Annotated in this window: 51 protein-coding genes and 1 tRNA gene (1 of these 52 running past the window's edge); 33 read left to right on the top strand and 19 right to left on the bottom strand. The window is 69.2% G+C overall.

Going from position 1 to position 56,501, the window contains the following annotated elements; translation table 11 throughout:
• A protein-coding gene (pyc, locus tag B7Z76_RS08875) for a pyruvate carboxylase (RefSeq protein ID WP_408736371.1) crosses the window boundary here: on the top strand, positions 1-1,724 show its 3' portion. 1,696 nt of this gene lie to the left of the window's left edge; 1,724 of the gene's 3,420 nt are visible here — the last part of the coding sequence; its start codon lies beyond the left edge, outside the window; it ends in the stop codon at positions 1,722-1,724.
• Between the two features lie 155 nt (positions 1,725-1,879).
• On the opposite strand, the gene B7Z76_RS08870 is transcribed toward pyc, so the two are convergent.
• From B7Z76_RS08870 to B7Z76_RS08840, 7 genes are all read right to left on the bottom strand, one after another.
• The gene (locus tag B7Z76_RS08870) at positions 1,880-3,109 is read right to left on the bottom strand and encodes a glycosyltransferase family 4 protein (RefSeq protein WP_236656361.1); all 1,230 of its coding nucleotides are present in this window, start codon (positions 3,107-3,109) and stop codon (positions 1,880-1,882) included.
• A 25-nt stretch (positions 3,110-3,134) separates the two neighbouring features.
• Positions 3,135-3,482, bottom strand: a complete 348-nt coding sequence (gene grxD / locus B7Z76_RS08865) for a Grx4 family monothiol glutaredoxin (protein WP_174503719.1) — start codon at positions 3,480-3,482, stop codon at positions 3,135-3,137.
• A gap of 32 nt (positions 3,483-3,514) precedes the next feature.
• The gene (locus tag B7Z76_RS08860) at positions 3,515-3,748 is read right to left on the bottom strand and encodes a BolA family protein (RefSeq protein WP_174503718.1); all 234 of its coding nucleotides are present in this window, start codon (positions 3,746-3,748) and stop codon (positions 3,515-3,517) included.
• A 17-nt stretch (positions 3,749-3,765) separates the two neighbouring features.
• The gene (gene purL / locus B7Z76_RS08855) at positions 3,766-5,949 is read right to left on the bottom strand and encodes a phosphoribosylformylglycinamidine synthase subunit PurL (RefSeq protein ID WP_291343427.1); all 2,184 of its coding nucleotides are present in this window, start codon (positions 5,947-5,949) and stop codon (positions 3,766-3,768) included.
• Complete coding sequence (gene purQ / locus B7Z76_RS08850; RefSeq protein WP_291343425.1) at positions 5,946-6,641, bottom strand: phosphoribosylformylglycinamidine synthase subunit PurQ; 696 nt, start codon at positions 6,639-6,641, stop codon at positions 5,946-5,948. The genes purL and purQ overlap by 4 nt, the downstream gene beginning before the upstream one ends.
• 67 nt (positions 6,642-6,708) lie before the next feature.
• Positions 6,709-7,569, bottom strand: coding sequence for a 4-(cytidine 5'-diphospho)-2-C-methyl-D-erythritol kinase (locus B7Z76_RS08845; protein WP_291343423.1), 861 nt, complete (start codon positions 7,567-7,569; stop codon positions 6,709-6,711).
• Positions 7,570-7,580: 11 nt separating this feature from the next.
• Complete coding sequence (locus tag B7Z76_RS08840; RefSeq protein ID WP_291343421.1) at positions 7,581-9,278, bottom strand: hypothetical protein; 1,698 nt, start codon at positions 9,276-9,278, stop codon at positions 7,581-7,583.
• A gap of 135 nt (positions 9,279-9,413) precedes the next feature.
• Between B7Z76_RS08840 and apaG the strand changes: the two genes are divergently transcribed.
• Positions 9,414-9,842, top strand: coding sequence for a Co2+/Mg2+ efflux protein ApaG (gene apaG / locus B7Z76_RS08835; RefSeq protein WP_291343419.1), 429 nt, complete (start codon positions 9,414-9,416; stop codon positions 9,840-9,842).
• Between the two features lie 136 nt (positions 9,843-9,978).
• The gene (gene folE / locus B7Z76_RS08830; RefSeq protein WP_291343416.1) at positions 9,979-10,617 is read left to right on the top strand and encodes a GTP cyclohydrolase I FolE; all 639 of its coding nucleotides are present in this window, start codon (positions 9,979-9,981) and stop codon (positions 10,615-10,617) included.
• A gap of 81 nt (positions 10,618-10,698) precedes the next feature.
• On the opposite strand, the gene B7Z76_RS08825 is transcribed toward folE, so the two are convergent.
• A complete protein-coding gene (locus B7Z76_RS08825) occupies positions 10,699-11,685 on the bottom strand; it encodes an aldo/keto reductase (protein WP_291343414.1) in 987 nt (328 codons plus the stop codon).
• A gap of 101 nt (positions 11,686-11,786) precedes the next feature.
• Positions 11,787-12,143, bottom strand: coding sequence for a hypothetical protein (locus tag B7Z76_RS08820; protein WP_174503711.1), 357 nt, complete (start codon positions 12,141-12,143; stop codon positions 11,787-11,789).
• Between the two features lie 181 nt (positions 12,144-12,324).
• On the opposite strand from B7Z76_RS08820, the gene B7Z76_RS08815 reads away from it, so the two are divergent.
• Positions 12,325-13,659: a transglycosylase SLT domain-containing protein gene (locus B7Z76_RS08815; protein WP_291343412.1), complete on the top strand. Its 1,335-nt coding sequence runs from the start codon at positions 12,325-12,327 to the stop codon at positions 13,657-13,659.
• A gap of 147 nt (positions 13,660-13,806) precedes the next feature.
• Here the strand turns inward: B7Z76_RS08815 and folD are convergent, their stop codons facing one another.
• Both folD and B7Z76_RS08805 read right to left on the bottom strand, forming a co-directional pair.
• Entirely contained in the window at positions 13,807-14,649 is an 843-nt protein-coding gene (gene folD / locus B7Z76_RS08810) for a bifunctional methylenetetrahydrofolate dehydrogenase/methenyltetrahydrofolate cyclohydrolase FolD (RefSeq protein WP_174503710.1), read from the bottom strand.
• 8 nt (positions 14,650-14,657) lie between these two features.
• On the bottom strand, positions 14,658-14,963 hold the full coding sequence (locus B7Z76_RS08805; RefSeq protein ID WP_174503709.1) for a YggT family protein: 306 nt from the start codon (positions 14,961-14,963) through the stop codon (positions 14,658-14,660).
• 118 nt (positions 14,964-15,081) lie between these two features.
• On the opposite strand from B7Z76_RS08805, the gene B7Z76_RS08800 reads away from it, so the two are divergent.
• From B7Z76_RS08800 to B7Z76_RS08745, 12 genes are all read left to right on the top strand, one after another.
• Positions 15,082-15,157 (top strand) — tRNA-Ala (locus tag B7Z76_RS08800).
• Between the two features lie 32 nt (positions 15,158-15,189).
• A complete protein-coding gene (locus B7Z76_RS08795; protein ID WP_291343409.1) occupies positions 15,190-16,437 on the top strand; it encodes a transcription antitermination factor NusB in 1,248 nt (415 codons plus the stop codon).
• Between the two features lie 278 nt (positions 16,438-16,715).
• The gene (locus B7Z76_RS08790; RefSeq protein WP_174503707.1) at positions 16,716-17,048 is read left to right on the top strand and encodes a helix-turn-helix domain-containing protein; all 333 of its coding nucleotides are present in this window, start codon (positions 16,716-16,718) and stop codon (positions 17,046-17,048) included.
• 7 nt (positions 17,049-17,055) lie between these two features.
• A complete protein-coding gene (locus B7Z76_RS08785) occupies positions 17,056-17,799 on the top strand; it encodes a TlyA family RNA methyltransferase (protein WP_291343406.1) in 744 nt (247 codons plus the stop codon).
• Between the two features lie 104 nt (positions 17,800-17,903).
• A complete protein-coding gene (locus tag B7Z76_RS08780; protein ID WP_291343404.1) occupies positions 17,904-19,094 on the top strand; it encodes a phosphoserine transaminase in 1,191 nt (396 codons plus the stop codon).
• Positions 19,095-19,097: 3 nt separating this feature from the next.
• Entirely contained in the window at positions 19,098-20,684 is a 1,587-nt protein-coding gene (serA, locus tag B7Z76_RS08775) for a phosphoglycerate dehydrogenase (protein WP_174503704.1), read from the top strand.
• Between the two features lie 318 nt (positions 20,685-21,002).
• Positions 21,003-22,172, top strand: a complete 1,170-nt coding sequence (locus B7Z76_RS08770) for an efflux RND transporter periplasmic adaptor subunit (protein ID WP_291343402.1) — start codon at positions 21,003-21,005, stop codon at positions 22,170-22,172.
• Positions 22,173-22,176: 4 nt separating this feature from the next.
• Positions 22,177-25,326, top strand: a complete 3,150-nt coding sequence (locus B7Z76_RS08765) for an efflux RND transporter permease subunit (protein WP_174503702.1) — start codon at positions 22,177-22,179, stop codon at positions 25,324-25,326.
• 88 nt (positions 25,327-25,414) lie between these two features.
• Positions 25,415-26,851, top strand: a complete 1,437-nt coding sequence (locus tag B7Z76_RS08760; protein ID WP_291343400.1) for a pyridoxal-dependent decarboxylase — start codon at positions 25,415-25,417, stop codon at positions 26,849-26,851.
• Positions 26,852-26,939: 88 nt separating this feature from the next.
• Positions 26,940-29,747: a molybdopterin oxidoreductase family protein gene (locus B7Z76_RS08755; protein ID WP_291343399.1), complete on the top strand. Its 2,808-nt coding sequence runs from the start codon at positions 26,940-26,942 to the stop codon at positions 29,745-29,747.
• Positions 29,744-30,487 carry a 4Fe-4S dicluster domain-containing protein gene (locus B7Z76_RS08750; protein ID WP_291343397.1) on the top strand — a complete coding sequence of 248 codons (744 nt, stop codon included), beginning with the start codon at positions 29,744-29,746 and terminating at the stop codon, positions 30,485-30,487. Before B7Z76_RS08755 ends, B7Z76_RS08750 begins: the two co-directional genes overlap by 4 nt.
• Positions 30,484-31,434 (top strand): DmsC/YnfH family molybdoenzyme membrane anchor subunit, encoded by a 951-nt coding sequence (locus B7Z76_RS08745; RefSeq protein WP_174503698.1) that lies wholly within the window; start codon positions 30,484-30,486, stop codon positions 31,432-31,434. Before B7Z76_RS08750 ends, B7Z76_RS08745 begins: the two co-directional genes overlap by 4 nt.
• Here the strand turns inward: B7Z76_RS08745 and B7Z76_RS08740 are convergent.
• From B7Z76_RS08740 to B7Z76_RS08730, 3 genes are read right to left on the bottom strand one after another with little or no spacing between them, the layout of a single operon-like run.
• Positions 31,416-32,192: a metal-sulfur cluster assembly factor gene (locus B7Z76_RS08740; protein ID WP_236656515.1), complete on the bottom strand. Its 777-nt coding sequence runs from the start codon at positions 32,190-32,192 to the stop codon at positions 31,416-31,418. The two genes, B7Z76_RS08745 and B7Z76_RS08740, sit on opposite strands and share 19 nt — an antisense overlap.
• Positions 32,192-33,208, bottom strand: coding sequence for an amidohydrolase family protein (locus B7Z76_RS08735; RefSeq protein ID WP_174503697.1), 1,017 nt, complete (start codon positions 33,206-33,208; stop codon positions 32,192-32,194). The genes B7Z76_RS08740 and B7Z76_RS08735 overlap by 1 nt, the downstream gene beginning before the upstream one ends.
• Before the next feature lie 58 nt (positions 33,209-33,266).
• Positions 33,267-34,310, bottom strand: a complete 1,044-nt coding sequence (locus B7Z76_RS08730) for an NAD(P)-dependent alcohol dehydrogenase (protein WP_174503696.1) — start codon at positions 34,308-34,310, stop codon at positions 33,267-33,269.
• 244 nt (positions 34,311-34,554) lie between these two features.
• On the opposite strand from B7Z76_RS08730, the gene B7Z76_RS08725 reads away from it, so the two are divergent.
• The gene (locus B7Z76_RS08725; protein WP_174503695.1) at positions 34,555-36,414 is read left to right on the top strand and encodes a sigma-54-dependent Fis family transcriptional regulator; all 1,860 of its coding nucleotides are present in this window, start codon (positions 34,555-34,557) and stop codon (positions 36,412-36,414) included.
• Here B7Z76_RS08725 and B7Z76_RS08720 read toward each other — a convergent pair.
• Together B7Z76_RS08720 and B7Z76_RS08715 are read right to left on the bottom strand one after the other, a co-directional pair.
• Positions 36,358-37,755 (bottom strand): DEAD/DEAH box helicase, encoded by a 1,398-nt coding sequence (locus B7Z76_RS08720; RefSeq protein ID WP_174503694.1) that lies wholly within the window; start codon positions 37,753-37,755, stop codon positions 36,358-36,360. The two genes, B7Z76_RS08725 and B7Z76_RS08720, sit on opposite strands and share 57 nt — an antisense overlap.
• Positions 37,756-37,990: 235 nt before the next feature.
• A complete protein-coding gene (locus tag B7Z76_RS08715; protein WP_174503693.1) occupies positions 37,991-38,215 on the bottom strand; it encodes a hypothetical protein in 225 nt (74 codons plus the stop codon).
• A gap of 170 nt (positions 38,216-38,385) precedes the next feature.
• On the opposite strand from B7Z76_RS08715, the gene B7Z76_RS08710 reads away from it, so the two are divergent.
• Genes B7Z76_RS08710 through B7Z76_RS08700 form a run of 3 tightly spaced genes read left to right on the top strand, consistent with a single transcriptional unit; the run spans position 38,386 to position 41,547 of the window.
• Positions 38,386-40,275 carry a DUF6600 domain-containing protein gene (locus B7Z76_RS08710; RefSeq protein ID WP_291343392.1) on the top strand — a complete coding sequence of 630 codons (1,890 nt, stop codon included), beginning with the start codon at positions 38,386-38,388 and terminating at the stop codon, positions 40,273-40,275.
• A 41-nt stretch (positions 40,276-40,316) separates the two neighbouring features.
• Entirely contained in the window at positions 40,317-40,907 is a 591-nt protein-coding gene (locus tag B7Z76_RS08705) for a hypothetical protein (protein ID WP_291343390.1), read from the top strand.
• Between the two features lie 10 nt (positions 40,908-40,917).
• On the top strand, positions 40,918-41,547 hold the full coding sequence (locus tag B7Z76_RS08700) for a DNA-3-methyladenine glycosylase (RefSeq protein ID WP_291343388.1): 630 nt from the start codon (positions 40,918-40,920) through the stop codon (positions 41,545-41,547).
• Here the strand turns inward: B7Z76_RS08700 and B7Z76_RS08695 are convergent.
• Positions 41,531-42,160, bottom strand: a complete 630-nt coding sequence (locus B7Z76_RS08695; protein ID WP_291343387.1) for a bifunctional 2-polyprenyl-6-hydroxyphenol methylase/3-demethylubiquinol 3-O-methyltransferase UbiG — start codon at positions 42,158-42,160, stop codon at positions 41,531-41,533. The genes B7Z76_RS08700 and B7Z76_RS08695 overlap by 17 nt on opposite strands.
• Before the next feature lie 112 nt (positions 42,161-42,272).
• Here B7Z76_RS08695 and rpmE point away from each other — a divergent pair, with 112 nt between their 5' ends.
• From rpmE to rsmA, 10 genes are all read left to right on the top strand, one after another.
• Positions 42,273-42,500: a 50S ribosomal protein L31 gene (gene rpmE / locus B7Z76_RS08690; protein ID WP_174503689.1), complete on the top strand. Its 228-nt coding sequence runs from the start codon at positions 42,273-42,275 to the stop codon at positions 42,498-42,500.
• A gap of 228 nt (positions 42,501-42,728) precedes the next feature.
• On the top strand, positions 42,729-43,190 hold the full coding sequence (locus tag B7Z76_RS08685) for an Hsp20 family protein (RefSeq protein WP_174503688.1): 462 nt from the start codon (positions 42,729-42,731) through the stop codon (positions 43,188-43,190).
• A 106-nt stretch (positions 43,191-43,296) separates the two neighbouring features.
• Entirely contained in the window at positions 43,297-43,926 is a 630-nt protein-coding gene (locus B7Z76_RS08680) for a flavin reductase family protein (protein ID WP_174503687.1), read from the top strand.
• A gap of 4 nt (positions 43,927-43,930) precedes the next feature.
• Entirely contained in the window at positions 43,931-44,908 is a 978-nt protein-coding gene (gene pdxA, locus B7Z76_RS08675; RefSeq protein WP_291343384.1) for a 4-hydroxythreonine-4-phosphate dehydrogenase PdxA, read from the top strand.
• On the top strand, positions 44,905-45,630 hold the full coding sequence (locus B7Z76_RS08670; RefSeq protein WP_174503685.1) for a pyridoxine 5'-phosphate synthase: 726 nt from the start codon (positions 44,905-44,907) through the stop codon (positions 45,628-45,630). The genes pdxA and B7Z76_RS08670 overlap by 4 nt, the downstream gene beginning before the upstream one ends.
• Before the next feature lie 37 nt (positions 45,631-45,667).
• The gene (gene lptF / locus B7Z76_RS08665) at positions 45,668-46,789 is read left to right on the top strand and encodes an LPS export ABC transporter permease LptF (protein ID WP_291343381.1); all 1,122 of its coding nucleotides are present in this window, start codon (positions 45,668-45,670) and stop codon (positions 46,787-46,789) included.
• Positions 46,786-47,916: an LPS export ABC transporter permease LptG gene (gene lptG, locus B7Z76_RS08660; RefSeq protein ID WP_291343378.1), complete on the top strand. Its 1,131-nt coding sequence runs from the start codon at positions 46,786-46,788 to the stop codon at positions 47,914-47,916. Before lptF ends, lptG begins: the two co-directional genes overlap by 4 nt.
• 3 nt (positions 47,917-47,919) lie before the next feature.
• Entirely contained in the window at positions 47,920-50,160 is a 2,241-nt protein-coding gene (locus tag B7Z76_RS08655) for an LPS-assembly protein LptD (protein ID WP_174503682.1), read from the top strand.
• The gene (locus B7Z76_RS08650) at positions 50,157-51,443 is read left to right on the top strand and encodes a peptidylprolyl isomerase (protein ID WP_174503681.1); all 1,287 of its coding nucleotides are present in this window, start codon (positions 50,157-50,159) and stop codon (positions 51,441-51,443) included. The genes B7Z76_RS08655 and B7Z76_RS08650 overlap by 4 nt, the downstream gene beginning before the upstream one ends.
• On the top strand, positions 51,440-52,255 hold the full coding sequence (gene rsmA / locus B7Z76_RS08645) for a 16S rRNA (adenine(1518)-N(6)/adenine(1519)-N(6))-dimethyltransferase RsmA (RefSeq protein ID WP_174503680.1): 816 nt from the start codon (positions 51,440-51,442) through the stop codon (positions 52,253-52,255). Before B7Z76_RS08650 ends, rsmA begins: the two co-directional genes overlap by 4 nt.
• Positions 52,256-52,267: 12 nt before the next feature.
• Here the strand turns inward: rsmA and B7Z76_RS08640 are convergent, their stop codons facing one another.
• Positions 52,268-52,831, bottom strand: a complete 564-nt coding sequence (locus tag B7Z76_RS08640) for a CHAP domain-containing protein (protein ID WP_291343373.1) — start codon at positions 52,829-52,831, stop codon at positions 52,268-52,270.
• Here B7Z76_RS08640 and B7Z76_RS08635 point away from each other — a divergent pair.
• On the top strand, positions 52,802-53,368 hold the full coding sequence (locus B7Z76_RS08635) for a hypothetical protein (RefSeq protein WP_291343372.1): 567 nt from the start codon (positions 52,802-52,804) through the stop codon (positions 53,366-53,368). The two genes, B7Z76_RS08640 and B7Z76_RS08635, sit on opposite strands and share 30 nt — an antisense overlap.
• A 368-nt stretch (positions 53,369-53,736) precedes the next feature.
• Here the strand turns inward: B7Z76_RS08635 and B7Z76_RS08630 are convergent, their stop codons facing one another.
• Positions 53,737-54,087, bottom strand: a complete 351-nt coding sequence (locus B7Z76_RS08630; protein WP_291343371.1) for a RidA family protein — start codon at positions 54,085-54,087, stop codon at positions 53,737-53,739.
• 267 nt (positions 54,088-54,354) lie between these two features.
• On the opposite strand from B7Z76_RS08630, the gene radC reads away from it, so the two are divergent.
• Positions 54,355-55,095: a DNA repair protein RadC gene (gene radC / locus B7Z76_RS08625; RefSeq protein WP_291343369.1), complete on the top strand. Its 741-nt coding sequence runs from the start codon at positions 54,355-54,357 to the stop codon at positions 55,093-55,095.
• On the top strand, positions 55,092-56,420 hold the full coding sequence (locus B7Z76_RS08620; protein ID WP_291343367.1) for a YifB family Mg chelatase-like AAA ATPase: 1,329 nt from the start codon (positions 55,092-55,094) through the stop codon (positions 56,418-56,420). The genes radC and B7Z76_RS08620 overlap by 4 nt, the downstream gene beginning before the upstream one ends.
• The last annotated feature ends 81 nt before the right edge of the window (positions 56,421-56,501 follow it).

Raw genomic sequence — 56,501 nt, 5'->3', positions numbered from 1 at the left:
TCTCGCTCGAATGCTGGGGCGGGGCGACCTTCGACGTCGCCATGCGGTTCCTGACCGAGAGCCCGTGGGAGCGGCTGCGCCAGATCCGCGAAGCGGTGCCGAACATCCTGTTGCAGATGCTGCTGCGCGGGGCGAACGGGGTGGGCTACACCAATTACCCCGACAACGTGGTGCGGCATTTCGTGCAGCGCGCGGCGGCGGGCGGGATCGACCTGTTCCGCATCTTCGACTGCCTCAACTGGGTGGAGAACATGCGCGTCGCCATCGATGCGGTGCGGCAGAGCGGGCGGCTGGCCGAGGGGGCGATCTGCTACACCGGCGACATTCTCGACCCCGACCGGGCGAAATATTCGCTGAACTACTATGTCGGGCTGGCGAAGCAGCTGGAGGCGGCGGGCTGCCACATCCTCGCGATCAAGGACATGGCGGGCGTGCTGAAACCCTCGGCGGCCGGCGTGCTGGTGCGGGCGCTGAAGGAGGCGGTGGGGCTGCCGATCCATCTGCACACGCATGACACGTCGGGGATTTCGGCGGCGACGGTGCTGGCCGCGGTCGAGGCCGGGGTGGACGCGGTGGATGCGGCGATGGACCCGATGTCCGGCCTGACCTCGCAGCCCTGCCTCGGCTCGCTGGTGGAGGCGTGGCGGCATACCGAACGCGACGCCGGGCTCGACCCGGTGGCGATCCGCCGGCTCTCGTTCTACTGGGAGGCGGTGCGGGCGCAGTATGCGGCGTTCGAGAGCGACCTGCAGTCCGGCGCGTCGGAAGTGTATCTCCACGAGATGCCGGGCGGGCAGTTCACCAACCTGCGCGAGCAGGCGGCCTCGATGGGGCTGGCCGAGCGCTGGCACGAGATCGCCCGCGCCTATCGCGACGTGAACATGATGTTCGGCGACATCGTGAAGGTGACTCCGTCGTCGAAAGTGGTGGGCGACATGGCGCTGATGATGGTCAGCCAGGGCCTGTCGGTGGGCGACGTGCTCGACCCGACGCGGGAGATCGCCTTCCCGGCCTCGACCATCGAGATGCTGCGCGGCGATCTCGGCCAGCCGCCGGGCGGATGGCCGGAGGCGTTGCAGGCGAAGGCGCTGCGCGGGGATGCGGCCTATACCGTCCGCCCCGGCTCGCTGCTGGCCCCCGCCGATCTCGACGCCATGCGCGCCGAGGCGGAGAAGCGCTGCGGTGCCAGGATCGACGAGGACGAGCTGGCCGCCTATGCGATGTATCCCGACGTGTATGCCGCCTATCGCAAGGCGCGCGGGCATTACGGGCCGGTGGCGGTGCTGCCGACGCCGGTGTTCTTCTACGGGATGGAGCCGGGCGAGGACATCGCCGTGGATATCGAGCCGGGCAAGCGGCTGGTGATCCGGCTGCAGACGCTGACCGAGACCGACGATGACGGCGATGTGCGGGTATTCTTCGAGCTGAACGGCCAGCCGCGCATGGTCAAGGTGCCGAACCGGGCGGCAACGCCGACCCGCGCCCACCGCCGCAAGGCGCAGGAGCAGGCCGAGGGCGAGATCGGCGCGCCGATGCCCGGCGTGATCGCCAGCGTGCTGGTGACCGAGGGCCAGGCGGTGACGCAGGGCGAGGCGCTGGTCGCGATCGAGGCGATGAAGATGCAGACGCGGATTTCCGCCCCGCGCGACGGCCGGGTGAAGGCGCTGCACGTGAAGCCGGGCGACGCGGTGGACGCGAAGGACCTGCTGGTCGAGCTGGCATAGAGCATCATCCGATCAGATGGAATCATCTGATCGGATAAAGATGCTCAATTTATCAAAAAGATAGAGCACGACATCCGATCCTGATGGATCGGAACGTGCTCTAGCCAGTTGCCCCCGAACATCGCCGGCGCAAGACCGAGGTTTGGGGGCAGCACTCAGGCGCGCTGCAACGCCTCGTCGAGCGTGGCGAAGATGGTGGCCGGCGCGTAGTGGCGGCGGATATAGGCGAGCGCCTCCGCTTCGCCCCCGCCATGGGCGAGGGCAGCAAGAATGGTGGCCCCGAAGCTGGCCGCGCTGTCCGCCGTGTAGACCGGCATGCAGCCATCCGGCGCGAGGCCGGCCCGCGCATCCGGGGTCGCCACCGTCCAGAGGCCATGACGGGCATAGTCGAGCAACTTCACCTTGAGGCCGGACCCGGCCCGCAGCGGGGCGATGGCGAGGCTCGCGGAGTGCAGCAACGGCGCGAGATCGGCGATGCGGCCGAGCCGGTGCACCCCGGCGGGCAGGCGGCCGAGTGCTGCGCCGCAATCGCCGGCGAGGTCGAGCCGCAGCAGCGGCCGGGCGCGGCGCAGGCCGGGCCAGATCTCGCGCAGGAACCAGCGCAGCCCGTCGAGATTAGGCAGGTTGTCGGAGCCGACGAAGACCAGCCGGTCCGCATGACGGGCAGCGCCGGGCGGGCGCGGCAGCGGGACGGCCGGCATCGGCACGGTCAGCACACGCTGTGACGGGCACATGCCCCGCAACAGCGCGGCCTCTTCGGGCTGGATGGCGACCAGGGTGCCGGCGCGGGCCAGCAGGGCGGCCTCCTGCGCGCGGTCGAGCTCGGCGGGAGCGACGCTGTAGCCGGCGAGGCGCAGTGCTGCGTGGCGGCGATGAAACACATCGTGCGTGAGCAGCACCGTCGGGATGCCGGACAGGGACGGCTCGTCGAGCAGCGGCGCGCGGAAGATAGTGTCGATCAGGATCGCGTCGGGCCGGCTGGCGGCGATGCGCCCGGCGATCCAGCCGGAATCGGCGGCCGAGATGCTGGCGCCGAGCACGACATCGGTGCCGCCGCGGCGCGGCAGCAGCCAAGGGGCAACGCGGCGCAGCAGGGCGGCAGCGGCGGCGCGCGGCTCGGCGGCGACGAGGAGGCGGCCGACGCGGAACAGGCGGCGGCCGGCAACCGGCACCGTGCCGGGGGCAAGACGCATCACCGGGGCGGGCAGGCGCGGGCGGGTCAGGTAGAGATCGACCGTGTGGCCGGCAGCGCGCAGATGGGTGATGAGCGCATGATTATAGGCAAGATGACCGGCCGCGCCCGGGCGCGGCCACTCATCGGTCACGAAGCAGAAGCGGCGGGCCAGCCCATCGCGCGGCATGACGGCGAGGTGCGCTGTCGGCACCGCGGAACCGGACCCGCCGGAACGCTCAGGCGCCGGTCTTGGCGATTCCGTTCTGGTCGAACAGGGTCTGAAGTTCGCCGGACTGGAACATCTCGGTCACGATGTCGCAGCCGCCGACGAATTCGCCCTTGACGTAGAGCTGCGGAATGGTCGGCCAGTTGGAGAACTGCTTGATGCCGTCGCGCAGCTCGGCGTCTTCCAGCACGTTCGCGGTCTTGAAGGGCACGCCCATGTGGGTGAGGATCTGCACCACGCGGGCGGAGAAGCCGCATTGCGGGAACATCGCCGTGCCCTTCATGAAGAGCATGACGGGGTTTTCGTCGACGGCGGTCTTGATGCTGGCGAAGGCCTGGTTTTCGGTGGCCTGGCTCATGGGGGTATCTCCTGGGAAAATGGACGCTGGCGTCACTCGGGCGCCGAAGTCTGCAGCGCGAGGGCGTGCAGCACCCCGCCCATCCGCCCCTGCAGGGCGGCATAGACGAGCTGGTGCTGGCGCACCCGCGAAAGGCCGCGAAACTGCGCGCTGACGACGGTCGCGGCATAGTGCTCGCCATCGCCGGCGAGGTCTTCCACGGTGATCCGTGCGTCCGGCAGGGCGGACTTGATCATGTCCTCGATTTCGGCGGCCGACATGGCCATGGGCTTGTCCTCGTCGTTCAGGCGAACCAGCGCGCGAAAAACGCCTCGTGCGCGGCACGGATATCTTGCAGAGATATGGCGATGCCATCAGGGCCTGTCAAATGATCGCCGCCGCTGCGACCGAGGGCGCGCGCGGGAATGCCGGCGGCAGCGGCGGCGGCGAGCAGGGCGGCGCCATCGGACGTTGCCGCGATGTAACGGGCCTGGTCCTCGCCGAACCAGAATGCGTGCGGGGCGATTCCCACGGGGATCGCGGCCAGCGCGATTCCGGTGTTGCCTGCGAGCGCCATTTCGGCGAGGGCGACGAGCAGGCCGCCATCCGCCACGTCATGGCAGGCGGCGATGGCGCCGGCGTGGATCTGGCGCCGGACGAAATCGCCGTTCCGCTTCTCGGCGGCAAGGTCGAGCGCGGGCGGCGCGCCGTCCTCGCGGCCAAGGATTTCGCGGAGGAAGAGCGAGGCGCCGAGTTCGCCTCTTGTTTCGCCGATCAGCACGAGATCGAGGCCGGGGGCGAGGGCGATGCCGGTGGCGGCGGCGCCATCCTCGATCACGCCGAGGCCGCCGATCGCCGGGGTGGGCAGGATCGCGGTGCCCTCGGTCTCGTTGTAGAGCGAGACGTTGCCGGAGACGATCGGGTAGTCGAGCGCGCGGCAGGCTTCGCCCATGCCGCGGATGGCGGCGACGATCTGGCCCATGATCGCGGGTTTTTCCGGGTTGCCGAAATTGAGGTTGTCGGTCACGGCGAGCGGGGTGGCGCCGGTCGCGGTGATGTTGCGCCAGGATTCGACGACGGCCTGCGCGCCGCCGGTCTCGGGATCGGCGAAACAGTAGCGCGGCGTGCAGTCGGTGGTCAGTGCCAGGGCGCGGCGGCTGCCCTCGATGCGGACAATGGCAGCGTCGGCCTGGCCGGGACGGCGCAGCGTCTGCCCGCCGACGGTGCCGTCATACTGGTTCCAGATCCAGGCGCGGGAGGCGAGGTCGGGGCAGCCGATCAGGGCGAGCAGGGCGGCGCCGGGCGCGAGCGGGCTTTCGACCGGGCCGAGCGGGGCGGGTTTCGCGGGTTCGACCCAGGGGCGCTCGTAGAGCGGCGCCTGGTCGGCCAGCGGGGCGAGCTCGATATCGGCCTCGACCCTGCCCTGGTGCTTAACCACGATGCGGCCGGTGTCGGTGATGTGGCCGATGACGGCGAAATCCAGCTCCCATTTCTCGAAGATGGCGCGGGCCATGTCTTCGCGGCCGGGCTTGAGGACGATGAGCATGCGCTCCTGGCTTTCGGAGAGCATCATCTCGTAGGCGGACATGGCGGTCTCGCGCTGGGGCACGGCGTCAAGCTCAAGCTCGATGCCAACACCGCCCTTCCCCGCCATCTCGACCGAGGAGGAGGTGAGGCCGGCGGCGCCCATGTCCTGGATCGCGACGATGGCGTCGGTCGCCATCAGTTCGAGGCAGGCCTCGATCAGCAGCTTCTCGATGAACGGGTCGCCGACCTGCACGGTGGGGCGCTTTTCCTCGGCATCGGCGCCGAATTCGGCGGAGGCCATGGTCGCGCCGTGAATGCCGTCGCGGCCGGTTTTCGAGCCGACATAGACGACCGGGTTGCCGATGCCGGCCGCCGCCGAGAGGAAGATGCGGTCCTGCGCCGCGATGCCGACGGTCATCGCGTTGACCAGCGGATTGCCGTTGTAGGAGGGGTGGAAATTGGTCTCGCCGCCGACGGTAGGCACGCCGACGCAGTTGCCGTAGCCGCCGATGCCGCGGACCACGCCATCGACCACGCGCTTCGTCACCGGAAGCGACGGATCGCCGAAGCGCAGCGCGTTGAGATTGGCGACGGGGCGGGCCCCCATGGTGAAGACGTCGCGCAGGATGCCGCCGACGCCCGTCGCCGCCCCCTGGTAGGGCTCGATGAAGCTCGGGTGGTTGTGGCTCTCCATCTTGAAGATCGCCGCCTTGCCCTCACCGATATCGACGACGCCGGCATTCTCGCCGGGGCCGTGGATGACCCAGGGGGCGGTGGTCGGCAGCGTTTTCAGCCAGATGCGGGAGGATTTGTAGGAGCAGTGCTCGGACCACATCACCGAGAAGATGCCGAGCTCGGTGAGCGTCGGCACCCGGCCCATGATGGCGAGGACGCGGTCGTATTCCTCCGCGGCGAGGCCGAAGGAGCGGGCCAGCGCGGCGTCGATCACCGTGGGGTTCATGCCGCCCTCCCGATGGCGTTGAGACTGTCGAACAGGGGTTTGCCGTCGGTGCCGCCGGTGGCCGGGTCGACCAGGTTTTCCGGGTGCGGCATCAGGCCGAGAATGCGCAGGCCGGGCGCGTAGATGCCGGCGATGTTGCGGGCGGAGCCGTTGAGATTGGCGGCCTCGGTTGCCGCGCCGGTTTCATCGACATAGCGGAAGGCGACCAGCCCCTCGCCTTCCAGCCGGTCGAGCGTTGCGGGATCGGCGATGTAATTGCCATCGCCATGCGCCATCGGGGCGCGGAAGACGGCGCCCTTGTCATACTGGCCGGCGAAGACCGTATCGTTGCGCTCGACGCGGAGGCGGCAGTCCATCGAGAGGAAGCGCAGCCCGGCATTGCGCAGCAGCGCGCCGGGGAGGAGCTGCGCCTCGGTGAGGATCTGGAAGCCGTTGCAGACGCCGAGCACATAGCCACCGCGCTTCGCGTGCTCGACCACGGCGCGCATCACCGGGGACTGCGCCGCCATCGCGCCGCAGCGCAGGTAGTCGCCATAGGAGAAGCCGCCGGGGATCACCACGAGGTCGAGCCCGGCGAGATCGGTCTCGCGGTGCCAGACAAGGCGCGGCTTCACGCCGAGACTCGCCTCGAGGGCGATGGCGATGTCGCGTTCGCGGTTGATGCCGGGGAAGAGGATGATGCCTGCGCGCATGGTTCGTGCTCCGTCTTGCCGCGTCTTGCCCGTCCCGGGCGGGGGATGCAACCGGGGCGGGACGGGTTCAGCCCTGCGCCGGGGCGATCTGCCCCTCCCCGCCCCAGCACCACCAGTCCGCGCGGCGGAGGCGGGCGGCGGCGCGGCGGGCGGCTTCGGCATCGGGGAACAGGCCGAAACAGGTCGCCCCCGAGCCGCTCATCCGCGCCAGCAGGCAGGATTCGGAGACGGCGATGGCGGCGAGCGCCTCGGCGATGATGGGTGCCAGGGTGATGGCGGCGGATTGCAGATCGTTGCCGAGGCGGGCAAGGTCGGTCGCCATGCGCGCGGCGGTCGGCCAGCGCGTGGGCAGCACCGCCGGGGGCGAAAACCCGCCGGTCCGGGCGCGGAAAATGGCCGGGGTGGACACCGCAACACCCGGATTGACCAGCAGCAGGCCGAAGGGCGGCAGCGCGGGCGCGGGGGCGAGGATCTCGCCGATGCCGGACATCCGCGCCGGGCGCCGGGCAAGGCAGACCGGAACATCGGCGCCGAGGCCGAGGGCGAGGTCGGCCGGGATGGGCGCCCGCCAGCGCGCCGCGAGCAGGCGCAGCGCCGCCGCGGCATCGGCCGAGCCACCGCCGATGCCCGAGGCGACGGGCAGCGACTTGGTGAGGCGGAAGGCGGCCTCCGGCGCGCGGCCGGCATGGGCGGCGAAGCGGGTGGCGGCGCGGAGGACGAGATTGTCATCCTCGCCGGACAGCGCCGCGGCGAAGGGGCCATCGACCGCGAGCGACAGGCTGGCGGCCGGCTCGATCGCCAGTTCGTCGCCGACCGGGGGAAAGACCACGAGACTGTCGAGCAGGTGGTAGCCATCGTCGCGCCGGCCGGTGACATGGAGATGGAGGTTCACCTTCGCGCAGGCGAAGCCGGGGGAAGCTTCGGTCATGTCAGGGCCTTTCAGCGGGCGGCAACGGCCTTGAGCCGCGCCTCGATCGTTGCGCGCAGCTTCGGGTCGGGATGCAGCGAAAGCGCGCGCCCCCACTGGTGCTCGGCGGCAAGCTTGTGGCCGGCAGCGGCGTAGATGTCGGCGAGGTGGGCGTTCACCTCGGCATCGTCCGGGGCAAGATGGACGGCGTGGATCTGCGTCGTCATCGCTTCGGCGAGCTTGCCCTCGCGCAGCAGGACATAGCCGAGACTGTCGATGATCGCCCCCTCGTGCGGGTCGACGGCGAGGGCCTGGCGCAGCATCCGTTCGGCCTCGGCCAGGCGTTCGCCGCGCAGCGCCCAGGAATAGGCGAGGTAGTTCAGCACATAGGGCTGGCCGGGCGAAAGGGCGAGCGCCTCGCGCAGGTCCGCCTCGGCCGGCTTCCACTGGCCGGCATGGTCCTCGGCGATGGCGCGGGCATAGAACAGCGACCAGGCGCGGGCCGGCAGCGGCTGGCCGGCGCGGGCGATCGCGGCGGTGGACAGGCGGATGGCGGCGGCGTTGTCGCCGGCGGCGCGCTCGATGTCGGCGGCAAGGGCGAGCGGCTCGGTGGCATGCGGATGGGCCTTCGCGAGCGCCGCCAGCGCCGGGAGCAGATTCCGGCCCTCGCCGAGGCCGATCAGGATGTTGGCGCGCTGGAGCAGGGCGGGGGCATAGAGCGGGTCGTCCGGCGGGATGGCGGCGAGCAGGGCGGCGGCGGCGCGGGGATGCTTGTCCTGCACGTTGTCATCGGCGGCGAGCATGCGGGCGGCGGCAAGGCCGGGCCGCAGGTGAAGCGCGAAGCGAAGCAGGAGGCGGCGCAGCAGCGGGTCCTGCCGGCGGTTGATCGTGCCGGCAAGGGTCAGATAGGCCTCGGCGATGCCGTCGGCCGCGGAGCCGATGACCGGGGTTGCGGCGGCGCGTTCGAGTGCGGGCAGGGCGATGCCGAGATCGGGATGGGCGGCCACCAGCGCGACGAGAATGGCACGGGACTGGGCGGGATGGCCGGCGCGCGCGGCGAAGCTGGCCAGCGCCTGGGCGAGCCGCAGGCTGGGCGGCCCGGCGCTGGTGGCGGCAGCTGCGGCATAGAGCCGCGCGGCCTGGGCTTCGCGCCCGGCCATGTCGGCGATCAGGGCGGCGTTCAGACGGTCGATCGACGCGAAGGCGCCGGCTTGCGCGGCGCGGTCGAGGCGCGCGATGGCGGCACCGTAATCGGCATCGCCCGCCTCGCACCAGGCGAGCAGCAGCGGCCGCACCAGGCCGGTCAGCCCCTCGGCGGGGAGGCTTGCAAACCGGGTGGCGGCGGTTTTCCAGTCGCCACGGCGCACCGCCGCGTTGGCCAGGGTCATGGCGGCGAGCGGATCGCCGGACAGGCGGGCGGCAAGCCGCGCCGCGTCGGGCCGGCCGGCCAGCGCCGCGCTGAGAAAGGCCTGGCTGGCGAGGGCGGCATTGCCGGGATCGCGCGCGAGGGCGGCGCCCAGATAATGCGCGGCGGCCTCTTGGTCGCCGGTCTGGGCGGCATAGGCGCCGGCCATGTAGGCGCCGTAGGGCGCGCGCACCGTCGGCAGGTCGGGCGCAGCGGCGGCGGACGCGCCGGGGACGGCCGCAACGCCGGCGAGACAGAGGGCAAGGGCGGCGGCGCCGCGGCGGGTGAGCGCGCGGCGCAGCGCCGCGACCGTAAGCCTGTGCATGGGGGTCTACCTACTCCCGATCCGCCGCGCGGTCACGCCCAGGGGACGGGCGGCATGGCTTGTCGTCCGCCGTGGCGGGGTTTACAGATTGATGAAGGTCGGGGCCCGGCCACAGGAGACGATAACGGCGACGCCATGACCACCCGACGCGTTCACCAGACCGGCGACATGTTCGTCAACGAGGATGCCAGGATCAGGGTCAGCATCCGGGCCATTTTCCTTGAGGACCAGTCGCGCCCGGACGAACGCCATTTCGTCTGGGCCTATCAGGTGCGGATCGAGAACGTGGGACAGGTGACGGCGCAGCTTCTGCGGCGGACCTGGACGATCACCGACGCCACCGGCCATGTCCAGCACGTTCATGGGCCAGGGGTGGTGGGCGAGCAGCCGATGCTCGACCCGGGCGACACGTTCGAATACACCTCCGGCACACCGCTGGAGACGCCCTCGGGGTTCATGTCGGGCATTTTCCACATGGTCGCGGTGGATAGCGGGGAGGAGTTCGACGTGCCGACGCCGGGCTTCAGCCTCGACAGCCCGCACGCGGACCATCGGCTGCATTGAGGCCGCGGATGCGCCGCACGGACGCTCAGGCGGGCAATGACGGGAACGCGGGTTGCGGGGATCGAATCCCCGACCATATCGCGTCTCATTCAGCGGCTGACTGACGGCCGTGCCCGACAAGAAGGGAGACAAGCCCGTGGATATCCGCACGCCGCCACACCAGCTCGACAGCACCGACCATGACGACCGCCCCAGCCGCGAGGAGGCGGAGGCAGCGATCCGTACGCTGATCCGCTGGGCCGGAGACGACGCGACCCGCGAAGGCGTGATCGACACGCCGGCCCGCGTCGCCCGCGCCTATGAGGATTTCTTCCGCGGCTATCGCGAAGACCCGGAGGCCATCCTCTCGCGCACCTTCGAGGAAACCGAGGGCTATGACGAGATGGTGCTGCTGCGCGACATTCGCGTTGAATCGCATTGCGAGCATCACATGGTCCCGATCATCGGTGTGGCGCATGTCGCCTACCTGCCGAACCGGCGGGTGGTGGGGATCAGCAAGCTCGCCCGCGTGGTGGATGCCTATGCGCGGCGCCTGCAGATCCAGGAAAAGCTGACGGCGCAGATCGCCAACACGATCAACGAGGTGCTGCAGCCGCGCGGCGTTGCCGTCGTGATCGAGGCCGGGCACGAATGCATGTCGACCCGCGGGGTGCACAAGCCGGGCGTGTCGATGGTAACCAGCCGGATGCTCGGCGCATTCCGCGACGACGCCTCGACGCGGCGGGAATTCCTCGCGATGATCCAGGGACGGCGCTGCACCGGCTTCGAGACCTGATCGCGCGGCCGATCGCGGGCAGGGCAAGCCGCGCGCGGCGCTGAAATGTCGTCGCGGGGGAACGCTCCCTCGCGCCGCTGCTCAGCGGCCGAACGTGGCCATCTGCTCCGGCACCTGCCGGGCGCCGGCGGCAGCGCCCGGCGGCACCGCCCGCATCAGCCGGCCGAGATCCTCGGCGGATAACGGCACTTCGAGCGCACCGAGATTTTCATCGAATTCCGCCTCCGACCGCGGGCCGGGGATCGGCACCACGTCGCTCCCCTGGGCCAGCAGGAAGGCAAGCGCCAGCTGCGCCGGGGTGCAGCGCAGGCGGTGCGCCATGTCCTCGACGATGCGCACGAGCGCGACGTTGCGGGCGAAATTCTCGGCGAAGAAGCGCGGCTGGGCGCGTCGTGCGTCGCCCTCGGGGAGGTCTTCGGGCCGGTGCAGCGTGCCGGTGAGCAGGCCACGGCCGAGCGGCGAGGCGGCGATGAACCCGATATTGAGCGCGCGGACGCAGGCGAGCGTGTCGGCCTCCGGGTCGCGGGTCAGCAGCGAATATTCGCTCTCGACCGCGGCAAGACGGTGAGTGGCATGGGCGCGGCGGATGCTGTCCGGCGCCGCCTCGGACAGGCCGAGGAAGCGCACCTTGCCCTCGGCGACGAGGCGGGACATCTCGCCAACCGAGTCCTCGACCGGAATGGCGGGATCGACGCGGTGAAGGATCAGCAGGTCGATCGTGCCGGTGCCAAGGCGGCGCAGGCTGGCCTCGCAACTGGCGCGCAGATGGGCGGGCGAACCGTCGATGCCGAGAAAGGCGCCGTCGGCCCCGCGGCGGATGCCTGCCTTGGTGGCGAGCACGACCTGGTCGCGGATCGGCGCGAGGCAACGCCCGAGCAGGCTCTCGCTGGCACCAAGGCCATAGACATCGGCGGTATCGAAGAAACAGATCCCGCGCTCGACGGCGCGCCGAACCAGCGCCTCGGCGGCGGCCAGCTCCGGGCCGGCGGCGTTTGGCCCGGCCAGGGCCATGCAGCCGAAGCCGAGCGCGGAGACGACCAGCGATCTGCCAAGCCTGCGTTCGTTCATCGCCCCTCCCCGGGATTGCGGCGGATGCGGTGTATCAGCGATGGGAATTGGGAAGCGGACAGCCGCTTGGCAAGCGGTGGCGGCATGGCGGGGCGCCGGGATCAGGGCGAGGCGGGCAGCAGGCGCGGCGGATCGGCCTCGATGACGCGCACCGCAGCCCCGCGGCGCAAGGCCGGCATCCCCGGCTCGACCACGGACACCACGCTGCCATCGCCGAGGCGGACGATATATTCGCTGGCCGGCGCGGCGGAGGGCGCGGTGTCGACCCCCAGCGCGCCGAGCACGAGGCGGCGCGCTCCGGGAGCGACGGGCCGCACCGCCACCACCTCGCCGGCGACGCCGGCGGCACGGGGCGGCGGCGGGACATTGGTGGCGCAGCCGGCAAGGCAGAGACCGAGGACGAAAGACAGGGCCGCGGCGCGAGCGGGCAGCAGGGCGGGCGGCGGGACGCGTTTCATGATCTGGCCTCCGGGCGCGGGCCGACACCACGGCGCGCAGAATCATGTTGCCTTGAAATCGGCTATAAGTTAAGCGCTTATGAGACGATTTTCATGTGCCGGTCGAGGCTTCCGGCGCAAGGGGTGACCAGAGCCGCCGCCGCGCGGCGCACCGCCCCGTTTCTGCGATGGGAGACATGCGTTGACCACTGCGTTCAACCCCACCTCGCGCGCACCGGTCATGCCCCGACAGTGGCGCCGCCGGCTGGGTCAGCTTGCCGGACTCTCGGCGCTGGCGCTGCTCGCCGCGTGTTCGTCCCACCAGGCCAGCCTGAGCCCGAGCCAGCTCGCCGCGCGCTATGCCGCCAACGCGCCGGCCGATTACCGGCCGCCCGGGCCACCGAGCGACCCGTGGGGCCCCTATATCGCCCAGGCCTCGACACGGTTCGACGTGCCGACGAAATGGATTCGCGAGGTGATGCGCGTCGAATCCGGCGGGCATGAGTACATGAACGGGCATCTCACCGTCTCCGGCGCCGGGGCGATGGGGCTGATGCAGCTCGAACCGCAGACCTACCAGGAAATGGCGGCACGCTACGGGCTTGGGCCCGACCCGTTCAGCCCGCGCGACAACATCATGGCCGGGACCGCCTATATCCACCAGATGTACGAGATCTACGGCTCGCCCGGCTTCCTTGCCGCCTACAATGCGGGGCCGGGACGGCTCGACGACTATCTCGACTATCGCCAGCCTTTGCCGGCGGAGACGCGGCATTATGTCGCGATGATCGCACCGCGGATCGCGGGCGTGTATCCGGCGGGGACCTCCGGCGCGGAGGCGGTGGCGATGAACCAGCTGCCGACGCGGATTCCGGCGGGCATGCGGCCGGGCGCCGACGAGGCGGCGACCTCGCGGCTGAACCAGGCGCAGCTCGCGATGAATCGCAACCAGGCGCCGGTACCGGTGCCCGCCCCCGTGCCGTTCAGGGTCGCGGCACTCGCGCCACCCGTCGCGGTGGAGCCGCAGGTGGCGCCAGCGCCCGCCGCCACGCGCGGGCGGCCGCCGGCGCGGCGGCATGATGTCTTTGGCGGGTTTTCGCTGATCCCCTCGGCCGAGGCAGCGACCCCGGTGATGGACGGGCCGCCGGTGACAGCGCCCGCCCCGGCGCAGCGCATGTCGGCGCCACGGCAGACACCGCCCGTGGCCGCTCCGGCGCATGCGACGATGCGGCTGGCCGCGGCACACGCGCCGGCGGCAACGCGAACGCTGGGTGGCGGGCGCTGGAGCATCCAGGTCGGCGCCTACGATACGCCGGCGCACGCCAAGGCCGCACTCGGCATCGCCGAGCTGGCCGCGGTGGCGATGCTGATCAAGGCGCAGCCGATGGTCGAGCCGGTGGCGACAACGCATGGGCAGTTCTATCGCGCCCGGTTTGTCAACCTGCCGCACGATGCGGCGGTCAATGCCTGCCAGGCGCTGCGCGGCGGCCCGACCGGCTGCGCGCTGGTCGCCCCGGGCGCCCCGGGCGCACCGTGACGCGCAAGGCCTGAGCCACGCCACGCCCGCCCGCGACAAGGGGGCAGAGCATCATCCGATCAGATGGAATCATCTGATCGGATAAAGATGCTCGATTTATCAATATGATAGAGCACTACATCCGATCCAATCGGATCGGAAAGTGCTCTAGCCGCGGCGGGCGGCGGCGGCGATCAGGGTGTTTTCCAGCAGGCAGGCAATCGTCATCGGGCCGACGCCGCCGGGAACCGGCGTGATCGCGCCGGCGACCGCGGCAGCCTCGTCATAGGCGACGTCGCCGACCAGCCTTCCGTCTGCGGTGCGGTTGATGCCGACATCGATGACCGTGGCGCCGGGGGCGACCCAGTCACCCTTCACCATTTCGGCCCGGCCGACGGCGGCGACCAGGATATCCGCACGGCGGCACTCGGCAGCGAGGTCGCGGGTGCGGGAATGGGCGATGGTGACGGTGGCATCGGCGGCGAGCAGCAGGGCGGCCATCGGCCGGCCGACGATGTTGGAGCGGCCGAGCACGACGGCGCGAGCACCACGCGGGGCAATGCCTGAGGCATCGATCAGCTTCATCACGCCGCGCGGGGTGCAGGGCACAAGGAAGGGCACGCCGAGCGCGAGGGCGGCGACGTTGTCAGGGTGGAAGCCGTCGACATCCTTGGCCGGGTCGATCGCGCGGATGACGGCGCCGGCATCGAGCCCGGCCGGCAGGGGCAACTGGACGAGAATCCCGTCCACCGCTCCATCGCGGTTGAGGCGGTCGATCACGGCGAGAAGCTCGGCCTGGCTGGTGGTCGCCGGCAGGCGGATGGTTTCGCCCGCGATGCCGGCGGCCGCAGCCGCGCGCTCCTTGTTGCGGACATAGACCTGGCTTGCCGGGTCTGCGCCGACCAGCACGACGACGAGGCCGGGCGCATAGCGCAGCGCGGCGGCGCGAGCGGCGACCTCGGCGCGCAGCGACGCGGCGACGGCCTTGCCATCGATGATGCGGGCGGCCATCGCGCCGCTCACCGGTAGCCCATCACGGCGAGGTGGGCGTAGAGCCCGGAAAGGAAGATCTGCAGCGCCCGCAGCAGCAGGAAACCGACGATGAAGGAAACGTCGATCCCACCGATCGCGGGGATGAATCGGCGGAACGGCGCGAGGAAGGGTTCGGTCGCGCGGAGGAGGAATTCCTCGATCCGGTAGACGATGTGGTTGCGGGTATCGAGCACGCCGAATGCCATCAGCCAGCTGAAGATCGCCGCCGCGATCATGATGTAGACATAGATCTGGATGGCCTCGTCGAGGAGCCAGAACACCGATCCGAGCATCGTCACCTCCTGGGGGTTCGATGCCGGGTTAGCGAAGCATGGCGTTTCGCGCAACGTGACAACGCGGCTTTGGTGGCTTGACTTCCGGCTCAGGGTGCGCGATTGGCCGCTCAGGGATGGGGCTGTAGCTCAGTTGGGAGAGCGCCTCGTTCGCAATGAGGAGGTCAGGGGTTCGATTCCCCTCAGCTCCACCATCCCGTTTTCCCCCTAGAGTTGCATGGTGCGCATGAGCAAGACAGCGGCCGACCCCACCCGCGATGCGGCATTCTCGCTGCTGTCCGCCGTGCTGGACCGGCACGCGCCGCTGGACGCCGCACTCGCAGCACTGCCGAACATCGCCCCGCGCGACCGCGCTGCGGCGCACCGGATCGCGGCTTCCGTGCTGCGGCGGCTCGGCTGTCTCGACGCCATTCTCGAAACCCATCTGCGGCGGGCGCCGCCGGCGCCGGTGCGGCATATCCTGCGGATCGGCGCCGCACAGCTGGTGCTGCTCGGCGCGCCGGCGCATGCGGCGGTGAGCACGGCGGTAGGGCTCGCCCATGCGCGCGGGCTCGGCAAGTTCGCCGGGCTGATCAATGCGGTGCTGCGCAAGGTGAGCTCGGAAGGCGCGGCGGCGCTGGAGGCGCTGGATCCGGCGCGGCTCGACACGCCGCCCTGGCTCTGGACCTCGTGGGGGGCGGCGGCGCGGGCGATCGCCACCGCGCATCAGGCCGAGGCCCCGCTCGACCTGACGCTGAAGGAGGACGCCGCGATGCCGGAGGGCGGCGAGCGGCTGCCGACCGGCTCGGTACGGCTGCCGGCGGGAACCGACGTGACGCAGCTCTACGGCTATGCCGCCGGCACGCTCTGGGTGCAGGACGCGGCGGCCGCGCTGCCGGCGCGGTTGCTCGGCGACGTCGCCGGGCGACGTGTGCTCGATCTCTGCGCGGCGCCGGGCGGCAAGACGGCGCAGCTCGCCGCCGCCGGCGCGGCGGTGACGGCGCTGGACCGCGACGCGCGCCGGCTGGGGCGGCTGCGGGAAAATCTTGGGCGTCTCGGCCTCGCGGCCGAGACCATCGCGGCGGACGCGCTCACCTGGCGACCGGCGGAACCGTTCGAGGCGATCCTGCTGGATGCGCCGTGTTCGGCCACGGGAACGATCCGCCGGCATCCGGAAATCGTGCATCTGCGCCGGCCCCGCGACATCGAGGCCTGCGCGGCACTACAGGACCGACTGCTGGACGCGGCGGCGGCGATGCTCGCGCCGGGGGGAACGCTGGTCTACGCCGTCTGCTCGCTGCAACCGGAAGAAGGCGCTTCGCGAATCGAGGCCGCTGTGACGCGGCTCGGGCTGCGACGGGTGCCGGTCAGCCCCGCCGAGCTGCCGGGGCTGGAGGCGGCGGTGACCGCGGATGGCGATGTCGCCACCCATCCCGGGATGTGGGCTTCGCAGGGCGGGATGGACGGGTTTTTCATGGCGCGGCTGCGGCGCTGACTGTCAGGCCGGCTGTCGGCATGGCATTGGCGGCGGCAGGCCGGCCTCACCGGTCGCGTTAACAAGGCGGCAGGACGTATCGCATATCGGGCATTGAAACACCTGCCACGCGTGGGAAAAGCACGACAAATCTCAATTTTAATTTTTTGACACAAACGAGACAGAATAACGTGCAGACCACGGACGCTGACGCAAAAAAGTATATTTCTTAACATTTTTTTGGCGCAAATCGTACGGTGGAACTGGCGCCAGCGTGGCCATGCCGTTATGGTGAGTGTATGGCAACGAAGAAACAGGCACCACCGGAATCGGTCGGGCAAAGGATCCGTGCTCTCCGTCTGGCGAACAATCTCACCCAGGACGAGTTTGCGTCCCAGCTTGGCGTGTCGCGTTCGGCGATCGCGCAGTGGGAAACCGACCGGGCCGGGCAGGTCCGGGAAAATCTGGAGCGGATCGCAAAGGTTCTCGGCACCTCGATCGCCTATCTCGTCTCCGGGGAAACCGGCTCGCTGCAGGGCGACGAGCTGGCGCTGATGCGGCTCTATCGCTCCTGCGCGGCGGAAGACCGGCAGATCCTGCTGCGCACCGCGAAGCGCCTCGCCCGCGGCTGAGGCGGATTTGGCGCGCGGCCGGGCGGATCTCGCGCTTGTCGCGCGCGGCCTGGTCACGAGCCGGGCGCGGGCGCAGGCGGCGATCCATGCCGGCAAGGTGACCGCCGACGGACGGTCCATCGGCAAGCCCGGCGAACTTGTGGACGACCACGAAACGCTGGTGGTCGCCGATGCCGGCGCGTCCTGGGTTTCGCGCGGGGCGCTCAAGCTGATCGCGGCACTCGATCATTTCGGATTGTCTCCCGCGGGCCGCATCTGCCTCGATATCGGCGCCTCCACCGGCGGGTTCACCGAAGTGCTGCTCGCGCGCGATGCGGCGCTGGTGCATGCGGTCGATGTCGGACACGGGCAGATGGCCCCTGCCCTGCGCGAAGATTCGCGGGTGCGTCTGCATGAGGGGGTGAACGCGCGCGACCTGTCGGCCGCCGGGATACCGGGCGGGATCGGTGCCCTGGTGTGCGACGTAAGTTTCATCGGGCTGCGCAAGGTGCTGCCCGCCGGGCTCGCGCTGTGCGCGCCGGGTGCCTTCGCGGTGGCGCTGATCAAGCCGCAATTCGAGGCGGGGCCGGAAGCGGTCGGCAAGGGCGGGATCGTGCGCGATGCCGCCGTGCATGAACGTGTGTGCGGCGAGATCGGCGACTGGTTCGCACAGCTTCCCGGCTGGCGGGGGCTCGGCATCATCCCCAGCCCGATCGAGGGCGGGGACGGCAACCGCGAATTCCTGATTGCAGGCATGAAGGAGGCGCGCTGAAGCGGCGCACGGTTTTGCTTGCGGCGGCGCGCAAAGCCGGATACATCCCGCCTCGGGTCACGCCCCCCCACCGGGGCGCTTATCTTCTGCAAGGGAGACCATCGATGGCAGACGCCACCGCGGCCGCACACGCGAAGCCGCATATTCGCCCCCATAATCCGAATTTTTCGTCCGGCCCCTGCGCCAAGCGGCCCGGCTTCACGCTCGAGGCGCTCTCCGGCGCGATGCTCGGCCGCAGCCACCGCGCCAAGGAGCCGAAGGCGAAGCTCGCCGAGGTGATCACCCGCTCGCGCGACATTCTTGGCCTGCCGGCCGACTGGCGACTCGGCATCGTTCCCGCCTCGGACACCGGCGCCGTCGAGATGGCGCTGTGGTCGATGCTCGGCGCACGAGCGGTCGACGTGCTGGCGTTCGAGAGTTTTTCCGAAGCCTGGGCGACCGATGTGCTCAAGCAGCTCAAGCTCGCCGATGCGCGGGTGCTGAAGGCGCCATACGGGCAGCTGCCCGATCTTGCCGCCGTCGATTTCAGCCATGACGTGGTGCTGGCCTGGAACGGCACGACGTCGGGCGCGCGGATTCCGAACGGCGACTGGATTCCGGCGGATCGCGAAGGGCTGGTGATCGCGGATGCGACCTCGGCCGCGTTCGCGATGGACCTGCCCTATGAGAAACTCGATGTGGTGACGTGGTCGTGGCAGAAGGCGCTCGGCGGCGAGGCGGCGCACGGGATGCTGGCGCTGTCGCCGCGCGCGGTCGAAAGGCTGCTGACGTTCAAGCCGGAGCGGCCGCTGCCGAAGATTTTCCGCCTGACCTCGGGCGGCAAGCTGATCGAGGGGATTTTCGCCGGCGAGACGATCAACACGCCGTCGATGCTGGCGGTGGAGGACGCGCTGGACGGGCTACGCTGGGCCGAGGGCATCGGCGGGCTCAAGGCCATGATCGCGCGCTCGGAACGGAATCTCGCGGCGATCGTGCGGTGGGCCGAGGGCAATGAGCGGGTGGACTTCCTTGCCGCCGACCCGGCGATTCGCTCCTGCACGTCGATCTGCCTCGTCATCGCCGCGCCATGGTTCGCGGCCCTCGATGCCGAGGCGCAGGCGAAGGCGGCGAAGCGCGTCGCCACGCTGCTGGAGGCCGAGGGTGTTGCCCATGACATCGGCGCTTATCGCGATGCGCCGCCGGGGCTGCGGATCTGGGGCGGTGCGACCGTCGAGACCGCCGACATCGAGGCGCTGCTGCCCTGGATCGACTGGGCGATCGACACCGTTCATTCCGAAATTTCCGCGAAGGCCTGAGACATGCCCAAGGTTCTGATCAGCGACAAGCTCTCCCCCGCCGCCATCGACATCTTCAAGCGGCGCGGCATCGATGTGACGGTAAAGACCGGGCTTACCCCGGCCGAACTGCGCGAGATCATCGGGGAGTTCGACGGGCTCGCCATCCGCTCGGCGACGAAGGTGACGCGCGAGCTGCTGGAGGCTGCGACCAATCTCAAGGTTGTCGGCCGCGCCGGCATCGGCGTCGACAATGTGGATGTCAAATCGGCCACCGCGCGCGGCGTGGTGGTGATGAACACCCCCTATGGCAACGCCATCACCACCGCCGAGCACGCCATCGGCATGATGTTCGCGCTGGCCCGCGACCTGCCGGAGGCCTCGGCCTCGACCAAGGCGGGGAAGTGGGAGAAGAACCGGTTCATGGGCGTCGAGCTGACCGGCAAGACGCTCGGCCTGATCGGTGCCGGCAATATCGGCTCGATCGTCGCCGACCGCGCGCTGGGACTGAAGATGCGCGTGCTGGCCTATGACCCCTACCTGACCGAGACCCGGGCGACGACGCTCGGCATCGAGAAGGCGGATCTGGACACGGTGCTGGCGCGGGCGGATTTCATCACCCTGCACACGCCGCTGACCGAGCAGACGCGCAACATCCTCTCGCGCGAAAGCCTTGCCAAAACCAAGGCGGGTGTCCGCATCATCAACTGCGCGCGCGGCGGGCTGATCGACGAGGCGGCGCTGTATGACGCGCTGAAATCCGGCCATGTGGCGGGTGCGGCACTCGACGTGTTCGAGGTCGAGCCGGCGAAGGAAAGCCCCCTCTTCGAGCTGCCGAACGTGGTCTGCACGCCGCATCTGGGCGCTGCGACGACCGAGGCGCAGGAGAACGTGGCCTTGCAGGTGGCCGAGCAGATCAGCGATTTCCTGCTGACCGGCGCGGTGACGAACGCGATCAACATGGCCTCGGTCTCGGCCGAGGATGCGCCACGGCTGAAGCCCTACATGGAGCTTTGCCAGCTGCTCGGCAGTTTCGCGGGGCAGCTGACCGAGGCGCGGCAGGGCGTGATCCGCAAGGTCGGCATCGAATACGAGGGTGCTGCCGCGCATGTGAACCAGCGCCCGCTCTCGGCGGCGCTGTTCGCCGGGCTGCTCGCGCCGATGATGGAAGGTGTGAACATGGTCAACGCGCCGGTCTTCGCGCGGGACCATGGGATCGAGCTGGCGGAGACGGTGTTCGACCGCGACTGCGAATACCAGACGCTGATCCGCGTTTCGGTGACGACCGACGAGCAGACGCGCACCGTATCCGGCACGCTGTTCGGCGGGGCGAAGCCGCGGCTGGTCGAGGTGAAGGGCATCAAGGTCGAGGCCGATTTCGGCCGGCACATGCTCTATGTCACCAACCGCGACAAGCCGGGCTTCATCGCCCAGTGCAGCGCCATTCTGGCCGAGAAGGGCATCAACATCGCGACCTTCCATCTCGGCCGGACCGAGAAGGGTGGCGATGCGGTTTGCCTGATCTCGATCGACGAGACCCTGCCGGAAGCAGCACTCGCCGCGATCCGCGCGCTGCCGCAGGTGATGCAGGCGACGCAGATCTCGTTCTGAGACCGACATATTAGAGCATCATCCGATCAGATGGAATCATCTGATCGGATAAAGATGCTCTATTTATCAACAAGTTAGAGCACTACATCCGATCCGGAAGGATCGGATGTAGTGCTCTAACAACGCCGGAGGCTCCCGCATAACCGGCTGGCGGACGGGGCCGCGCGATTGACCGCGCGGCCCCGTTTCAATTATCAGGAGGCAGGACAGGAGACTTGCCGTTTTTCGGCGTCCGGATCTTGCCGTGCCACGGACCGCGCCGATCTCTTCCCTGTCGCCCACGCCCGACCCGATCCGCACCCGACAAAGAGGAACCGCATGCGACGACCGTTTCACGCTACGGCCTGCCGCGCCGCCATCACCGCCCTCGTTTTGACGCTCGGCATTGGCAGCGAAGCGGCCAGCGCCGCGGCACCGCCGCCGCCGGTGGTCAGCGTCGTGATCGTCAAGCCGCGGAAGGTCTACCAGCAGGACAGCTTCATCGGACGGATCCAGGCGGCGCACATCGTCAATCTCGTCCCGCGGGTGACCGGATATCTGGAACAGCGCCTGTTCCACCAGGGGGCGGAGGTGAAGAAGGGTCAGCTGCTCTACGTGATCGAGCCGGGGCCATATCAGGCGGCGTTCGACCAGGCGAAGGCGAATGTCGCCGGCGCGCAGGCGACGCTGGACAACGCGAAGCTGACGCTGGAGCGCGCGGCCAGGCTGCTGCACACGCCGGCGGGCCGGCAATCGACCTATGACGATGACAAGGCGGCGGCGGAAAGTGCCGCGGCCAAGCTGCAGGCGGCCGAGGCGGCGCGGGAGACCGCGGCGATCAACCTCGCCTATACCGAGATCCGCGCCCCGCTCGACGGACGGATCGGCGCCAGTGCGGTGAATATCGGCAATGTCGTCGGGCCGAACACCGGCACGCTCGCGACCGTGGTCAGCCAGGACCCGATGAACATCGTCTTCTCGATGCCGACGCGCGATGCCATCCGCCTTGGCGACCAGCTGGCGAAACAGGGCGGGCTCGCCGGGGTGGTGCTGCGGGTGAGGCTGCCGGACGGGCAGCTGGACCCGCAGAAGGGCACGCTCGATTTCACCGGCAACCAGATCAGCCAGTCGACCGACAGCCTAGCGATGCAGGGCTCGATTCCGAACCCGGTGATCCGCGGGGCCGGCACGGCGCGGACCAGCGACCGGATGCTGACCAGCGGCGAGTTCGTCACCGTGATCGTGCGCAGCCGCACGCCGGAGGACAAGATCGTGCTGCCGCGCGACGCGGTGCTGGCCGACCAGGTAGGCGATTACGTGCTGACCGTGGGCAAGGACGGCAAGGTGGCGCGGGACGACGTGAAGCTCGCCTCGACCACGCCGGCAACAGCGACGATCGCGAGCGGGCTGGCCATCGGGGCGAAGGTGATCGTGGACGGGATCGAGAAGGTGCATCCCGGGGTGAAGGCGAAGGCGAAGGTCATCGCCGCGCCGCAGGCCCAGGGCTGAGCCGGTGATCCCCTCCTTCTTCATCGACCGGCCCCGCTTTGCGATGGTGATCGCGATCGTGCTGACGATCGCCGGCATCATCGCGATGACGCGGATTCCGGTGGCGCAGTTCCCCTCGATCGTGCCTCCGGCGGTGCAGGTGACGGCGACCTATCCCGGCGCCTCGGCGCAGGTGGTGAACGACACCGTGGCCGAGCCGATCGAGCAGAAGATCAACGGGCTGAGCGACGAGATCTACTATTCCTCGACCACCGCGAATGACGGCTCCTACAACCTGACCGTCACCTTCCGGCTTGGCAGCAACCCGGACATCGACACCGTCAACGTGACCAACGCGGTGCAGCAGGCGCTGACCCAGCTTCCGGCCGAGGTGCAGAAGGAAGGGCTGACGGTGCGCAAGCGCACGGCCTCGGTGCTGGAGTTCATGTTCTTCTACAGCCCGGACAACAAGCTGACGCCACTGCAAATCTCGAACTACGTGAAGATCAACGTGCTCAACCCGCTCGGCCGCGTGCCGGGGGTCGGCCAGGCCTTCATGTTCGGCGAGCAGGATTACGCGATGCGGGTGATCTTCAGCACCGCCCGCCTCGCCCAGCTCGGGCTGACGCCGGCGGACCTGATCAGCGCGATCGAAGACCAGAACACCCAGGCGCCGGTCGGCACGATCGGGCTGATGCCGATCGCGGGCAAGCAGCAATACCAGCTCTCGGTGCAGACCGAGGGCCGGCTGAAATCGCCCCGCCAGTTCGGCAACATCGTGATCCGCGGCAACAAGGGCGGCGCGCTGCTGCGGCTGAAGGACGTGGCGACCATCAAGCTCGGGCCGCAGAGCGAGAACCAGCTCGACCGGATCAACGGACATCCCGGTGTTGCCATCGGCGTGTTCCTCTCGCCGGGGGCGAACGCGGTGGCGACGTCGAAGCGGGTTTCGGCGGAGATCGCGCAGCTCGCGAAGCAGTTTCCGGCCAGCCTCGCGAGCAAGACCGTCTACAATTCCAGCAGCTTCGTCTCGGACACGATCAGCGAGGTGATCAAGACGCTGGCCGAGGCGTTCGCGCTCGTCGTGCTGGTGGTGTTCTTCTTCCTCGGCTCGTGGCGGGCGGCGCTGGTGCCCTCGATCGTCGTGCCGATCGCGCTGCTCGGCAGCTTCGCCTTCATGCTCGCCCTCGGTTATTCGGCGAACACGATCACCCTGCTGGCGCTGGTGGTGGCGACCGGGCTGGTGGTGGATGACGCCATCGTCGTCGTCGAGAATATCGAGCGGGTGATGGCGGAGCGGCCGGAGCTGTCGCCGCGCGAGGCGGCGAAGGTGGCGATGACGCAGATCCAGGCGCCGATCATCGCGATCATGCTGGTGCTGCTTTCGGTGTTCGTGCCGACGGCGTTCATCCCCGGCCTGTCCGGCCTGCTGTTCACCCAGTTCGCGGTGGCGATCAGCACGGCGATGCTGATCTCGGCGCTGAACGCGCTGACGCTGTCGCCGGCACTCTGCGCCATCCTGCTGCGCCGGGGCGAGCACGGGCACGGCATCATGGCGCGCATCCTCGATTTCATCGAGCGCACACGGGAGGGCTACAGCCGGCTGATCGGCCGGCTGGTTGCGCGCTCGATGCTGGGGCTGATGGTGATCGTCGCCTTCGGGGCGGCGGCGTTCCTGCTGGCGCGGATCACCCCGGGCGGGTTCCTGCCGGACGAGGATCAGGGCGCGCTGTTCATCCAGGCGACGCTGCCGCCCGGCGCCTCGCTGCAACGGACCGACGCGATGGGGCAGAAGCTGGCAAAGATGATCCACACCCTGCCGCAGGTGCAGGACGTGATCGCCATCAACGGCTATTCGATCCTCGATTCGGCGACCGAGCCGAACGCGCTATTCATGGTTGCACACCTCAAGCCGTTCGCGCAGCGGCCGGGGCCGAAGAATTCGGTGCAGGCGGTGATCCGCAAGATCTTCGCGATGGGCGCGCAGGTGCAGGGGGCGAACATCGTCGCCTTCAACCTGCCGCCGATCATCGGGCTGTCGACCAATGGCGGCTTCACCTACGAGCTTGAGAACGTCGCCGGCGCCAGCCAGCAGAAATTCGATTCGGTGCTCAAGGGTCTGATCGTCGCGGCGAATTCGGACCCGAAGCTTGTGCATGTGTTCAGCACCTATGCGGCGAACAACCCGTCGATCTATCTCGATATCGACCGCGCCAAGGCGCAGGCGCTCGGCGTGCCGGTCGCCTCGATCTTCCAGGCGCTGCAGGCCTCGCTCGGCGGGTTCTACGTCAACCAGTTCAACATGTTCGGCCAGGTCTGGCAGGTGAACATCCAGGCCGCCTCGACCGACCGCAACACGAGGGCGGCTATCTGGCGGATATATGTGCGCAGCAATTCGGGCAAGATGGTCTCGCTGCGCTCGCTGGCGACGGCGCATACGAGGCTCGGCCCGCAGATCGTCAGCCGCTACAACGACTCGCTGGCCGCCCCGGTCTTTGGCGCGCCGGCGCCGGGCATCTCATCCGGGGCCGCGCTGGCCGAGATGGCGGCGATCTCGTCCCGCGTGCTGCCCGCCGGATTTTCCTATGACTGGACCAGCACCGCCTATCTGCAGGAGCAGGCCAAGGGCCAGGCCGCCTATGTGTTCATCCTGTCGCTGATCTTCGCCTATCTGTTCCTCGTCGCTCTGTATGAAAGCTGGATCATTCCGGTGCCGGTGCTGCTCTCGGTGGTGGTCGGTGTGTTCGGGGCGATGCTCGGTATCGTGCTCGCCGGGCTGACGATCGACCTCTATGCCGAGATCGGGCTCGTCGTGCTGATCGCGCTGGCGGCGAAGAACGGCATCCTGATCGTCGAGTTCGCCAAGGAGCGGCGCGAGGAGGGCATGGGCATCCGCGAGGCGGCGGTGCTGGGCGCGCGGATGCGGTTCCGCGCGGTGATGATGACCTCGATCGCCTTCATCTTCGGGCTGGTGCCGCTGGTGGTGGCAACCGGAGCGGCGCAGATCACCAGGCGCTCGCTCGGCACGCCGATCTTCGCCGGGATGATCTTCGCCAGCGGCATCGGCATTTTCGTCATCCCGCTACTCTACGTGACGTTCGAGACGCTGCGGATGCGCGTCTCGCGCCGGGCGCGCGAGCGGCAGCAGCAGATCGCCGTCACCGGGGACGATTAGAGCACGTTCCGATCCATCCGGATCGGATGATGCTCTAGGCGGCGCGGGCGGGCTTTACCGGTGATGTTGGGGCGCATAAGCAGCGTCCATGGCAACGCTTGATCCCGAGGACTGGTCCGAGTTCCGCGCGCTGGGGCACCGGATGATGGACGACATGTTCGACCGGCTGGAAGGGCTTGGCACGGCACCGGTCTGGCGCCCGATGCCCGACGCGGTGCGCGCGGGTTTCCGCGCCAGGCTGCCGCGCGAGGGGAACGGCGCCGCCGCCGCCTATGACGCCTTCGCCGCACGGATCGCGCCCTATGCCTCGGGCAATACGAGCCCGCGCTTCATGGGCTGGGTGCAGGGCGGGGGCAACGCGGTGGGCATGCTGGCGGAATTGCTGGCCGGCGGGCTCAACGAGAATTGCGGCGGGCGGGACCATGTCGGGCTCGAGGTGGAGCGGCAGGTGGTGGCCTGGGCGGCGGAGCTGCTCGGCCTGCCGGCGGCGACCGGCGGGCTGATGGTGACCGGATCGTCGATCGCGAATTTCATCGCCCTGCTCTGCGCGCGGCGGGCGCATTGCGGCGCGGCTGTGCGGCAGGAGGGGCTCGGCGGGCGGCGTCTCGTCGGCTACGCGCAGGCCGGGGTGCATCGCTGTGTGCCGGGCGCGTTCGACATGGCCGGGCTCGGCGGCGCGGCGCTGCGGCGGGTGGCGCTCGGCGCCGACCGGCGGGTCGACCTCGCGGCGCTGGAGGCGACGATCGCCGCCGACCGGGCGGCGGGGGCGGAGCCGTTCATGATGATCGGCACGGCGGGATCGGTCGATGTGGGGGCGATCGACGATCTGGCCGCCCTCGCCGCGCTCGCCCGGCGGGAGGGGATGTGGTTTCACGTCGATGCCGCGTTCGGCGCGCTGGCAGCGGCCTCGCCCACCAGGCGGGATCTGCTCGCGGGGATCGGCGAGGCGGATTCCGTGGCGTTCGATTTTCACAAATGGGCGCAGGTGCAATACGATTCCGGCTGCATCCTGGTGCGCGACCGGCAGCTGATGCTGGATACGTTCGCGCAGGATGCCTCGTATCTGACGACCACCGCACGGGGACTGTCGGGCGGCGCACCCTGGCCGTGCGACATGGGGCCGGATCTCTCGCGCGGGTTCCGGGCGCTCAAGGTGTGGATGACGATCGAGGCCTATGGCGCGGCGGCGCTGGGCGGCATCGTCGATGATTGCTGCGCGCTGGCAACCCGCCTTGCGGCCGCGGTGGATGCGGCGCCGCGCCTTGCGCGCCTCGCGCCGGTGCCGCTCAACATCGTGTGCTTCCGCTACGATGACGGCGGCGCGGAGCTGGACGCGCTGAACGCCGCCATCGCCGCCGATATCCAGGAGAGCGGGCGCTACGTGATCTCGACCACGATGATCGACGGGGTGCGGGCGCTGCGGGCGGCGATCGTCAATCACCGGACAACTGCGGCCGATATCGACGGGCTGGCAGAGATGGTGATCGCCGCGGGGGATGCGCGGCGGGGCTCGACGATCGGCTGACCGATCGGCTGAACCGATCAAACGGATCGGTCAGGGACGCTGGCCTGGCGCGGCGGCGGCGGTCATAAAATCGGGCGGAGATTTTGCCATGCCCGAAGACAGGATTGCCTATCACGCGCCGGTCGGCGACGAGGTGGCCCACACCACCTGCTACATGTGCGCCTGCCGCTGCGGCATCAAGGTCCATCTCAAGGACGGGAAGCTGCGCTACATCGAGGGCAACCGCGACCATCCGATCAATCGCGGTGTGCTCTGCGCCAAGGGATCGGCGGGGATCATGTCGGTCACCTCGCCGGCGCGGCTGCGCGCACCGCTGAAGCGGGTCGGCCCGCGCGGGGCGGGCGAATTCGAGGAAATCGGCTGGGACGAGGCGATGGCGATCGCGACGGCACGGCTCGCCGGCATCCGCGCCAGCGATCCGCACCGCCTCGCCTTCTTCACCGGGCGCGACCAGTCGCAATCGCTGACCGGCCATTTCGCGCGGATGTTCGGGACGATGAATTTCGCCGCCCATGGCGGGTTCTGCTCGGTCAACATGGCCGCCGCCGGGCTCTATTCGGTGGGCGGCGCATTCTGGGAATTCGGCGAGCCGGACTGGAACCACGCGAAGCTGTTCCTGCTGTTCGGCGTGGCCGAGGACCACGATTCCAACCCGATCAAGCTCGGCCTCGCCAAGCTGAAGGAGCGGGGCGCGAAGATCGTCTCGGTCAACCCGGTGCGGACCGGGTATTCGGCGATCGCCGACGAGTTCGTCGGCATCACGCCGGGGACCGACGGGCTGTTCATCATGGCGCTGATCCATTGCCTGCTGGCGGAGGGCGCGGTCGATACCGCGTTTCTGGTCCGCTACACCAACGCGCATCACCTGGTGATCGATGTGCCGGGCGAGGCCGATCACGGGCTGTTCGCGCGCGACGCGGAGGGCGCGGCGCTCGCCTTCGACCGCAAGGCTGGCGCACTGGCGCGGGCGGATGCGACCGGCACCGACCCTGCCCTGCTCGGGACGTTCACGCTGCCCGACGGGCGGCGCGCGCGGCCGTCCTTTGCCCTTCTGGCGGAGCGTTATGCGGCGGCGGAGTATGCGCCGGAGGCGGTGGAAGCGCGCTGCGGCATCGCGGCGACGACGATCCGGCGGCTGGCCGCCGAGATTGCCGAGATCGCGTTCCGCCAGCCGGTGACGATCGAGCAGGCCTGGACCGACACCGACGGGCGGCGGCACGAGACGATGACCGGGCGGCCGGTGGCAATGCACGCGATGCGGGGGATTTCGGCGCATTCCAACGGGTTTCACACCTGCCGGGCGCTGCATGTGCTGCAGATGCTGATCGGCGCCGTCGATACGCCGGGGTCGTGGCGCTACAAGTCGCCGCACCCGAAGCCGATTCCGCCCGGGCCGGGCCCGGCCGGGCGGGCGCATGACGGGCGCGGCGCGCTGACCGGCAACGTGCTCGGCTTTCCGACCTCACCGGAGGATTTGCTGGTGGATGACGCGGGCGAGCCGCTGCGGCTCGACCGGGCGTTTTCCTGGGAGGCGCCGCTCGGCATTCACGGCATGATGCACATGGCGATCGCCGAGGCGCATGCGGCCGGGCGGGCGCGGGTGGACACGCTGTTCCTCTACATGGCGAACATGGCGTGGAACTCGGCGATGAACCCGGGCGAGACGACGCGGATGCTGACCGATCGCGACGCGGACGGCGAATATCGGATTCCGTTCGTGATCGTCGCCGACGCGTTCGAATCCGAAACGGTCGCCTATGCCGACCTGGTGCTGCCGGATACGACCTATCTCGAGCGCTACGACTGCATTTCGCTGCTCGACCGGCCGATCGGCTCGGCGCACGGGCCGGCGGATGCGATCCGCGTGCCGGTGCTCAAGCCGGATCGCGACGTGCGGCCGTTCCAGGACGTGCTGATCGACCTTGCCGGACGGCTCGGCCTGCCGGATTTCGCCGAGGCGCCGGGCAAGCCGCTCTACAGCTCCTATGCCGATTACATGGTGCGCCACCAGCGCAAGCCGGGGGTGGGGCCGCTGGCCGGATTCCGCGGGGCGGACGGGACCGTGTTCGGCCGGGGCGAGCCGAACCCCGAGCAGATTTCCCGCTACATCGCCAACAAGGGGTTTGCGCGCTACGACCTCCCGCTGGAGCAGCTTTACTACAAGCACGCGAACCGGGCCTATCTCACCGGTGCCAAGGAGATGGGGCTGATCGACGATGACAGCCAGATCGTTCTCAATCTCTACAGCGAGCACCTGCAGAAATTCCGCCTCGCCGCCGAGGGGCACGGGGCGGTGCGGCCGCCGGAGCGGCTGCGCGCGCGCGTCGCCCGGTTCATGGACCCGCTGCCGATCTGGTACGAACCGATCGAGCAGACCATGACGGATATGAAACAGTTTCCGCTCCACGCGATCACGCAGCGGCCGATGTCGATGTATCATTCATGGGGGTCGCACAATGCGTGGCTGCGGCAGATCCATTCGGAAAACCGGCTCTACGTGCATCGCGACCTCGCCGCCGCACAGGGGCTGGAGGATGACGACTGGGTCGAGGTGGTCTCGCGCACGGGGCGGCTGAAATGCCAGATCCGCATCATGGACGGGGTGAACCCGCACACGGTGTGGACGTGGAACGCGATCGGCCGGCGGAGCGGGGCGGTGGCGCTGGCGCAGGACGCGCCGGAGGCGGTGCGCGGCTTCCTGCTCAACCACGTGATCTCGGAATATCTGCCGGCGGGGGATGACGGGGCGCGGCTGTCGAATTCCGACCCGGTGACCGGACAGGCGGCGTGGTTCGACCTTACCGTGCGGCTTGAACCCTGCGAGCCGGAGACGATAGCGGAAACCCAGCCGCGGATGGCGCCGGTGGCGTTGACGACGAAGGGAGCCGGCCAATGACATCGCTGCCGCAGAGTCAGCCGGGCGCCAGGCGGCTCGGGCTCGTGATCGATCTCGATACCTGTGTCGGCTGCCATGCCTGCGCGGTGAACTGCAAGGAATGGAACACCGAGGGGCACCATGCGCCGCTGCCGGATTACGATCCGCATGGCGCGGACCCTGACGGGGTGTGGTTCAACCGCATCCATTCCTACGAGGCGGAGGGCAGCGGCGGGTGCGGCAAGACGGTGAATTTCCCGCGCTCGTGCCTGCATTGCGAAAATCCGCTCTGCGTCACCGTCTGCCCGACCGGCGCCTCCTACAAGCGGGCCGAGGACGGCATCGTGCTGGTGAACACGGATATCTGCATCGGCTGCAAGCTGTGTTCCTGGGCCTGCCCCTATGGCGCGCGGGAATTCGACGAGCATGACGGGGTGATGAAGAAATGCACCCTCTGCATCGACCGGATCTATAACGAGTCGCTGCCCGAGGCGGAGCGCGAGCCGGCCTGTGTGGCGACCTGCCCGTCGCGGGCGCGGCATTTCGGCGATCTCGCCGATCCCGAGAGCCGGGTGTCGAAACTGGTGGCGGAGCGCGGCGGCGTCGATCTGATGGCGGAGCTGGGCTACCGGCCGACCAACAAGTATCTGCCGCCGCGGCAGACGCGCATCGAGACGCGGCCGGTGGAGATGCCGGCATCGGCGCCGGGCGGGCTGGGCGGCGCGCTGCTCGCCCTCGTGGACAAGGTGCTTTCGCGATGACCCCGGCAAGTTCGGTCCTGCTGCTGACCACCCTCACCGGCTTCGGCTACGGGCTGCTGGCGTGGCTCGGGATTTTCTGCGCCGCCGGGGCGCTGCCGGAGAGCCCGTGGTTCGGGCCGGTGGCAGTGGTGATCGCGCTTGGCTTCGCCGGCGCCGGGCTGGTTGCCTCGACGCTGCATCTCGGGCGGAAGGAACGCGCCTGGCGGGCGTTCAGCCAGTGGCGGTCGTCGTGGCTGTCGCGCGAGGGGGTGGCGGCGGTGGCGACCAACCTGCCGGCGCTGGGCTTTGCCGTGTCATGGGCGGCGCTGGGCGCGGGCGCGAATCTGACCGTGGCCTTCGGGCTGGTGGCGGCGGCGATGGCGCTGGGGACGGTATTCTGCACCGCGATGATCTATGCCTGCCTGAAGCCGATCCGCCAGTGGCACAACCGCTTCACCGCACCGCTGTATCTGGTGTTCGCCGCCTTCTCCGGCGCCGCGTTGCTGGCGGCCCTGCTCGGGGTATGGACCGGGGCGGCGGCGGGGGGGACGGCGGGGGCATCGGCGCTGGTCGTGGTGTTCGCAATCGGCGCGGGCGTGGCGAAGGCGGCCTACTGGCGCTTCATCGACGCGCAGGGCCCGCTCGCGACGCTCGCCTCGGCGACGGGGCTTGGCAGCTTCGGCACGGTGCGCGCCCTCGACCGGCCGCATTTCACCGAGAATTACGTGCTGCGGGAGATGGGCTACCAGATCGCCCGGCGGCACGCCGCACGGCTGCGGCGGATCGTGCTGGTCCTCGCCTTCGCAGCACCCGCGGTGCTGGCCGCCCTTGCGCTGGCGGGCGCGATGCCGGCGGTGGCGGCGCCGCTGGCCGCCCTGCTCGCCGGCATCGGCCTGTTCGCCGAGCGCTGGCTGTTCTTCGCCGAGGCCACGCATGTCTCGGCCATCTATTATGGCCGGGCCGTCTGATCGCTGCTGGCGACGCCCTGGCGGATGAAGTCGGCAAGGCCCGGATCCTCCGGCAGGGTTGATGGTTCGTCGCCATAGCGGGCGGCGAGCAGGCCGCGGCAGAGCGCGCCGTTGAACTCCGCGTTCAGCCCGACGCGGCGGATGTGGCGCAGATAGACGCTCAGCGTTTCATGCATGATCCGTTCGCCGGCGCTGGTGACGAAGGCGAGGTCCTCGCCGCCGGCAAGCGGACGGCGGGCGAGATAGCGGGCGCGCAGGCCAGGCCCCTCCCCGTCGAGCGCCAGGCGTTCGAGACCCTCTACCGTGAGGTCGAGGAAGGCCTGTGGATCGTGGCCGGCGGCGAGCAGGTGACGCAGCAGCGCCTCCTGCCGGCGCTCGAAGGATTTCAGGCCGAAATGCAGGCGGATGCCGGCGAGGTTCTCGCCCGCCTCCTGCGGGAAGGCATCGGCGAAATCCTTGCCGGCGGCGACGCCGTTGTTGATCTCGTCGATGAACATGTGCTCGTCGAGCCGGACATCGGCGCGCTTGACCCAGGGCAGGGCGGCGACGGCATCGCGCATGTCGGCGGCCATGAGATAGGAGAAATTGGCGGCGCACCAGTAGGTCGGCAGGCGGAAGCCGACGCTGACGGCGCCGTCTTCCGCGATGTCGATGCCGGTGACGAAGCCGAGCTCGACCACGCTCTCGTCAAGTTCAGGATCGGTCACCTGATCGAGAGCGGCGCGCACCTCCGCGGTGCGCGCCTCCAGCATGGACATCACGCAGCCACCGGCGCCATCCGGCCGAGCCTGGCCTTCTGGGCGGCGATGTCGACACCATAGATCCGGGCGGCGTTCTCGCCGAGGATCTTCTTCTTGGCTTCGAGCGTGAGCTGCTTGCCGGTCTCCTTCACCAGTTCGTCGGGGAGCTCGAAGCTCATGAAACGCTCGACCAGCCAGCGCGGCGTCCAGATCCCGTAGTCGGAGCCGAACAGGATGCGGTCCTCGCCAAGCCAGAACAGCAGCTCGGACATCACCTTGGCGAAATAGCCGGGCCGCGAGTGGATGAAGGGCAGCACCACGGCGAGGCCGCCATAGACATTGCTCTCCTGCACCGCGATCCAGCAGAAATCATCGAGGCGCGGCAGGCCGCAATGCTCGACGATGAAGTTGAGGTTGGGGAAGTCGGTCGCGCAATGGTCGATATCGGCGACATCGAAGGCATCGCGGTCAAGCGGGATGATGGTCGGGCCCTTGTGGACGTGGACATTCTTGATCCCGAGCTTCTCGCAGCGCTCGAAATACTTGTAGGCGGCGGGATCGGAGAGCTTGTAGCCGCGGCTGTCGCCCTTCCATTCGGCGGTGTAGAGCTTCACCCCCTTGATCTTGTGGATCTCGGCCATGGCTTCGAGGGCTTCGAGCCCGCCCTCGCCGTCGCGCGGGTCGAAGGCGCCGTTGAGGATGAAGCGGTCAGGGTAGCGGGTTTTGAGCACCGCGTTCTGTTCGAGCGTGTTGAAGCCGGTCTTGTAGAAATCCTTGAGGTAGGTGGGCTGGAAGATCGCCATGTCGTCCGGCCCGTCGATGAAGAGGTCCTGCACCATCTGCTCGGCGCCGTATTTGGCGAATTTCTCCGGCGTCCAGAGCTGTTCCGGCGGGGAGAGCGAGGCGTGGTAGCCATAGAAGCAGTCGATGAATTGCTTGCCGTGAATGTTCTTGATGTTCTCGGGGCTGGCATCCCAGAGATGGACGTGGCCGTCGATGATGAAGATCTCTTCGCCGTCTTTGGTGGTGTACACTGGATCCGTTTCCTTCCTTGGCGTTGGACGTTCGAGCGCGGGGTTTTTTTCGCTTCGTTCAGGGAATCAGCACGGCGCGGCCGCGTACCTTGCCGTGATGCAGGTCGTGCAGGGCGGCATTCGCCTCGTCGAGCCGGTATTCGCGGGTGGCGAGGGTGACCTTGCCCTGGTCAGCGAGCGCCATCAGCTCGATCAGCTCGGGGTAGGTGCCGACGAGGTTGCCGACGATGGTCTTCTCGGAGGTGATCATGTCGATGGTGGGAATGTCGATCTTCCCGCCATAGCCGACGATGTAATAGTAGCCGCCGTCGCGGGTCATCGCGAGGCCTTTCGCCACGGCGTCGCCCTCGCCGACGAAGTCGATCACCGCCTCGGCCCCCTTGCCCTTCGTCAGGCGCATCACCTCGTCGAGTTCGGAGCCATCCGCCTTCACCGCGAAATCGGCGCCGCATTCCTGGGCGAGGTGCAGCGCCATGTCGGCGCGGTCGACGATGATGATCTGCGCTGCGCACATCGCGCGCAGCACCTGGATGCCGATATGCCCGAGGCCGCCGGCGCCGATCACCACCGCGAACTGGCCGGGCAGCAGGTGGCGCGAGGCCTTCTTGGCCGCACGGTAGGCCGTGAGCCCGGCATCGGTATGCGGGGCGACATCCTTCGGCGCGAGCGATTTCGGCAGCTTGATGATGGAGCGCACGCCGGTGCGCAGCAGCTCGGCATAGCCGCCATTGCAGTTGATGCCGGGGAATTCGCTCTCCTCGGCGTGCATGTCGTCGCCGCGGCGGCAGGCGAGGCAGTGGCCGGAGGTGATCAGCGGATGGCAGATGACCGGGTCGCCCTTCTTGAGGTGGGTGACGGCGGCGCCGACCTCCTCGATCCAGCCGGCATTCTCATGGCCCATGATGTGCGGGAACTTGAGATCCACCTTCGAGCGCCAGACGCCCTCGATGATGTGAAGGTCGGTCCGGCACACCCCGGCGCCGCCGATGCGCACGATCACGTCGGTCGGGGTACGGATCTGCGGTTCGGGAACGTCCTCGTAGGAGACGAAGACGGGTGCGGTGAGCTTTTCATCGTATCCGTGAAGCACGGCGGCTTTCATGGCGCGTGGTCCCCCTGTTCTGGTGAGGGAAGCGCTGCATCGATCGTGCCAGCGCCGGGATTGGCGGGTTTTCGCGGCCGGGCGGGGGATCGGCGCCAAGGCGGATGCTCCATTCCGCAACAGCGATACAAAACATGTGTTCCGTTGCGGCCCGCCTGCGTATAAGTTGAACAAAGATAAAAGACTTCGCCGGGGTGGCGGACATGGCCAGCCCGGCCAAGGGACAAAAGCGTTCGGAGGAAACATGCTGGCGCATCGTGCCACCGACTCACGCCTGGCCCAGGCGCGCTCGTTGCTGGAACTTGGCCGGGCGATCCCGGCCGGGCTGCTGGCCGCCCCCATCGCCGCGAGCTGGCGGCGCTGTCTCGATGCGGGGCTTGAGCCGCACCATCCCCCGCCGGTCGAGCGGATCGAACGGCACATGCTGGAACGGCACCGCGCCGCGCACGAGACCGTGCGGCGGCTGGCCCGGGCGGAAATGCAGACCCTCCAGCGTCAGCTCGGCCGCGACAGCTTCATGCTCGCCTTCGCCGACCCCGAGGGCGTGCTGCTCGACGCGCTGGCAAGCGAGGGGCGGCGCACCGATATCGAGGCCTTCGGCATCGTTCCCGGAACCGTGTGGCAGGAGGCGATGGCCGGCACCAACGCTCTCGGGACCGCGAGCGAGGCCCGCCAGCGCATGGTGGTGCGCGGCGCCGAGCACTTCTTTACCCATCACCAGCGGCTGACCTGCATCGCGGCACCCATCTTCCTGCCGGACCGCACGCTGGCAGGTGTGCTCGACGCAACCTGCTTCAGCGAGTCCTATGCGCCCAACGCGCGGGCCATCGTGGCGCTGGCCGCCGCCGAGATCGAGGCGCGGCTGTTCCGCGCGCGACTAGCCGGCAAGCGGCTGCTGGCGGTTCACGGTCGGGCCGAATTCATCGACACCGCCTATGCCGGGCTGCTGGCGCTCGACGCCGCCGACCGGGTGGTGGCAGCGAACGACCAGGCGCGGTTCATCCTGGCCGGGCTGGCCGAGCCGGTGGGGGCGGCGTTCGGCGCGCTGTTCGCCCCCGGCGAGCTCCGGCCGGGGACGCTGGGCACGCTGACCGACCGGTCGGGGCGGTTGCTGCACGCGCGGCTCGACCAGCCAGAGGCGGCGGCACGGCCACGCGCCAGCGCCCGGACGCAGGATCCGGCAGCGGCGGATGCAATCGTCGCGGAGGATCCGGCGGCGCGTGCGGCGCTCGAGATGGCGGCGCGCGCGGCAGTGCGGGGCGTGCCGGTGCTGATCCGCGGGGCGACCGGCACGGGCAAGGAAGTGGCCGCGCGCTACGCACACCGGGCCTCGGGGCGGAGCGGCCGGTTCGTCGCGGTGAACTGCGCGGCGATTCCGCCGGACCTGATCGCCGCCGAGCTGTTCGGCCATGTCGAGGGCGCCTTCACCGGCGCGCGGCGCGGCGGGGCGAACGGGCTGGCGGTGGAAGCGGATGGCGGGACGCTGTTCCTCGACGAGATCGGCGACCTGCCGCTGCCCTTGCAGGCGGCGCTGCTGCGCTTTCTCGACGATTTCTCGGTCCGGGCCGTGGGTGGCGGAGCGCCGCGGCTGGTCGACGTGCTGCTGCTGACGGCAACGAATGTGGACCTTGCCGCTGCGGTGGCGGCGGGGCGGTTCCGCGCCGATCTCTATTATCGCCTCGCGATCGCCGAGATCACCCTGCCGGCGCTGAAGGACCGCAACGACATCCGTTCGCTGGCGGCACACCTGCTGGAGCAGATGGCGCCCGGCTCACGGCTGGATGCGGCGGCGGGAGCGCGCCTCGCGCGGCACGAGTTTCCGGGCAATATCCGTGAGCTGCGCAACCTTCTGGCGCGCGCGGCTCTGGGCGGGGAGAAAGTGATCGGCGAGGCGGCGATCGCCGCCCTGCTGCCGGCCGAGGATGGCGGTTCGGCGGCTTCGGGCGGCGGGCGCTCGGTGCTGCGCGACGTTCAGGCGCAGCGGATCGAGGCAGCGCTGCGCGCGGCCGGCGGCAATGTCAGCCGCGCGGCGCGCGCGCTCGGCGTATCACGCAACACGATTTACCGCGCGATTGGACGAACGCCCCCGGGCGCCGCCGGCTGAGCGGCCGCGTCCCTGCGGCTTGCCGGCGGCATTCGCGTGCGCCGGCTTGCCATGATGGCCGCCGCCATGCCCCTGGCCATTGCCGTGACCGCCGCCATGGCCATGCCCATGACCGCCATGCGCGGCCTTCGGCGCGGCGTTGCGCTTGGGCATCTGCCCCTGGCGCGCGACCTGGTTGCGGGCGCGGAGAAGATGCGGGGGCGCGAGGCCACGCACCGGCTGGGCGCCGCCGGGAACGAGCTGGCGGCCGATCAGCGTTTCGATATCACGCAGATACGGCAGCTCCGAGGGCTCGACCAGCGAGATCGCCACGCCCTCGGCGCCGGCGCGGGCGGTGCGGCCGATGCGGTGGACATAGGATTCCGGCACGTTCGGCAGCTCGAAATTGACCACGTGCGAGACGTTGTCGACATCGATGCCGCGGGCGGCGATGTCGGTCGCGACGAGCACTCGGATGCGGCCGGAGCGGAACAGGTCGAGCGCGCGCTCGCGCTGGCCCTGGCTCTTGTTGCCGTGGATCGCGGCGGCACCGATTCCGGCATCCTCGAGATGGCGGGTGACCTTGTCGGCGCCGTGCTTGGTGCGGGTGAAGACGATGGCGCGCTCGACCGCGACATCGGCCAGCAGCCAGGCGAGCTTGTCCTTCTTTTCCTCGGGGGCGAGGAGGAGAACCTGCTGGTCGATCCGGTCGACCGGCTTCGATTCGACGCTGACGGCGACCTCGCGCGGGTCGCGCAGGAATTCACCGGCCAGGGCGCGGATCGGCTTCGGCATGGTGGCGGAGAACATCACCGCCTGGCGCTGGCGAGGCAGCTTCGCCATGATCTGGCGGATCGCCGGGATAAAGCCGAGATCGAGCATCTGGTCGGCCTCGTCGAGCACCACGGTTTCCACCGAATCGAGGCGGATGACGCCGGCGGCGACATGGTCGAGCAGGCGGCCAGGCGTGGCGACCAGAAGGTCGACGCCGGATTCCATGCGGCGGGCCTGCGGGCCGGGCTTGGCGCCGCCGATCACGACGGCGATCGAGGGATGGGTGAACTTGCCGTAGGTGCGCGCGGCATCGGCGATCTGGGTAGCGAGCTCGCGGGTGGGGGCGAGGACCAGGGCGCGGCAGGCGCGCGGCGCCGGGCGGGCGCGGTTCGCCGCGATCCGGTGCAGGATCGGCAGCACGAAGGCGGCCGTCTTGCCGGTGCCGGTCTGGGCGATGCCGACCAGATCGTGGCCTTCGAGCATCACCGGGATCGAGCGGGCCTGGATCGGGGTGGGAGTTTCATAGGACTGCTCGCTAATGGCGCGCAGCAGGGGCTCGGCGAGGCCGAGTGTGGTAAAATCGGTCAAAACAGCGCTTTCGTCGCGGCTCCTTCACAATGATGGAGCGGCACAAGGGTGGCAGGAAGCTTCGTAGACGAGCCGCCCAGAGGGTGCGCGCCCCGTATGGAACGCGCCTGCCGGCGGTGGCGGCGCAACGGCGCGGCCTGCCGGTGAACAGAGCCGGCGGCCATCGGGCCGCATCTACGAGCGCTGTTCGTCAACGCGGGATATAGGCGCGCCCCCGCCGGCTTGGCAAGGGCGGTCAGTGATGCCAGCCGCGATGCCAGCCATCGTCATCGCCGTGCCACCAGCCGCCGCCGATCGTGACGCCGCCATAAACCACCGGCGGCGGGGCATAGGGGTAGGTATAATATCCGCCGCCATAGCCGGCGCCGTAACTCGACGGATAATAGACGCATCCGCCAAGGGCGAGCGCCGCGCCGGCCGCCACGGCCGCAAGCAGAATCCTGCGCAAATTCGGTCTCATCGTCGTGTCCTGCATCGTCTTTCGCATATTGTGCCGATCGGTATGGCGGCGATGGGGCCAATTCATGCCAAAATTGTAACCTTATGAGGCGCCGCCTTTTTTCGGACGCCAGCATGCCGGACTTGCGCCGGAGAGGCGTGCGACCGACAGAAAAGCGACTTCAGGAGAGCATGATGCGCAGGCAGTTCGCGACGTTCTTTCATTTTGCATGGCTGCTCGCCACCCTGCTCGCCGGGGCGACGGCCCAGGCCCAGACGAATGGCGCGCCACCTGCCCGCGTCGGCCAGATCGCGCGGATCGAAGGGGCGGTGTCGTTCGCCCGGGACGGCGGCGACTGGAGCCCGGCGACGCTGAACTACCCTCTGATCGGCGGCGATACGCTCTATGCGCAGCCCGGTGCGGAGGCGGCGCTGACCTTCGGCTGGAGCCGGATCACCCTTGGTGGCGGCACCGAACTCGGGATCGCAGCACTCGGCGAGGACAGCGCGACGCTGGATGTGCCGCGCGGCGAGGCGTTTCTCGATCTGCGCTACCTGGCGCCGGGCGAGACCTGGCAGATCCGCACGCCGCGCGGGGTGGTGACGATTGGCCAGGACGGGCGCTACGCGATCAGCGCCGGGGACGCGACGACGCCGACGCGGATCGGCGTGATCGACGGCGCGGCGGTGGTGACGGGCAATGGCGGGTCGCTCCGGCTCGGCGCGGGCGAGACGGCGCGCCTTGCCGGCGCGGATGAGACGGCGCGCCTTGCCGGCGCGGATGAGACGGCGCGCCTTGCCGGCGCGACCCCAATGCGGGCGACGCGCGGACCGCTCGAGACCGACCCGTTCATCGAGCGGATGCTGGCGGAAACCGCCCTACCCGCCCCGCCCGGCGCGCCGCCGGTGGTGACCGGCATGACCGGGGCGGCTCTGCTCGCCGCCTATGGCAGTTGGGGTGACGTGCCGGATTACGGCGCGATCTGGTATCCGCGGGTCGGGCCCGGCTGGGCGCCCTACCGGCACGGGCACTGGGCTCATGTGCCGCCCTGGGGGTGGACCTGGATCGACGATGCGCCCTGGGGCTTTGCGCCGTTCCATTACGGCCGCTGGCTGCACAGGCACGGGCGGTGGGGCTGGCTGCCCGCGCCGGTGCCGGTGCCGCCGCACGCCCTGCCGGTCTATGCGCCGGCGCTGGTCGCCTTCTTCAACGTGGCGCCGGGGATTTCGGTGGGGGTGGGGCTGAATGGCGGGGCAGTCGGCTGGGTGCCGCTGGCGCCGGGCGAGAATTTTCTGCCGTGGTACAGCTGCCCGCCCGCCTATGTGGAGCGGCTGAACCGGTTCGACGTGCGGGACCCGGCGCGCTATCGCGACCCAGGCGCGCCGGGTTTCGCGGCGGAGCATCATCCGGCGCGGCTGGCGAACCGGATGGCGGCGACGCTGATCGGACCCGAGGCGCTGCGGCGGGGCGACGCGGTGGGGCGGTTCGGACATCCGGCGCCGGAACAGGCGCTCGCGGCAGCGCGGCCGATGCTGCCGGGCCGGACGGCGCCGGCCTATGGCGGGTTCCTGCGGATGCCGCTGGAGCCGGCGCGGCCGGCACCTTCCCCCGCGCAGCCCGCGCGGCCCGCGATGGCACCGACACCGGGACGGCCGGGTGTGCCCGCGGCACCGGGCGTGCCGGCCGCGCCGCGCCGGGCGTTGCCGGTGCCGGGCGTCGCCGTGCCGACCTACAGGACAGCGCCGCGCGCGCCGGAGCAAAATCGGTTCCAGACACAGCGCCCACAGATGCCGCCACGCCTGCCCGCCCCCATCGCGCCGCAACGCCGGGCGCCAGAGCAAAACCGGTTCCAGCCGCAGCACCCCCAGACGCGCCCCCAAACGCACCCGCAGGTGCAGATGCAGCCGCGCCCGCCCGCAGCACCACAGCGCCGGATGCCGGACCAAAACCGGTTCCAGCCGCAGCGCCCACAAGCACGCCCGCAAGCACGCCCGCAGCCGCAATCGCGCCCGCCCTCGCCCGCCGCGCCGCAGCGCCGGGCGCCGGAGCAAAACCGGAACCGGCAGGAGGGGGCTTCATGATGCGCTATCGGGTGCCAGGCCGATTGTGGTAGGATCGAACCATGGTCAGCCGGATCGATGACAGGACTGCCCGGACCGCGCGCCGCCGGCGGCGGCTGCGGATGGTCGAGGACGTGCTGCTGCTGCCGCTCGCATTGCTGGTCGAGTTTCTCGAACGGGTGGTGTGGGACGGCACGAAGGCGCTGCTCGACCTGATCTCGCGGGCGCCGCCGATCGCCCGGCTGCGGCGGGCGCTGCAGGCATTGCCGCCGCTGGTGGTGCTGTTCCTGTTCCTGATCCCGGAGGCGATCGATCATCTGAGCGGGTTCTGGGCCACGGTGCTGCTGGTGAAGGGCAACTGGCTGGCGGCGACGGCTGTTGCCGTGTTCATCAAGGGATTCGCGCTGCTGCTGGCAATCTGGATCTATCAGGCGTGCGAGCAGAGCCTGCTTTCGGTGCGGTGGTTCGCGCGGGCCCATCACGCGGTGCTGGCGGCGAAGGCCTGGGTGCTGATGCGGACCGAGCCGGTGCGGCTGCGGCTGCGGCGCGCGCTGCGCGGCGCGCTGGCGCGGACGGGCAACCGCCGCCTGGCGCGGCGGCTTTCCGCCTGGCGGTGGCGCCTGGCGCGGATGGCAGGCATGGCTCGCCGATGACACAACCCGGATGAGCCGCCTCACCCGCGCCCATCTTGCCGACGCCGATCCGGTGCTCGGCGCGCTGATCCGCGAGGTCGGGCGCTGCACGCTGAAGCCGGAGCGGGCGCGCGAACCCTATGAGGCGCTGATCTCGGCGGTGGCGCACCAGCAGCTCCACGCCCGCGCCGCCGAGGCGATGCTGGGGCGGCTGCGCGCGCTGACCGAGGCGCCGGTGCCGGCGCCGGGGCATCTGCTCTCGCTGTCGGACGAGGCGCTGCGGGGCTGCGGGTTCTCGGCCGCAAAGGCGGCGGCGCTGCGCGACATCGCGCGGCGGACGCTGGATGGCACGGTGCCGACCAGGCGGGCCGCGGCGCGGATGAGCGATGCGGCGCTGATCGAGCGGCTCTGCGCCCTGCGCGGAATCGGCCGCTGGACGGTGGAGATGCTGCTGATCTTCACGCTCGGCCGGCCGGACGTGTTTCCGGTGGACGATTTCGGCGTGCGCGAGGGCTATCGGCTGATCCACGGGCTGGAGGCACAGCCGAAACCCCGCGCCTTCGCCGCGATCGGCGAGGCCTATGCGCCGTATCGCAGCACGGCGGCCTGGTATCTCTGGCGGGCCGCCGACCGGGCGAAGAAGATCACGCCGCCGTCCTGACCCGGGCCACGAGATCGATCAGCGCGGAGGGGCCGGAATGGCCGGGCCCTTCGTCGAGCACCGCATCGTAGCTGTCGAGCCGCTCGATCTCGAGGCCGGCGAAGGCGGCGCGGAGCATCGCTTCGGTATAGCAATGCGCTGGATCGGAGGGGCCGCCAGTGCGGTTGGCGACCTGTTCGGGCCGGTAGCCCGCGAGCAGCAGCAGGCCGCCGGGGCGCAGCGCGCGGACCAGATGCCCGAAAAATGCCGGGCGTTCTTCCGGCGTCACGAATTGCACGAAAATCGCCACCACCGCGTCATAGGCGCCTCGCGGCCAGTCCCAGCGCAGCAGATCGGCCTGCTCGAAGGCGACATGGACGCCGCGGCGGGCGGCAAGCTCGCGCGCGCGGGCGATGGCGGTGGGCGAAACCTCGACCGCATGCACATCCGCGCCGTTGCCGGCGAGGAAGACGCTGTTGCGGCCTTCGCCGTCGGCCACCGAAAGCACTTTTGCCCCCGGCGCGATCAGCCCGGCATTGGCGGCGAGAAAGGCGTTCGGCGCGGTGCCGAAGATGTAGCCGTCGGCGGCGGCGTAGCGGGATTCCCATTTCTGTTCGCGGGTCGGTTCGGTCATGGGGTGCGGCGTCCTTTGGAAGATACAGGTTGAACTTGCCACCGGCGGCGCAAACCGCTAAGCGGGCCCGTCACGCGGCCGGTCGGCATCGGCCAGTATCAGGAGAGTTGCGATGAAAGCCGATATCCATCCGGATTATCACGAGATCAACATCATCATGACCGATGGCACCGAGTACAAGACCCGCTCGTGCTACGGCAAGCCCGGCGACACGCTGCGGCTCGATATCGACCCGAAATCCCACCCGGCCTGGACCGGGCAGCAGCGCGTGCTCGACACCGGGGGCCAGGTGGCGAAGTTCAACAAGCGCTTCGCCGGGATCGGCGCGCGCACGAAGTAAGCCGCCCGCCGCGCCAGACAGCGAAACGCAAGACCGGGAAACGCAAGACCGGGAAACGCGCCTTGCCATATGGCCGGGCGCGTTTTTGCGTGCGCGGGTCTTGAAGCCGCGGCGGCGAATTCCCTTATCCTCGGACAGGAAGAATGCCTTCGGGGTTCTTCCGGCATTGCGGGCTGGTCCGTTGGACAGCCCGGTTCATTGAACCTTGCTTGACCGAGGAGGTTACTCATGACTCTCGATTTTTCGCCGCTTTTCCGCACCGCCATCGGCTTCGACCGGCTGCAGCAGCTGCTCGACAGCGTGCCTGATGGCAACGCGACCGCCTACCCGCCTTACAACATCGAAAAACTCGGCGCCGAAGACTACCGCCTGACCATGGCGGTGGCCGGTTTTCGCGCGGAGGACATCGACATGACGGTGAAGGACAATACCCTCATCATCACCGGACGTATCGCCGAAGGGGCCGGCCGGGGCGAGATGCTCTATCGCGGCATCGCCTCGCGCGCGTTCGAGCGGCGCTTCGTGCTGGCCGATCACATGGTGGTCGATGGCGCGGCGCTGGAGAACGGGCTGCTGCACGTGGCGCTGAAGCGTGTGATTCCCGAAGCGCTGAAGCCCCGCAAGATCGCCATCGGCACCGGTGCGCCGGCGGCGACACACGTGATCGAACAGGAGAAGGCGGCCGCCTGACCCGGCCGTTCCCCGAACGCCCCGCGCCGCAAGGCGCGGGGTTTTTTCATGCGGACTGCCAGCTTCGCGCATGGACAGGGACGGCGGAAGCGGCGATGATCGGGCCATGCTGTTCGATCTGACCAAGCTGACACCCGAGAACCAGTACAAGCTGCTGGCCTCGACCGTGGTGCCCCGGCCCATCGCCTGGGTGGTAACGCTGAGCACCGAGGGCCGGCTGAACGCCGCGCCCTTTTCATTCTTCAACGTATTCGGTGCCGGACCGCCGATCCTCTGCCTCGGCATCGGCGCGCGGCGGCCGGGCGATTCCAAGGATACCGGCGAAAACATCCGGCTGACCGGGGAGTTCGTGGTCAATCTCGTGGCACACGAGAATGCCGAGGCGATGAACGTGACCGCGATCGAGTTCGGCCCCGAGGTGGACGAACTGGCCGAAGCGCGGCTGACCACCCTGCCCTCGGAAAAGATCCGCCCCCCGCGCATCGCCGAAAGCCCGGTGGCTATGGAATGCACGCTGCATTCGATGATCGAGTTCGGACCCGACCGCGCGATGGTGATCGGGCAGGTGCAGGCGATGCATGTGCGCGACGATGCGGTGCTGAACCCGGAGCGCTGCCATATCGACACGCCGAAGCTCGACCTGATCGGCCGGCTGCACGGCGGCGGCTGGTATTCCCGGACCACGGAGCGGTTCGACATGCCGCGGATCGCGGTCGGGGACTGGCCGACCGGCTGAGCCTGTGGCCAATACCGACGCCCCGATCGCACTGACCATGGGCGATCCGGCCGGGATCGGCGGTGAGATCGCCGCCGCCGCCTGGCGGGACGCGCGGGCAACGCTACCTCCGTTCGCGCTCATCGGCGATGCCGACTGGGCCGCTGGCTTCGGCGTGCCGGTGGCGCGGATCGGGCGGATCGGCGAGGCCGCGTCCCGGTTCGGCACGGCGCTGCCGGTGCTGGACGTCAAGCTCGCGGTGCCGGCGATCCCCGGGCGGCCCGATCCGCGCAACGCCGCCGCGGTGACCGGGGCGATCGAGACCGCGACGCGGCTCGCACTGGCGGGCGAGGCGGCGGCGGTGGTGACCTGCCCGATCGCCAAGTCGGTTCTGTATCAGGCGGGCTTTCCGCATCCCGGCCATACCGAGTTCCTTGGCGCGCTGACCGGTGTCGCGGCACCGGTGATGATGCTGGCCTGCCCCGGCCTGCGCGTGGTGCCGGTGACGGTGCATGTGGCGCTGCGACGGGCGATCGAGACGCTGGAGACCGGCGCCATCGTGGCTGCGGGGCGGACGCTGGCGGCAGCGCTGGCGCGGGATTTCGGGGTGGCGGCGCCGCGCATCGCGGTGGCCGGGCTCAACCCGCATGCCGGTGAGGCGGGGGCGATGGGCGATGAGGAGCGGACCATCATCGCGCCGGCCATCGCCGCACTGCGCCAGGCGGGCATCGACGCATTCGGGCCGCTGCCGCCGGACACGATGTTCACCCCGGCGGCGCGGGCGGGTTACGACGCAGCGCTTTGCATGTATCATGACCAGGCCTTGATCCCGCTCAAGACGATCGACATGGAGAACGGCGTGAACGTCACCCTCGGCCTGCCCATCATCCGCACCTCGCCCGACCACGGCACCGCCTTCGACATCGCGGGGACGGGAAAAGCGCGGGCGGAAAGCCTGGTCGCGGCGCTGCGTCTGGCCGGCGACATGGCGGGGCGTCGATGAGCGCGCTGCGGCTCGGCGTCAATCTCGACCATGTCGCGACGCTGCGGAACGCCCGCGGCATCGCCACACCCGATCCGCTCCGCGCCGCGCGCCTCGCGATCGAGGCGGGGGCGGACGGCATCACGCTGCATCTGCGCGAGGACCGGCGGCATATCCGCGATGCCGATCTGCGCGCCGTGCGGGCGCTTTCGGTGCCGCTCAACATGGAAATGGCGGCAACCGAGGAGATGGTCGGGATCGCCTGCGAGCTGAAACCGCATGCGAGCTGCCTGGTGCCGGAACGGCGCCAGGAAGTGACGACCGAAGGTGGGCTCGACGTGGCGGGGATGGCCGCCTCGCTGGCGCCGCGCATCGTCGCCTTGCGCGAGGCGGGCATCCGCGTCTCGCTCTTCGTCGATCCCGATCCGGTGCAGCTGGAAGCCGCAGCCCGGCTCGGCGCGCCGGTCGTCGAGCTGCATACCGGCGCCTATGCCGAGGGACGGCCGGGCGAGTTGGACCGGCTGCGCGCCGCGGCGGCGCGGGCGGCGGCGCTCGGGCTGGAAGTGCATGCCGGACACGGGCTGAACTATGACAATGCCGGGCCGGTCGCGGCACTGCCGGAGGTGCGGGAGCTGAATATCGGCCACTTCATCGTCGGCGAGGCGGTGTTCGTTGGCCTCGCCGAGGCGATCAGGCGGATGCGCGCGATCATGGACGCGGCGCGCCGGCGAACACAGCGTTAACTTGCCATTGACGCGGCCCACCGCCAAAAGACCGGCAATGCTCGCCCTGCTGACCCCAACCCGGCTGGACCGCTACGTGTTCCGCCAGCTCCTCATCGGGCTGGCCGTCTCGACGCTCGGGCTCGTCGCGCTGGTGTGGCTGACGCAGTCGCTGCGCTTCATCCAGATGATCATCCAGCACGGGCTGTCGCCGTTCGTCTTCCTGCACCTGACCGGGCTGCTGGTGCCGAGCTTCGTCGCGGTGATCCTGCCGATCACGTGTTTCATCGTGATCCTGTTCGTCTATGCGCGGCTCGCCGCCGACCGCGAGCTGACGGTGATGCGGGCCAGCGGCATGTCGGATGCCGCGATCGCGCGGCCGGCGCTCGCGCTGGCGACGCTGACCACGCTGGCCTGCTGGACGCTCAATCTGTGGCTGGTGCCCTCGACGCTCGCAAAATTCACCAGCTTCGAGTCGGTGATCCGCAACCAGGTCGCCGCCTTCCTGCTGGAACCCGGCGTGTTCACCGCGATTCCGGGGCATGTCACGGTCTACGTGCAGCGGCGCGACCCCGACCAGGTGCTGCACGGCATCATCATCCAGGATGCGCGGCAGAAGGGCGAGCCGGCGACGATCCTTGCCCGCAGCGGACGGCTGATCGAGAGCGCGGACGGCCCGGCAGTGCTGCTGCGCGACGGCTCGCGCGAGCAGCTCGACCCCAAGACCGGACAGCTCAACATCCTCAGTTTCGACCGCAATCTCATCAGCCTCGCCAAGCCACGCGGCGGCACCGTGCATCTGGCGCCGAAGACCTCGGAGGCGACGATGGCGCAGCTGCTCCACCCGGACGCGATGCAGATCGCCCCGGAGGTGCGGCGGCGCTGGCGGGAAGAGGCGTGGCGGCGGATCGCCTCGCCCTTCGCCGTGCTGTCCTACGCGGTGCTGGCGCTGCTCGCGGTGCTGCGCAGTCCGTTCCGCCGGCAGGGCGGGACGGCGGCACTGGTCGCGGCGGTTTTCGGGGTGATGGGGCTGGTTGCGGTTGAACTCGGCGTCGAGACCCTGGCGGCGCGGCAGAATGCGCTGATCCCGCTGATCTTCGTGGTGACGCTGGGGCCGGCGCTGGCCGGGCTCGGGCTGCTGCTGCGGGGCGTGCGGCGGCTGCGCGAGGCAACCGCATGATCCGCCTGCGGAACTGGCTGCCGCCGCTCACGCTCTCGCTCTATATCGGCCGGCGCTTCGTCGTTGCCGTGATCGCGATGCAGGCGGGGCTGACGGCGGTGGGATCGCTGTTCGATTTCCTCGACCTGCTGCGTCAGTCGGCCGACAAGCCGCAGGCGACGTTCTGGCGGATGCTGGCGCTGGAGGTCCTGCGGGTGCCCTGGCTCGGGATGAGAATCCTGCCCTTCGCCGTGCTGCTTGGCGGGATTTTCGCCTTCTGGCGGCTGACACGCAGCTCGGAGCTGGTCGTCGCGCGGGCCACCGGCACCTCGGCCTGGCAGTTCCTTGCCCTGCCGGTGGCGGCCGCAGCGCTGATCGGCGTGCTCGGCACCACCGCGATCAGCCCGATTTCGGCGGTCATGTTCGCCCGCGCCGAGGCGCTCTATTCATCGTATCTCGGGATCGGCGGCGGGCCGCTCTCGCTGCAGGGCGGGCAGCTGTGGCTGCGCCAGGCCGACCCGGCGGCGGGCAAGGGCGGCATCGCGATCCTGCATGCGAACAGCGTTCACCTGCACGGCAAGGTGCTGGTGACCGGCCATGTCACGGTCTTGCAGATCTCGGCGCGGACGACGCTGCGCCAGCGGATCGAGGCGGCGCGCGGGCAGCTGGAGCCCGGCTACTGGCGGTTCGAGACGGCCCGGATCCTGACCCCGGAGCACGCGCCGCGCGCGGTGCCGGAACTGCGGATTCCGACGACGCTGACGGCGAGCCGGGTGCAGGAGAGCTTCGCCAGCCCGAGCGCGCTGTCGTTCTGGGCGCTGCCGGGCTTCATCCGGCTGCTGCGCCGGTCGGGCTTTCCGGCGGCGCCGCACGAGCTGGCGTTCCAGCAGCTCCTGGCGCTGCCGCTGCTCTGCGCGACGATGGTGCTTGTCGCCGCCGGGTTCTCGATGCGGCCATCGCGGCGGGGCGGGGCGATCCAGATGATCGGGGCCGGGGTGGGCTGCGGCTTCCTGCTGTTCATGCTCTCGGAGGTGGCGGCCCAGCTCGGCAAATCCGGGGCGCTGCCGGTCGGCCTCGCGGCATGGGCGCCGGCCGCCGCCGGGCTGATGCTGGCGCTTGCCTTGTTGCTCCATCTGGAGGATGGCTGAAGCATGAAAGAGGCCCAGCAACGCCGCCGCGCAGGATTGCGCCGACGCATCGGGATCGGGATTGCCGGAACGATGCTGGCGGCCACGGCCGCGCGCGCGCAGATGGCCGCACTGGTCGCCGGACCGCAGACGCCGGTTTCGAAATCGGCCCCCGTCACCTTTCTCGCCGACCGGGTTTCCTATGACCACGGCACCGGCATCGTCGTCGCCGCCGGCCATGTCGAGGCGTGGCAGGACGGCCACGTGCTGCAGGCCGACCGCGTCGAGATCGACCGGCGGCACAATACGGCGGTCGCGTCCGGTCATGTGGTGATGATCGAGCCGGACGGCGCGGTGGTGTTCGCGCGCCATGCCGCTCTGTCGCAGGGCATGAAGAACGCGGTGCTGCACGACGTGGCGTCGATCCTCGCGCAGAACGGCCGCATGGTGGCGAACGGCGCGCGGCGCTATGGCGGGGTGATCGAGGAACTTTCCAAGCCGGTCTATTCCACCTGCAATCTCTGCAAGAGCGACCCGACGGCGCCGCCGCTGTGGCAGATCCGCGCCCGCCAGGCGGTGGAAGACCTGCAGCACAAGGTGATCGAGTATCACGACGCGCAGATCCAGATTTATGGCGTGCCGGTGTTCTGGCTGCCCTATCTCTCCCAGCCCGACCCTTCGGTGAAGCGGCAGAGCGGGCTGCTGATCCCGAGTTTCGGCGGCTCGACCCATGTCGGCAGCTTCATCGCCACGCCGTATTTCTGGGACCTCGGCAAGAGCCAGGACGTGACGATCGTCCCGATCGTCGCGACCAAGGCGGGGCCGGTGCTCGACCTGAAATATCGCCGGGCCTTCAATGACGGCAAGCTGAGCGTCAACGTCTCCGGCGGGCACGACCGCTATGCCGACCGCGGCGGGATTTCCGACTCGATCTTCGCCAACGGCACGTTCGACCTCAACCGCTCCTGGCGCGCCGGCTTCAGCTATAACCGCACATCGAGCGCGCAGTATCTCAACGATTTCCGGTATCTGCCCAACCTCGCCTACCTCGCGTCCAACGCCTGGCTGGAAGGGTTCGGCCGCGGTTCCTACGCGCGGATCGAGGCGGAGACCTACCAGGGTCTCGTCGCCTCGATCAGCCAGAACCGGCTGCCGATCGTGCTGCCCTATGCCCGCTACAGCTATGACGGGCAGGCGGACAGCTGGGGCGGGCGGTTCTCGCTCACCGCCAACGCCTTCAATGTCCTGCGCCAGGTCGGCACGCAGACGCGGCGCGTCGCGATGATCGCGAATTACGACCTGCCGCGGCAGGGGCCGGACGGGCTGCTGGTGGACGCGCGGGTGCGGCTGATCGCCGCCGGGTATTCGGCGGACAAGCTCAACCTGCAGCCGAACTACTCGCCGCTCACCACATCGCAGACCGCACGCGCGATCCCGATCGGCGCGGTGTCGTTCGCCTGGCCGCTGGAGCGCGACGCCGGACGCTGGGGCACCCAGATCATCGAGCCGCGGGTGCAGCTGGTGGCTGCACCGGTCTACGGGCTCGGACAGACGACGACGATCCCGAACGAGGACAGTCTCGACTTCCAGTTTACCGACGCGAACCTGTTCAGCCTGCAACGCTTTGGCGGTATCGACCGTTTCGCCGGCGGCGCACGGGTCGACTACGCGCTACAGGGGAGCTGGCTTTTGCCGGGCGGCGCCTCGGCGAGCGGGATGATCGGCCAGTCCTACGCTTTTGAAACCTCGAAGCTTTATCCGGCGGAGAGCGGGCTCGGCGGGCACTATTCGGACGTGGTGGGGCGGGCGACGATCGCGCCGGCGCGCTGGCTCAGCCTGACCTACCGCACCCGGCTGTCGCATCGCGATCTCTCCACCCAGATGATCGACAGCTATGCGACCTTCGGGCCGCCCAGCCTGCGCGCCTCGGCCGGGTATTTCTACAGTACGACCAACCCCTATTCGCTGTTCACCCAGTCGGCCACGCCTCCCGCTCAGTATTTCGTGGCGCAGCGGGAAGTGACGCTCGGCGTTTCGACCACGCTGGTGCCGCACTGGTCGATCTCGGCCGGGGTGCAGCGCAATCTTGCCACCGGCCGGTTCGACAATGCCACGATCGGCGCCGTCTGGCAGAACGAGTGCACCGCCGTGAGCTTCAATTTCTATCGCAACTTCACCTCCTACAACTACGATCACGGCACGACGACGCTGCTGATCACCGTCACGCTCAAGACACTCGGGAATATCGGATTCAGCGCCCTATGAAATCGTTCGTCTCTTACGCGGCCCTGATCGGCCTTGCCGCAGGCCTGCTCGCACCCGGAACGCCGGCGCGCGCGCAAACCGCGAGCATCGCCGCCGTGGTGAACGGCACCGTCATCACCAATGCCGATGTCGCTGCGCGCACGCGGCTCTTCGCCCTCTCCGCCGGCCTGCCGACCGGATCGGACACGCTCCAGCGGCTCCGTCCGCAGATCACCCGCGAACTGATCGACCAGGCCCTGCAGTTGCAGGCAATCGAACAGAACAAGGTGGTGGTGCCGGAGGACAAGATCGCCGCCGCGTTGCAGCGGGTGAATGCGGCGAACCACCTGCCGCCCGGCACGTTGCAGAAGAAGCTCGCCGCCGCCGGGGTGCCGCTCTCGACGCTGGTCAACCAGTTCCGCACCCAGATCGGCTGGACCGATGTGCTGCGCAAGAAGCTCGGCGCCGATCTGCGGCCGACACCGGAAGACATTGCCGCGGAAGCGGCGGCGATGAAGCGGCAAATCGGCACGACGCAGTATCACATCGCGGAAATCTTCATCCCGGTGGAAAACCCGCAGGATGCGGCGGGAGCACGACATTTTGCCGATGTGGTGATCCGGCAGCTGCGCGGCGGGGCGGCGTTCCCGGTGGTTGCGGCGCAGTTCAGCCAGGGGCAAAGCGCGCTGACCGGCGGCGACCGAGGCTGGGTGGAGCCGGATCTGCTCGATCCGGCAGTGCGGCGCATTGTCGAGCAGATGCCGGTCGGGGCAATCAGCGATCCGGTGCGGGTAGCGGGCGGTTTCGAGATCGTCAACCAGCTCGGGATCCGCAAGTTCGGCGAGGGCGACAAGACCGAACTGTCGATCCGCGAGGCGTTCCTGCCCTTCGCCACCCCCTTTGCCGGCGGCCAGCCGAACGCGCAGCAGCTCGGCGTGTTGCAGCACGCAAATGCGGTGCGCGGTTCTCTGCATAGCTGCGCCGATGTCGAGGCGGCGAACGCGGCGGCGGGGAATGTGCAGAAATCGAATCCCGGCCCGGTCGATCTCACGACGGTTCGCCCGGCGGCGTTCCGCCAGCTTCTCGCCACCCTGCCGCTGGGCCAGGCCAGCCAGCCGCTGGTCTCCAGCAAGGGGATCGCCATCGTCATGGTCTGCAAGCGGCAGACAGTGAAGATCGGCCTGCCGGACAGCAAGACGATCGCGGAGATGCTGATCAACCGGCGGGTATCGCTGGAATCGCAGCGGCTGATGGATACGCTGCACCGCAATGCCGTGATCCGGACCTTCCACAGCGCGTCATGAGCGAGATGCCACCGCTGCGCGACGTGATCGCGCGGCACGGGCTTTCGGCGAAGCGGGCACTCGGCCAGCACTTCCTGCTCGACCCCGACCTGCTGGCGCGGATCGCGCGGCTGGCCGGGCCGCTCGACGGGGTGAACGTCATCGAGGTCGGCCCCGGCCCAGGCGGGCTGACGCGGGCGCTCCTGGCCAGCGGCGCTGCCAGCGTGACGGCGATCGAGCTCGATCCGCGCGCGGTAGGGGCAGTGACGGAACTCGTGACGGCATATCCGGGACGGCTGCGGATCATCCAGGGGGATGCGCTCGACATCGATCTTGCCGCCGAGGTGCCAGGACCGCGGGCGATCGTCGCCAACCTGCCCTATAACGCCGGCACGGCGATGCTGCTCCGCTGGCTGCACCAGGCGGCGGAATTCCGTTCGATGACATTGATGTTCCAGCGCGAGGTCGCGGAGCGAATCGTGGCCGCCCCGGGCAGTGCGGCTTACGGTCGTCTCGCGGTGCTGGCGGCACTGACGGTGCGCGGCGCGATCGTGCTCACGCTGCCGCCGGGCGCGTTCTCACCGCCGCCGAAGGTGGATTCTGCCATTGTCAGGCTGGTGCCGCATGAAGACCAGTTGCCGGCCGCGCTGCTGGCAAGGGTGGAACGGGTGAGCGCGGCGGCATTCGGCCAGCGGCGCAAGATGCTGCGGGGCTCGCTGAAGGCTTTAGGCGGCGCAGCATTGGCTGAATCGGTGGGGATCGACCCATCTCGCCGGGCGGAAACCCTGACGCCGGAAGATTTTCTCGCACTGGCCCGGCACATGCCGGGCTGAAACGCGGCGCGATCAGCGCAGCTTGCGGTTCGGCGCGGTCAGGCGGATCTTGTGGGCAACCGGCGCCTCGGCAACCTCGGTCCCGCCATTGCTGGCGTAGACAACGTTGCTCGGCGCCTGGTCGTAGATGAACCCGTAGGTCGGATAGGTCATGCCGAACCGGCCATTGCCGAGTGCGACCCTCACCTCGGTCCAGTTGTTGTGCGGTGAGACATCGATTACCGGAACGTCGTGGGAGACGGTATCGGGGATCCAGTTCGCCTGGTTGACCAGAACCTCACGGCTGTTGATCACCTTCGCGACGACGGCGACATGGCCAAGCGGCATGCGGCCGGTCGGGCGGAAGTTGAGCACAGCGCGCGCTTCAGGCCGATGGCCGCGGGCATAGCGGCCAGCCGCTTCGGCCCACCACAGGAACGCATCGCCCTTGATGTCGATATGCGAGGCAACCCGGGCGTAGGGCACGCACCAGCGATAGCCGCCATGGCTGCTGGCGAGCCGGTGCGGATAGTGCACGCGGAAGCTGCGGGCTTCATGCAGCACGACATGGTGAACGACCGGCGGATGGTCGACCATCCGCCGGGCGGCGACATGACGAATGACAGTGTGATGCGTCTCGACCGGGCGGCGCTCGACGACGTGGCGGATCACGACATGATGTGCGTCTGCGTGATGTGCTTCCACCGGGCGGCGTTCAGCGACATGACGCACAACGACATGATGCGCTTCAGCCGGATGACGCACGGCGACATGGCGAACAACCGCGTGCACGATCTCGCGATGCGCCGGGGCGAAATGCACGACGGCGTGTTGGACCGGCGCGACATGGGCAACAGCCACATGCGGCTGTGCAACATGAACGGCGGTGTGCCGGACCGGCGCGACGTGGGCAACGGCGACATGCGGCTGTGCGACATGAGCGGCAACGTGGTGGACCTTGACCGGCTGTGCGGCTGGCACACTGGCGTGATGGACGGGGGTGTGACGGGCGGCGATTTTGCGGACGGGAGGCTTGGTGGGCCGTGTTACAGAGATATCAATAACACGAGTCGCCTTGGCATGAGCGATTTGCGTGCAAAGCATGACGGACGAAACGCCGCCGACGATGCGTAACACTCCATTCAAATTCGTCACGCACGTTCTCATGCCTCGTTCACCTTTCCGACCCCCATGGCGCAATCGAACACAAAAAAACCGCAATCCAAACAGCCATCTGCGGGATCGTTCTTGCTCGGGACGACAGGCACATCACCCACGCAGAAACCCCGTAAAATTATTTCAAGCCACGCATGACTTGCATTCCTGTTACGGGGGGACTGCGATTAATGCAACCCTTGGGGCAAGCAAAAATGTCACACACGATGAGAATTTAATGTTTCGCCGGTGTCACAAACATCAATTTACCGCGAAATTGCTAACGCCGGGTGAAAATCTTGCATTCACCCGGCGCGAAGTGCAATTTTCGGTAATTTGAGCGAAGCTCAGCGGCAGGCGACGACCATGATCTCGACCAGCAGGCGCGGGTCGGCAAGCTTCGCCTCGACACAGGCGCGCACGGGCGCACCACCCTCCGGCAGCCAGGCCGACCACACCGTGTTCATCGCCGCGCGGTCATCGATCGATTTCAGCCAGATCTGAGCCTGCAAAAGGCGCGTGTTGTCGGTGCCGTGCTGTTCGAGCAGCGCGTCGATCTGGGCCAGAACGTCGCGGGTCTGCGCCGTGATGTCGCCCGAGGGATCCGCCGCGACCACACCCTGGGTGTAGACGAAGCCATGATATTCGACGGCTTTGGAAAGGATTTCGTTCGCTTCGGTGCGAATGATGCGGCTCATGGACGTCTCCGGGGCTGGATGGCGGCCGCCGGTGGCGACCGTGACGATCTTCTATCTGTGCCGCCCGCAGGGGCGCAAGCCATCCCCGCGCACCGGTATGAGCCAGGGATCGGAAGATACTGGACAAGCCGGTCAATCAATCGTTAATATTCAACCTTCGCGTGTATTATTGAGGAAGGTTTCGCGCATTTGCTGGAAAAACTATTCCGCGCGATTCGCCGGCCCAACGCCGGAGCGTTTCCCGAAGCCGCTCTGCGGCCGCGCGGGATGGCGGAACGCGACACGTTCGATCCAGCGCCGGCGCCGGATGCGCCGTTTTCCAGCACCGGGCCGCAGGGCCATCGCGGCCGGATGCGCGACAGGCTGCTCGGCCGCGGCGCCGAGTCGCTGGCCGATTACGAGTTGCTGGAGATGCTGCTTTTCCTCGCCTTCAAGAAGGGAGATACCAAGCCTCTGGCCAAGGCGCTGATCAACCGGTTCGGCTCCTATGCCGGCGTGCTCGCCGCCGCGCCGGAGACACTGTTCGCAACACCGGGCCTCGGGCAGCACAGCGTCGCCGCGATCAAGCTGGTGCAGGCCTCCGCCATCCGTCTGGCGCGAACCGAACTGGCCAGCGCGCCGCTGCTCAACGACTGGGAGCTGCTGATCGACTATCTCACCATGGCCATGGCGCGCGAGACGGTGGAGCAGTTCCGCGTTCTGTATCTCGACAACCGCAACCGGCTGGTGGCCGACGAGGTCGCCTCGCGCGGGACGGTGAACCACACACCGGTCTATGTCCGCGAGGTGGTGCGGCGGACGGTCGAGACGGGCGCAACGGCGCTCATCATCGTGCACAACCATCCGAGCGGCGATCCCTCTCCCTCGCGCGACGACATCGAGATGACAAAGGAGGTTCAACGCGCCGTTGCCCTGCTGGATGTGACGCTGCACGACCACGTCATCATCGGCAAGGCCGGCTGGCTGAGCCTCCGGCGCGAAGGATTTCTCACCGGGGCGGCGGCGTGAGCATCGCCCGCATCCAGAGCTTCGCCTTCGCGGGAATCGAAGCGCAGCCGGTCGAGGTCCAGGTGCAGATCGCATCCGGGCTGCCGGTGTTCCTCATCGTCGGGCTGGCCGACAAGGCGGTGGCGGAATCGCGCGAGCGGGTGCGCGCGGCACTCACCGCGATGGGCCTGGCACTGCCGGCAAAACGCATCCTGGTGAACCTAGCCCCGGCTGACCTGCAAAAGGAGGGAAGCCATTTCGATCTGCCAATTGCGCTCGGCGTGCTCACGGCGATGGATGTGCTGCCGGCGGAGGAGATGGCCGGCTTTGCCGCGATCGGCGAGTTGTCGCTCGATGGGCGGCTCGCGCCGGTGGCCGGCGTGTTGCCGGCGGCGATCGCCGCGGGAGGGCGCGACCTCGGGCTGATCTGCCCGGCATCGCAGGGGCCGGAAGCCGGCTGGGCCGGCGAGATCGGCGTGCTGGCGCCGGCCGACCTGCTCGGGCTGATCAACCATTTCCGGGGCGAGGCGCTGCTCGAACGGCCTGCGCGCGGGCGATTGCAGCCCGCGGGCGACCAGCCGGATCTCGCCGATGTGCGCGGCATGGAGGGCGCGCGGCGGGCACTCGAAATCGCCGCGGCGGGGCAGCACAATCTGCTCATGATCGGCCCTCCGGGAGGTGGGAAATCGATGCTCGCGGGGCGATTGGCGGGGCTGCTCCCCGGCCTGACGCCGCGCGAGGCATTGGAGGTGAGCATGGTTCACTCCGTCGCCGGGTTGCTGAGCGAAGGAGAGCTGGTGACGCGCCCCCCATTCCGCGAGCCGCACCACTCGGCCAGCATGGCGGCGATCGCCGGCGGGGGCAATCGGGCACGGCCCGGCGAGATTTCACTCGCCCATCGGGGGGTTCTGTTCCTCGACGAGTTTCCGGAATTCCCGCGCGCGGCACTCGAGGCGCTGCGCCAGCCGCTGGAGACCGGGAGAACCACGGTCGCACGGGCGGCGGCGCATGTTACCTACCCGGCCCGCTTCCAGCTGGTGGCGGCGATGAATCCATGCCGCTGCGGCCACCTGTTCGACGCCGCGCGCGCCTGCGGCCGCGCGCCGCGTTGCGGCGAGGACTATCAGGGCCGGATCAGCGGGCCGCTGCTCGACCGGATCGACCTCGTGATCGAGATCGCACCGGCAAGCCCGGCGGAGCTGATGCGCGCGCCGCCGGGCGAGAGCAGCGCGATCGTGGCCGCCCGGGTGGCGGCGTGCCGGGAAACCCAGCGGGCGCGGCAGGGCGAAAGCGTGACAAACGCCACACTCGCCAGCGACGCGATCGCGCTTGACGTGCACCCCTGATTGGTACCGTTCAGAAGTAGAGTCCTTTGCTTTGATGGCTGAGGGTTGATGTGATGGCAACGGGGTTGGGGGCATGCCCCC

Source organism: Acidiphilium sp. 20-67-58, from assembly GCF_002255515.1.
Classification (GTDB): domain Bacteria; phylum Pseudomonadota; class Alphaproteobacteria; order Acetobacterales; family Acetobacteraceae; genus Acidiphilium.
Note: the sequence above shows the minus strand (reverse complement) of the source record. Positions and strands in the feature narration are given on the sequence as shown.

Bases quoted from the DNA above. Each gene is read 5' to 3' on its own strand.
- grxD (WP_174503719.1), bottom strand. From the start codon at position 3,482: ATGAGCCAGGCCACCGAAAACCAGGCCTTCGCCAGCATCAAGACCGCC.
- B7Z76_RS08860 (WP_174503718.1), bottom strand. From the start codon at position 3,748: ATGGCCATGTCGGCCGCCGAAATCGAGGACATGATCAAGTCCGCCCTG.
- purL (WP_291343427.1), bottom strand. From the start codon at position 5,949: ATGAACCCCACGGTGATCGACGCCGCGCTGGCCCGCTCCTTCGGCCTC.
- purQ (WP_291343425.1), bottom strand. From the start codon at position 6,641: ATGCGCGCAGGCATCATCCTCTTCCCCGGCATCAACCGCGAACGCGAC.
- B7Z76_RS08845 (WP_291343423.1), bottom strand. From the start codon at position 7,569: ATGACCGAAGCTTCCCCCGGCTTCGCCTGCGCGAAGGTGAACCTCCAT.
- B7Z76_RS08840 (WP_291343421.1), bottom strand. From the start codon at position 9,278: ATGCACAGGCTTACGGTCGCGGCGCTGCGCCGCGCGCTCACCCGCCGC.
- apaG (WP_291343419.1), top strand. From the start codon at position 9,414: ATGACCACCCGACGCGTTCACCAGACCGGCGACATGTTCGTCAACGAG.
- B7Z76_RS08825 (WP_291343414.1), bottom strand. From the start codon at position 11,685: ATGAACGAACGCAGGCTTGGCAGATCGCTGGTCGTCTCCGCGCTCGGC.
- B7Z76_RS08820 (WP_174503711.1), bottom strand. From the start codon at position 12,143: ATGAAACGCGTCCCGCCGCCCGCCCTGCTGCCCGCTCGCGCCGCGGCC.
- folD (WP_174503710.1), bottom strand. From the start codon at position 14,649: ATGGCCGCCCGCATCATCGATGGCAAGGCCGTCGCCGCGTCGCTGCGC.
- B7Z76_RS08805 (WP_174503709.1), bottom strand. From the start codon at position 14,963: ATGCTCGGATCGGTGTTCTGGCTCCTCGACGAGGCCATCCAGATCTAT.
- B7Z76_RS08795 (WP_291343409.1), top strand. From the start codon at position 15,190: ATGAGCAAGACAGCGGCCGACCCCACCCGCGATGCGGCATTCTCGCTG.
- B7Z76_RS08790 (WP_174503707.1), top strand. From the start codon at position 16,716: ATGGCAACGAAGAAACAGGCACCACCGGAATCGGTCGGGCAAAGGATC.
- B7Z76_RS08780 (WP_291343404.1), top strand. From the start codon at position 17,904: ATGGCAGACGCCACCGCGGCCGCACACGCGAAGCCGCATATTCGCCCC.
- serA (WP_174503704.1), top strand. From the start codon at position 19,098: ATGCCCAAGGTTCTGATCAGCGACAAGCTCTCCCCCGCCGCCATCGAC.
- B7Z76_RS08770 (WP_291343402.1), top strand. From the start codon at position 21,003: ATGCGACGACCGTTTCACGCTACGGCCTGCCGCGCCGCCATCACCGCC.
- B7Z76_RS08760 (WP_291343400.1), top strand. From the start codon at position 25,415: ATGGCAACGCTTGATCCCGAGGACTGGTCCGAGTTCCGCGCGCTGGGG.
- B7Z76_RS08755 (WP_291343399.1), top strand. From the start codon at position 26,940: ATGCCCGAAGACAGGATTGCCTATCACGCGCCGGTCGGCGACGAGGTG.
- B7Z76_RS08750 (WP_291343397.1), top strand. From the start codon at position 29,744: ATGACATCGCTGCCGCAGAGTCAGCCGGGCGCCAGGCGGCTCGGGCTC.
- B7Z76_RS08745 (WP_174503698.1), top strand. From the start codon at position 30,484: ATGACCCCGGCAAGTTCGGTCCTGCTGCTGACCACCCTCACCGGCTTC.
- B7Z76_RS08740 (WP_236656515.1), bottom strand. From the start codon at position 32,192: ATGTCCATGCTGGAGGCGCGCACCGCGGAGGTGCGCGCCGCTCTCGAT.
- B7Z76_RS08730 (WP_174503696.1), bottom strand. From the start codon at position 34,310: ATGAAAGCCGCCGTGCTTCACGGATACGATGAAAAGCTCACCGCACCC.
- B7Z76_RS08725 (WP_174503695.1), top strand. From the start codon at position 34,555: ATGCTGGCGCATCGTGCCACCGACTCACGCCTGGCCCAGGCGCGCTCG.
- B7Z76_RS08715 (WP_174503693.1), bottom strand. From the start codon at position 38,215: ATGAGACCGAATTTGCGCAGGATTCTGCTTGCGGCCGTGGCGGCCGGC.
- B7Z76_RS08710 (WP_291343392.1), top strand. From the start codon at position 38,386: ATGATGCGCAGGCAGTTCGCGACGTTCTTTCATTTTGCATGGCTGCTC.
- B7Z76_RS08705 (WP_291343390.1), top strand. From the start codon at position 40,317: ATGGTCAGCCGGATCGATGACAGGACTGCCCGGACCGCGCGCCGCCGG.
- B7Z76_RS08700 (WP_291343388.1), top strand. From the start codon at position 40,918: ATGAGCCGCCTCACCCGCGCCCATCTTGCCGACGCCGATCCGGTGCTC.
- B7Z76_RS08695 (WP_291343387.1), bottom strand. From the start codon at position 42,160: ATGACCGAACCGACCCGCGAACAGAAATGGGAATCCCGCTACGCCGCC.
- rpmE (WP_174503689.1), top strand. From the start codon at position 42,273: ATGAAAGCCGATATCCATCCGGATTATCACGAGATCAACATCATCATG.
- B7Z76_RS08685 (WP_174503688.1), top strand. From the start codon at position 42,729: ATGACTCTCGATTTTTCGCCGCTTTTCCGCACCGCCATCGGCTTCGAC.
- B7Z76_RS08680 (WP_174503687.1), top strand. From the start codon at position 43,297: ATGCTGTTCGATCTGACCAAGCTGACACCCGAGAACCAGTACAAGCTG.
- B7Z76_RS08670 (WP_174503685.1), top strand. From the start codon at position 44,905: ATGAGCGCGCTGCGGCTCGGCGTCAATCTCGACCATGTCGCGACGCTG.
- lptF (WP_291343381.1), top strand. From the start codon at position 45,668: ATGCTCGCCCTGCTGACCCCAACCCGGCTGGACCGCTACGTGTTCCGC.
- lptG (WP_291343378.1), top strand. From the start codon at position 46,786: ATGATCCGCCTGCGGAACTGGCTGCCGCCGCTCACGCTCTCGCTCTAT.
- B7Z76_RS08655 (WP_174503682.1), top strand. From the start codon at position 47,920: ATGAAAGAGGCCCAGCAACGCCGCCGCGCAGGATTGCGCCGACGCATC.
- B7Z76_RS08650 (WP_174503681.1), top strand. From the start codon at position 50,157: ATGAAATCGTTCGTCTCTTACGCGGCCCTGATCGGCCTTGCCGCAGGC.
- rsmA (WP_174503680.1), top strand. From the start codon at position 51,440: ATGAGCGAGATGCCACCGCTGCGCGACGTGATCGCGCGGCACGGGCTT.
- B7Z76_RS08635 (WP_291343372.1), top strand. From the start codon at position 52,802: ATGGTGAACGACCGGCGGATGGTCGACCATCCGCCGGGCGGCGACATG.
- B7Z76_RS08640 (WP_291343373.1), bottom strand. From the start codon at position 52,831: ATGGTCGACCATCCGCCGGTCGTTCACCATGTCGTGCTGCATGAAGCC.
- B7Z76_RS08630 (WP_291343371.1), bottom strand. From the start codon at position 54,087: ATGAGCCGCATCATTCGCACCGAAGCGAACGAAATCCTTTCCAAAGCC.
- radC (WP_291343369.1), top strand. From the start codon at position 54,355: ATGGCGGAACGCGACACGTTCGATCCAGCGCCGGCGCCGGATGCGCCG.